We start from the raw sequence: 55,282 nt of genomic DNA on the forward strand, positions 1-55,282 counted from the left end.
TCTTTCTTTGCGGTCCTGCCCCGTTGGGCCGCGGTTTGGTTTTGACTTCCTGGACCCCGATGCCATCACTTTATGCCTATCGCGCGCAATGGTTTTCCAACATCCGCGCCGACCTTCTCGCCGGTCTCGTCGTTGCGCTGGCGTTGATCCCCGAAGCCATCGCCTTCTCCATCATCGCCGGCGTCGATCCCAAAATCGGCCTCTACGCCTCGTTCTCGATCGCGGTTCTGATCGCGTTCGTTGGCGGTCGGCCGGGCATGATATCGGCCGCGACCGCCGCGACCGCTGTGTTGATGGTCACGCTGGTGCGCGACCACGGCCTGCAATATCTGCTCGCCGCGACAGTGCTTGCCGGACTGCTGCAGATCGGCGCCGGACTGTTGAAGCTCGGCCAGGTCATGCGCTTCGTCTCGCGCTCGGTGATGACCGGCTTCGTCAACGCGCTCGCCATTTTGATCTTCATGGCCCAGCTGCCCGAACTGATCGGGGTTCCCTGGCTGACCTATGTGATGGTCGCCGCCGGTCTCGCCATCATCTACCTGTTTCCCTATCTCACCAGGGCCGTGCCCTCGCCGTTGGTCTGCATCGTCGTTCTGACGACGATCGCGATCGTCTTCGGCCTCGACGTACGCACGGTCGGCGACATGGGCGAGCTGCCGTCGACCCTGCCGGTCTTCCTGATTCCCGACATCCCGCTCACTCTCGAGACGCTGTTGATCATCCTGCCCTATTCGGCCGCGGTCGCGGTGGTCGGGCTTCTGGAATCGCTGATGACGGCGCAGATCGTCGACGATCTGACCGACACCACCTCGAATCGCGACCAGGAATGCATCGGCCAGGGCATCGCCAACACCGCCACCGGCTTCATCGGCGGCATGGCCGGCTGCGCCATGATCGGCCAGTCGATCATCAACGTGAAGTCGGGTGGACGCGGCAGGCTGTCCACCTTCGCCGCCGGCGTGCTGTTGCTGTTCATGATCCTGGTGCTTGGCGACCTCGTCAGCCGGATCCCGATGCCGGCGCTGGTCGCGATCATGATCATGGTGTCGATCGGCACGTTCTCGTGGTCGTCGGTGAAGAATCTCAGGGACCATCCGCGCTCGTCCTCGATCGTCATGCTGGCGACGGTGATCTGCGTGGTGTTCACCCACAATCTCGCGATCGGCGTGCTGGTCGGCGTGCTGTTGTCGGGCATCTTCTTTGCCTGGAAGATCGCCCAGCTCTTCCGCGTATCCTCGACCTTGAGCACGGACGGCCGCCACCGCACCTATGTGGTGGAAGGCCAGCTCTTCTTCGCCTCGGCCGAGGATTTCATGGCCGCCTTCGACTTCAAGGAAACGCTGGAAAAGGTAACGATCGACGTATCGCGCGCCCATATCTGGGACATTTCCAGCGTCGGCGCCCTCGACATGGCCGTGCTGAAATTCCGCCGCGACGGCGCCGATGTCGAGTTCGTCGGCATGAACGAGGCCAGCGAGACGCTGGTCGACCGCCTCGCCGTCCACGACAAGCCGGGCGGGCTTGACAAACTCATGGCGCATTAGCCCCGCCTGCGGCTAGGTTTTGGTCAGGAGAGAACAATGACGACGAGAATCATCGCGCTCATCGACGGCTCGACCTACTCGAAAAGCGTATGTGAAAACGCCGCCTGGATCGCCGGGCGCACCGGCGCGACGGTGGAACTGGTCCATGTGCTCGACCGGCGCGAAACCGCCTCGTCCGACCTTTCGGGCACGATCGCGCTCGGAGCCCGGTCGAGCCTTCTGGCCGAACTCAGCAGCCTCGACGAGGAGCGCGCCCGGCTGGCCCAGAAGCGCGGCCGCGCCATACTCGAGGACGCGCAGACGATGCTGGTTGAGGCGGGCGTCGAGGCGAGCATGCGCCTGCGCAACGGCGACCTTCTGGAAACGGTGGCCGAGGCCGAAAAACAGGCCGACCTGATCGTGATCGGCAAGCGCGGCGAGGGCGCCGACTTCGCCAAGCTGCATCTCGGGTCCAACCTGGAACGCATCGTCCGCTCCGCCACGCGTCCGGTCTATGTCGCCGCGCGCGCTTGGCGTCCGGTCGAAAAGGTGCTGATCGCCCATGACGGCGGGCCCAGCATCGGCCGCGCGGTGGACCATATCGCCCGCTCGGCCCTGTTCTCGGCGCTCGACATCCGCCTCCTCGCCGTCGGCGTCGACACCGCAGAACATCGCCGTAGGCTTGCCGACGCCGAGGCCGTGCTGAAAGCAGGCGGCCACCGGGCCGCCTCCCGGTTGGTCCAGGGCCAGCCGGACAAGGCGATCGCCGAGGCGGTCGAAAAAGACGGCATCGATCTTCTGGTGATGGGCGCCTACGGCCATTCGCGCATCCGCTCGATGATCATCGGCTCGACCACCACGGAAATGATCCGCGCCTGCAAGATCCCGATCCTGTTGTTCCGGTAGGCAACCAAAACGACGGTATGCCGGCCGGTATCCCGCGGCAAGAACTCGGCGCGGACGCGCGCCGGGGCGTCGTTTCGTTCGCCAGATTGCCGCCCCGCGTCTTTGCTGGTATGAGCCACGCCATGGAAGAATTGTTCGGCAATCCGGCCTATAAGCGCTTTGCGCTGCAGGACAGAAAGCGCCTGCCGGCCCGCTTTTTTGCGCGGATTTCGGGCGCCAAGGCGACTCGGCTCGCCTGAATGCCGCCCGCCCGGCACGCCGCCGGCCCATCCAGCTCCCTTATCGACGGACGCAAGACAATGACCGCTCCCCGCACCCTCTACGACAAGATCTTCGACGACCATCTGGTCGACCGTCAGGACGACGGCACCTGCCTGCTCTATATCGACCGCCATCTCGTTCACGAGGTCACCAGCCCGCAGGCATTCGAGGGCCTCAGACTGGCCGGGCGCCAGGTACGCCATCCCGAAAAGACGCTCGCCGTGGTCGATCACAACGTGCCGACCACCGACCGCTCGCGCGGCATCGCCAATCCCGAAAGCCGCATCCAGGTCGAGGCGCTGGCCAAGAACGCCGCCGATTTCGGGATCGATTATTACAACGAGGTCGACCTGCGCCAGGGCATCGTCCACATCGTCGGCCCCGAACAGGGTTTCACCCTGCCCGGCATGACGATCGTGTGCGGCGACAGCCACACCTCCACCCACGGCGCATTTGGCGCCTTGGCGCACGGCATCGGCACCTCCGAGGTCGAGCACGTGCTCGCAACCCAGACGCTGATCCAGAACAAGGCCAAGAACATGCTGGTGCGCGTCGACGGGCAATTGCCCGACGGCGTCACCGCCAAGGACATCATTTTGGCCATTATCGGCGAGATCGGCACGGCCGGCGGCACCGGCCATGTCATCGAATATGCCGGCGAGGCGATCCGCGCGCTGTCGATGGAAGGCCGCATGACGGTCTGCAACATGTCGATCGAGGGCGGCGCCCGCGCCGGCCTGATCGCGCCCGACGAGACCACGTTCGCCTATGTCAAGGACAAGCCGCGTGCGCCGAAGGGCAAGGCCTGGGACATGGCCATGGAATACTGGAAAACGCTGCGCTCCGACGAGGGCGCCCATTTTGACCAGACGGTGGTGCTCGACGCGGCCAATCTGCCGCCGATCGTAACCTGGGGCTCCTCGCCCGAAGACGTCGTCTCCGTCACCGGGATCGTGCCCGACCCCGACGCGATCGCCGACGAGAACAAGCGCAATTCCAAGAAGCGCGCGCTCGATTATATGGGCCTGACGCCGGGTACCCGCATCACCGATATCGCGCTCGACCGCGTCTTCATCGGCTCGTGTACCAATGGCCGCATCGAGGACCTGCGTGCCGTGGCCAAGGTGGTCGAGGGCCGCACGGTCAGCGAGCGCGTCGACGCCATGATCGTGCCGGGCTCCGGCCTGGTCAAGGCACAGGCCGAGGCCGAGGGTCTGGACGCGATCTTCAAGGCCGCCGGCTTCGACTGGCGCGAGCCGGGCTGTTCGATGTGCCTGGCCATGAACGAGGACCGCCTCAAACCGCAGGAGCGCTGCGCCTCGACCTCGAACCGCAATTTCGAGGGCCGGCAGGGTTTCAAGGGCCGCACCCATCTGGTCTCGCCGGCCATGGCGGCGGCGGCGGCGATCGCCGGCCATTTCGTCGACATCCGCGACTGGCGCTGAACGCCCAAACGACCGATCGCGAGGTTGCCCGCCTCATCAGGCGGCCTCGCAGAGCGTGATCGCCGTCATGCCGACCGGCCCGTAGGGTTTCGTTATTCTCGCCGCGGTCTCGTGAATCTGGCTCCTGTTTGACGCATTCGGGCAGGGCGAGCCGCAAGCTGATAGGCTGAATTGATCGCGCATATGAAGCGGCCGTGAACGGCGGCGTCAGGCTCGTTCCAGGCGCGTCCCTCCATCATCACTGCATTCCGGCGCGCAAACAGCCGGTTTTTGTGGAGGAACCGCCATGCTCGTCAAAACCGCGGCAACCGCCCTCACCGCGATCCTGCTCGCGACATCGGTCGCTCCGTCCTTCGCGGAAATGAAGATCAAGAAACTGAAGCCGCCCGCGAGCAGGTCCGCACAGCCTGCGAAAAGAACGACGACAATATCGGCTACGGCGCCCACGCCAAGAAGGGCGGTTATGGCTGCGTGACCGACAACGGCTTCATCGACTGCAAGGAAAACGGCGCGTGCACCGGAGGCACTGCCGAGCGCCGCACGGCGCGCCATCTGCCGCGCCTGACCGGCTCGGGCAAGCTCGTCCGCCGCTGATTCTTTGGCGGCTCATCAGCCGGGTCGCTCGGGCGCCTATTGTCTCACCTGCCCGTCTCCTCGGTGCCCGCTGCATCCCAAAATGCAGCGGGCGCCGTCACGTCTGGATGCCGGCTTTTACACCGCCCACATTAACCTCTTTTTCGAACCCTTGCGCTAATGTCGCCCGGCACGCGAACAGGAGCCGGATATGAGCGCTGCCGGATATATTCTGGCGATCAACCTCCTTGTTGCCGGCCTGTTCGCCGGCGCATTCGCATGGGTCAGCATTTACAGCAAGGTCCGCGTTCCTGCACGCTGGATCGCCGCGAGTTTCGTTCTCGGAATGGCGAATTTCGGCGTGGAATGGATGATTTCCGCTGTCGAAAATCCGCGTTTCGTCGTGTTTTCGGCCTTTGTCGTCTCGATTGCGGCCCAGATCGCCTTCAATATCGGCGTGCTGAAAAAATACGACATCCGCATCCCCTGGCGGTTTCTTGCACTGCTGGTGTTTGTCTCGCTGCCGCTCAATGTCGCCATCTACGACATGCCGCGCGATTCGTTCACGCGCGTCCTGCTCTACCAACTGCCCTATTTTGTCATACAGGCCACCGCCGTGCTGCTTCTGATACGCGCGCCGGGCAAGCGTTATCTCGATATCGCGCTGACCGGCGTGCTGGGCGCGGGCGCGGTTCACTTCCTGGCAAAGCCTTTCTTTGCCGCCGCCTTCGGGCCCGGCGACCGGCCCCAGACCTATGTCGACAGCATCTATGCGCTGATCTCGCAATCCATGGGCTCAGTGCTGATCGTGGCGACCGGCCTTTTGGTGGCGGTGGTCCTGGTGCGCGACCTGTTGACCGACGCCACCACCAAATCCGAAACCGATTCCCTGACCGGCCTGCTCAACCGCCGCGGTTTCGAGGAGCGCGTGCCGCAGGTCACCCGCCTCCTGGCCGAAACCCGGGTTCCGGCCTCGATCGTCATCTGCGACCTCGATCATTTCAAGGCGGTGAACGACAGTTACGGGCACCCCGGCGGCGATCTCGTCATCCGCGCCTTCGCCACGCAGCTGATCGAGGCGAAGGCCAACGACCACGTCGTCGGCAGGATCGGCGGCGAGGAATTCGCCATCCTGCTGCCGGGCGCAAACGCGGCGGCCGCGCGCCTGTTTGCCGAGGCGATCCGCAGCGCCTTCGCCGGGCTCGAGATTCAGGGCATGCCCGAAACCGCCCGCTTCACCGCCAGTTTCGGCGTCGCCGAATTGAAGGCCGGCGACACGCTCTCCGATATGCTGCGGCGCGCCGATCTGGCGCTCTACGAGGCCAAAAACAGCGGCCGCAACTGCGTGCGCGTCGCGCCGCTGATCGTATACGACAACAGCGATCGCCGCACCCATCGCGCCGCACGCTGACAAAGAAGCCGGATTTATTGCGCGGCGATCGGCCCTGCGCCGGTCGCGAGACGATAGCCGCGCATCTCGTCCATGCTGAGATAATAGAGCGCGCGCGGCGGAGTATCGAGCGCGTGCAGCCACAAGGCAGGATCCACGCCCATTTCGCTCAGATGGCGCGAGATGCGGGCCGTGGTCGCCTGCGCGTCCGACATCGCCTGGGCCGGTTCGACGGGCATGTCGCCGACGGCGTAGAACTGGTGCAGCCCGATCGCCGATTTGGCCCCGACCGAGCGGGTCACCCCACCGGCCAGCATCAGCGGGCAGGACGAGGCGCAAAAGGCGCCATCCACGACCCCCGTTGCCAGGCCGCGCGCACGGATCTGGCGGGCGATCGCGATCGCGTCGTCGAGCGAGCCGCCCGATGAATTGAACAGCACCGCGCGGACATATTCGCCACGCATTTCAATCTCGGTGGCGAAACGCGCGGCCGCGCCGATGTCGACAAAGCCCTCCGCCGCCAGAATGCCGCCGGGCTTGAGCGTGAAGCCGATCGGCCGACGCAGTCTGTCCTCATCGACGGTGACCTGATCGCGCGGATCGACCGTGGCCGCGCCGCCTTCGCCGTCCCGCGTCGCCACCGCCGGCGGCAGGACGGGGGTGGCGATGTCGGCGGGCGGCGACACGGCGGGGCGCCTGGCCTCGATCAGATCGTGCAGATCCATCGCCAGCACGCCGACGGCGCCGATCAGCAGCCCGCGAAACGCCCAGCGGATCACCTCGCCCTCGTCGAAACGGGCAAAATAACGCGCGATCGCCGCCCGCGCACCACCACGCCCGCGCCCGGCCTGGCCGCGCGCAGGCAAAACATCGCCGGCGCGACTCACGGGTCGCTCCTCTTGCGTTCCGACAGAGAGAGCGGCGTCACGTTCTCGGCCGCCGGTGCTTCATGGCCCCGGTGGTGTTCGTCGTCCGCTTGCTCCGGCCCGTCCGCCTCACGCGTTTCCGCCGCGTCCGGCTCCTCCGAGGCGCCACCCGCGGCCGCGACGCGACGCGCCAGCAGAGCGTCGTGGATTTCCAGCGAGCGCAGCAAATCGGCCGCGGTGATGCGATCCGTGTCGGCCATCTGTTCCTCGCCGCGTCGCACCGCCGCCTGCACCACCGCCATGATCGCCACCAGCACGCCGGGAAGCAGGTCGATCGAGATCGCGCCCGCCCAGCTCGGAACGAAGTCGCCGCCGTAAAGCAGCACCGCTTCGGCCGACGACAGCGGCACGTAGCGCCGGTCGGGCACCCTGGGCTGGGCGAGGATCTGTTGGGCGGCCTTGGAAAGCGCCTTCGACTGCGCCTCGACGGAGGAACGGATCGTGGCCATGACGACGTCCTGCCGCCCGGCGAGGTCGGCGGTCGACCCGTCGGCCACCGGCGCGATGAAGCCGACCGAGAGGTCCTCCGCCGCGCGCATCACCGAGGGCGCGACCGAGGTCTGCTCGAGTGCGGCGATCACGCCGGCGAGCGCGACGGCCTGTTCGGCGAACCGGTCCGAGCGCGGCGCAATCGGACCCGATCCGGAAACCAGCCCGCGCATCGCCGCCAGATGGGTCTGTCCCTCATCGAAAAGGGTCGCAACTGTCTCCCGCGAAGCGAGGATATTGGCCTCGAGCTCGCGCATCTGCGCGGCCATCTGGGTCAGAAGCTGCACCACGCTGCCCGAACCCGACGTGCCCGTCAGCGCGCCCGAATCGCGCTCGTCGTCGGCCAGCCTGGCAAACCGCTCTCCGGCGCGCTGGATATCGGGCAGCAGCGACAGCGCCCCGAGCGCATTGGTGTTGGCTTGGTCGAGGTCGCCGGTATAGTCCTCCAGCGTCTCGGCCAGGTGCTGCTCGACCGCGGCCGAGCCGGCGAGTGCGGCCGCGTTGAGCCAGGACGACATCGCCACGATCATCACAGACCCGACCGCCATGACGGCGACCAGCACCAGCCGCGAGGCACCGTCGCGCATTTCGGGCAGGAACCGCAGCAGATAGGTCCAGAAGCCGTAAATGCCGACCGACACGGCGGCCGAATAGATGATGGCGGCGAAAAACACGATCGTCGCAGAGCCGTCGAGAAGGCTGCGCACGCCGAGATAGGTGTAAACGCCCGAGGCCAGCGCCAGCGTGGCGAGCACGAACCGCGTCATCGTCGTCAGCGACGCGGCGTGATCCTTCAGTCTGCGGGCCGTCGCGGCTTCGCTCATCTCATCTCCCGTCCCGTCACGGCACCGCCATGCTCCGGCGTCGGAGCCGAAGCTGGCGGTGCAAACGTGACCAAATCAGGGCCGTCGGGCTCGTTTCGGACGAAACGCTCAGCGGCAGGGCCCGACCAGCACCGGCACGGTGTTGTCCGGCAGGCCGTACATATAGCTGCGTCCCTTGAGCAGCACGCCGTGGCGCCGGCAATCGCGCCGCACCCGCACCGCCTCGTCGGAATAGACGATTTCGGGGCCTGCGCCGGCGCGGCTGTATTCGCCCAGCTCTTCGGCCAGATGCCCCTGGCCGACGACGATGCGTTTATAGCCAGATGGGCTGCGGATAACGAGATTGCCGAAACTGTCGGCATAGACCCTGTCATAAAGGCCGCCCGCCGTCGCCGGCGCGGCGGCAAGCACGAAAAGCGGAGCGGCGAGCGCGGCCGTCGCGCATGCTCCCACCCAGGATTTCCAGTTCAGGCGCATGGTGCGTCCTTTCGTTGAGGTCGAAGCCTCCTCGCCCTCGACTTTAACGGTTTCTTAACCTCTGTCACCCGGGACGGGGAAATCCGCACCCGGCAATTGACAGACATGGTTAATATCTCCGATGGAGAGAACATGACCGACCAGCCCGCAATCGACATCGCCCTGCTTCGCCTCAAGGACGCGCCCGACCTGGCGCCCCTGCTTGCCGCCTACGCCCAGGCGCTCAAGCGCGGCGCGCCGCGCCGGCCCGACCAATATTACGCCGAAGCACTGCTGCAGGACCGCACCGCCGAGGTGCTGGGCGCGCGCATCGACGGCAGGCTGGTTGGATTCGCGATCTTCGCCGATCTGCCGGAGCCGGTTTCCGGCATGCGCTGCGGCGCCTGCGATCACATTTTTGTTCATCACGAACACCGTTCGAAGGGCATCGCCAAGGCGATGGTCGACGTGCTCGCCGACCGGGCCGAGGAGCGCGGCTGGACCAAGCTGATGCTGAACGCGCCGCGCCAGCCCGAGGACGGCAAAAAGCTCTACGAACAGATCGCCGGCCCCGCCGACTGGTCGAGCTACGTCATCCGGTTCGACGGAAAATAGTCCGCGCCCGCGCCCGACTTGATCTCCCGTGGCCAAAATTTGTAATTTTCGCGCGGCCCGTCCGCGAATCGCGAGGAACAGCCCTGAAAAACCGCCTGATCCTGTTGCCGGTCATTCTTCTCGCCGCGTGCGTGGCGGACGGACCGGGCGCCGAGCCCGGCGTCGCTTCGGCGCCGCGCGGCAAGACCACCTATCGCTGCGACGACGGCGCCCGCATGGCGGTCGAAAACCGTGGCACCAGCGTGATCCTGACCCTCGACGACAACGCGCCGGTCACCTTGCCCGCTTCGCCTGCCGATTCCCGCATCCGCTACGGTGCGCCGCCCTATGCGCTGCTTCTGGATCGCAACGAGGCCCTGCTGATGAAGTCCGGCGCCGCACCCAATACCTGCCGCCGCTGACGGCGGGATGCCTGTGCCGGCACCCGGTTCGGCTTTAATCGATTGAAGCGGGACGCCGCCGCGATGCCGTCCAAGCCACGACCCTAAATGCCCGGCGCGGCGTCTTTTTCCGACTTTGACGCGGTGCAAAAAGACCATTAGAAACGGGCAACCGGACCCGGCCGGCAACCGTTGCGCCGCATCCGGAGCCTTCATCTGGGGGAGCCATGAGCAATTCCACAGCCACCCGACCTGGCATGAGACAAAGACCGCTTTCACCGCATCTTCAGGTCTACCGCCTGATCCCCACCATGGTGATGTCGATCGTGCACCGCATCACCGGCGCAGCACTTTATGTCGGCACGCTGCTGGTCGCCTGGTGGCTGATCGCGGCGGCCACGTCGGAGAGCTATTTCGAGTTCGTCAACGGGCTCTACGGCTCCTGGTTCGGACGGCTGGTTCTGTTCGGCTACACCTGGGCGCTGCTGCACCACATGCTGGGCGGTCTGCGCCATCTGGTCTGGGACACGGGCGCGGCGATGGACAAACACACCGCCACCAAGCTGGCCTGGGCGACGATCGCCGGCTCGATAACGCTGACCGTGCTGGTGTGGATAGCCGGCTACATGGCACGCGGAGGCTGACGATGACCGACATGCGCACCCCGCTCGGCAAGGTCCGCGGCCTCGGCTCGGCCAAGGACGGCACCGACACCTTTTGGCGCCAGCGCCTGACGGCGATCGCCAACATCCCGCTGCTCTTGTTTTTCGTCGGCCTGCTGGTCGCGCTCAATGGCGCCGGCTACGACGAGGTCCGCGCCACGCTGGGCAACCCCTTCGTGACGCTTGTCCTGATCCTCGTGCTGGTTTCCGGCCTCGTGCACATGCGCATCGGCATGAAGGAAATCATCGAGGACTATATCCATGACGAGGGCGTCAAGATCGCCCTTGTCGTGCTCAATACGTTCTTCGTGTTCACGATAGGCGCGGCCTGCGTGTTCGCGCTGTTGAAGATCGCGTTCGGAGGGTAATGGCGCCGATGGCTGAGGCAAGCAAGGCAGGCGGCAAAGCCTACGAGTTCGTCGATCACAAATTCGACGTGGTGGTGGTGGGCGCCGGTGGCGCCGGCCTGCGGGCCACGCTCGGCATGGCCGAGCAGGGTCTCAGGACCGCGTGCATCACCAAAGTGTTTCCGACCCGGTCCCACACCGTGGCGGCCCAGGGCGGCATCGCCGCCTCGCTGCAGAACATGGGCCCCGACAACTGGCAGTGGCATCTCTACGACACGGTCAAGGGATCCGACTGGCTCGGCGATGTCGACGCGATGGAGTATCTCGCCCGCGAGGCGCCGGCCGCTGTCTACGAGCTCGAGCATTACGGCGTGCCGTTCTCGCGCACCGAGGAAGGCAAGATCTATCAGCGCCCGTTCGGCGGCCACATGCAGAATTTCGGCGAGGGCCCGCCCGTGCAGCGCACCTGCGCGGCCGCCGACCGCACCGGCCACGCCATCCTGCACACGCTCTACGGCCAGTCGGTCAGGAACAACGCCCAGTTCTTCATCGAGTATTTCGCCCTCGACCTGATCATGGACGACGACGGCACCTGCACCGGCGTCGTCGCCTGGAGTCTCGACGACGGCACCATCCACCGCTTCGCCGCCAAGATGGTGGTGCTGGCCACCGGCGGCTACGGCCGTGCCTATCTGTCGGCGACCTCGGCGCATACCTGCACCGGCGACGGCAACGGCATGATCGCGCGCGCCGGCCTGCCGCTGCAGGACATGGAGTTCGTGCAGTTCCACCCGACCGGCATTTACGGCGCCGGCTGCCTGATTACCGAGGGCGCGCGCGGCGAAGGCGGTTACCTGGTCAATTCCGAGGGTGAGCGTTTCATGGAGCGCTACGCGCCTTCGGCCAAGGATCTGGCCTCGCGCGACGTGGTTTCGCGCTGCATGACGATGGAAATCCGCGAGGGTCGCGGCGTCGGCAAGGAAAAGGATCACATTTTCCTGCATCTCGACCATCTCGACCCGGCCGTGCTCGCCGAGCGCCTGCCCGGCATTTCCGAGTCGGCCAAGATCTTCGCCGGCGTCGACGTCACCCGCGAGCCGATCCCGGTGCTGCCGACCGTGCACTACAATATGGGCGGCATCCCCACCAATTATTGGGGCGAGGTGCTGAACCCGACCAAGGACGATCCGGACCGTGTCACGCCCGGCCTGATGGCGGTCGGCGAGGCCGGCTGCGCGTCCGTGCACGGCGCCAACCGGCTCGGCTCCAACTCGCTGATCGACCTCGTCGTCTTCGGCCGCGCCGCCGCGATCCGCGCCGGCGAGGTGATCGACCGGGCGGCCGCGATCCCGGCGATCAACGTAAAGGCGGTCGACAAGATCATGGACCGCTTCGACCGCACCCGCCACGCCGACGGCGCCAGCCCGACCGCCGCCCTGCGCGACAAGATGCAGCGCGCCATGCAGGAGGACGCGGCGGTGTTCCGCACCCAGGAATCGCTGGAACAGGGCTGCAAGCGGATTTCGGCGATCTGGGACGAGCTTCCCGACATCAAGGTGTTCGACCGCTCGATGATCTGGAATTCCGATCTGGTCGAGACGCTGGAACTGCAAAACCTGATGGCCTGCGCCATCACCACCGTCCACGGCGCCGAGGCGCGCAAGGAAAGCCGCGGCGCGCATGCCCGCGAGGATTTTTCCGAGCGCGACGACAAGAACTGGCGCCAGCACACGCTCGCCCGGCTGAACGACAAGGGCAAGGTGACGCTCTCCTATCGCCCGGTCCACACCGAGCCGCTGCTGGAGGAAAAGGACGGCGGCATCGCGCTGAAAAAGATCGCGCCCAAGGCACGGGTGTATTGACGATGGACGTTGCCGGGAGAGGCCGGGCCCGCGGCCGCCCGGCCATGATGCGGGCCACGCGAAAGGATTGCCGAGACGATGGTTGAACTCGCTCTTCCCAAGAACTCGAAGATCAACGAAGGCAAGACCTGGCCGAAGCCGGACGGCGCGACCAACATCCGCGAATTCCGCATCTATCGCTGGTCGCCGGACGATGACGACAATCCCCGCGTCGACACCTATTACGTCGACATGGACGATTGCGGGCCGATGGTGCTCGACGCGCTGTTGTGGATCAAGAACCGGGTCGACCCGACGCTGACGCTGCGCCGCTCCTGTCGCGAGGGCATCTGCGGCTCCTGCGCCATGAATATCGACGGCACCAACACGCTCGCCTGCACCAAGGGCATGGACGAGATCGACGGCGGGGTGAAGGTCTACCCGCTGCCGCATATGCCGGTGGTCAAGGATCTGGTACCCGACCTGACCGTGCCCTACGCCCAGCTCTCCTCGATCGAGCCCTGGCTCAAGACGGTCTCGCCCGAGCCCGCCAAGGAATGGCGCCAGAGCCACGACGACCGCACCAAGCTCGACGGGCTCTACGAGTGCATCCTGTGCTTCTGCTGCCAGACCTCGTGCCCGTCCTATTGGTGGAACGGCGATCGCTATCTCGGCCCGGCGGTGCTGCTGCAGGCCTATCGCTGGCTGATCGACAGCCGCGACGAGGCGACCGGCGAGCGGCTCGACAATCTGGAAGACCCGTTCCGGCTCTATCGCTGCCACACGATCATGAACTGTACCCAGGCCTGCCCCAAGGGCCTCAACCCGGCCAAGGCGATTGCCGAGATCAAGAAGATGATGGTGGAACGGCGGGTCTAGGACAAGTCTCGCAATCTTGACGGCGTTTCATCCAAACGCCGCTAGGAGGCAGAACCTGACGGACGAAATCGGGGCCTTTGTCACGTGTGGGCCGTGACTGCGCGCGACAGCCTCAAGCATGTTGAGCGGTACTCAAAAGACGCGACACGCGTTGGAATTACACCTCGTCGATACCCTACCGGATTGGACGCCTTGGACAGTAACGATCTCCCCCTTCTCAACCCGCTCGAGACGCGCGTTCTCGGCTGTCTGGCCGAAAAGAAAACGCTGACGCCCGATGTCTATCCGATGAGCCTCAACGGCGTGCACGGCGCGGCCAACCAGAAGACGGCGCGCGATCCGGTCATGACGCCGGAAATCGTCGAGGTGCGCCGGGCCCTTGCCCAGTTGCAGGACAAGGGCCTGGTGCGCCAGGCCTTCGCCTCGCGCGTGGAGCGCTACGAGCACCTGATGGCGCAGCGCTTTTCGCTGACCCAGGGCCAGACCGCGCTGATCGCGCTGATGATGTTGCGCGGCCCGCAGACCGCGCGCGAGCTCCTGACCCGCTCCGAGCGCATGGCAAGCTACGCCGCGCTCGACGACCTGCACGCCGATCTCGACCTTCTGATCGGCCGCAAGCCGGCCCTGGTTCAGCTCGTCGAGCGCGGCCCCGGACAGCGCGAGGACCGTTACATGCATCTTCTGTCCGGGCCGGTGGCGGCGGTCGCCCATAGCTCGCGTGCCCAGCCGCTGCCGGCACCGACGCCGAGCGCGCTGGAAAACCGCGTCGCGGCTCTCGAGCAGGAGGTGGCGGCGCTGCGCGCCGAAATCGCCGCCCTGCTCGCCGACCGCACCCCGTAGAGCCGGACGACCGTCTCCCCTCACGCAGTCGTGTTGCGCCGTGAGTTGCTCCCGAACGACCGCGGCCTAGCTTGAGGAAGGTTCGTGCCACGGAGATCGTCATGGTTCGCATTCTGACCGCCCTCGCCCTTCTTGCCGCATCGGCGTCGACGCCGCTGGCCGCGCAGGAAACCCAGACCGCGATCTTCGCCGGCGGCTGCTTCTGGTGCGTGGAATCGGATTTCGATCGTGTCCCGGGCGTGACGGCGACGGTCTCGGGTTATTCGGGTGGCGAACTGGAAAACCCGACCTACCGCAACCATACCGGCCATCGCGAAGTGGTCAGGATCGAGTTCGATCCGTCGAAGACCAGCTATCGTGCACTGGTCGACATCTTCTTCCGCTCCGTCGACCCGACCGACGCCGGCGGGCAGTTCTGCGACCGGGGCCATGCCTACACCACCGCCGTCTACGCCCTTGACGACCAACAAAAGACCGCCGCCGAAAACGCGAAAGCCGACGCTCAGGCCGAACTCGGCAGGCCGATCGTCACCCCGGTGGAGCCGGCCGGCGCGTTCTGGGAGGCGGAAGCCTACCACCAGGATTATTACCGCAAGAATCCGCTGCGCTATAAATATTACCGCTATGCGTGCGGTCGCGACGACCGCGTCGAGGAATTGTGGGGCAAGGCCGCCCATCGCGGCATCCCGGCGCATTAGAGCGTTTACAGGCGAAATGGAAGCCGGTTCGCCGTTCGCAAACGCGTTAAAACAATGAGTTGGAGCCGGTCTGCCAATCCGGGAAAAGCAGAACGGTTCTTGCATAGTTCGCCCCGCTCCTCCGCGAAAGGATATCGTGATCGCGTCCTGGAACACGGGGCCGGGGCGTTTGGGGCGGCGCTTGGCCTATCGGGCGGTCTTCGTCCGCCGTGCCTTTTTCGCTCGCGCGCTTTCGATATGTTCGAGCGCAATCGTTTCGGCAACCGCGTCGGTGGTGCGGCCCTCCGCCTCCGCGCGCCGGAAGATCGCGGCGAGCGTGCGCGGGATCACCCCCACCCGTTTGATCGCCGCCTCCGCATCGTAGCCCGGCGGCGTCAGTTCCTCGGCAACGTTGATCAGCCCGCCCGCATTGATGACGTAGTCCGGCGCATAGAGGATGCCGCGCGCGCGCAGTCTTTCGGCATCCTGCGGGGTGGCAAGCTGGTTGTTGGCCGAGCCGGCGACGATGCCGGCCTTCAGGAGCGGAATTGTCGTTTCGGACAGCACCGCGCCCAGAGCGCAGGGCGCGAAGACGTCGACATCGGCCGTCACGATCGCATCGCCTTCCAGGGCGACAGCGTCGAGATGCGCGACCGCCTTCTCGGCCCGGGCGGGGTCGATATCGCTCACGAAGAGCCGCGCCCCCTCGTTTCGCAGCCGTTTGGCCAGCGACCAGCCGACCGCGCCCAGCCCCTGCACCGCAACACGCACGCCGTCGAGCTTTTCCGAGCCGGTCTTATGTTTCAGGGCCGCTTTGATGCCCAAAAACACGCCTTGTGCGGTGACCGGCGAGGGATTGCCGCTTCCGCCGCGTGTCGTTCCGCTCACGTTCGGCGCGCGCGCCCGCAGATAATCGGCATCGGCCAGCGACAGGCCGACATCCTCGGCGGTGATGTACTGGCCTTCGAGCGCGGCCAGCATTTCGGCATAGGCGTCGAGAAGCTCGGGCGTCTTGTCCGCCTTGGCATCGGCCACGATCACCGCCTTGCCGCCGCCGAGCGCCAGGCCCGCCACCGCCGCCTTCAGCGTCATGCCGTGCGACAGTCTGAGCGCGTCGGTGAGCGCCGCCTCGAAACTCTCGTGCGGCCATACGCGCGTGCCGCCGAGGGCGGGCCCGAGCGTGGTGTCGTGCACGGCGACGATGGCGGTCAGCCCGCGCGCCTCGTCGCGCCCGAGCCAGACCTGTTCGTGATCGGCGAAATCCGCGAGTCGGCTGGCTTTTTCGGTAATGTCGCTGAGTTTCAGGCTCGATTTTCCGCCCGGCACCTTGACCGTGCGCGGCTCAGCCGCATGCAGCATGACGTCTCCTCCCGCTTCGAGGCCGCGAAACCATCGCTGACGGGTATCGGGCGGCCTTTGATGCATTATAGGCCGGTCGGGGCGACTTTTGGTTACGAACTGCCGGCCTTCGGCGATCCGACCTTGCGCGGCGACCGCCGAAACCGGTCACAATCGTTCGGCAGCCCGGCTGGCGAACACGCTGGCCCGCCGGCTTGGCTCAGATCGCCTCGCCGCGCAGAAGCCGCGGCGCCTCGCCGGCCAGGCCCGCCGCCTGACGGATGAAGAACTCCTTCAGCCGGGGCATCCGGTCGACCATGCCGAGCCCGAGATCGCGCACCGCGCGCAAGGGTCCGAAATCGTTGGAGAACATGCGGTTGAGCACATCGGTGGTAATGCCCATCTGCACCGTGTCGAAGCGGCGCCAGCGCGCGTAGCGCTCCAGCACGTCGAGCGCGCCGATATCCTCGCCGAGCCGATCGGCCTCCACCACCACTTCGGCCAGAGCGGCGGCATCCTTGAAGCCGAGATTGAGCCCCTGGCCGGCGATCGGATGAATCCCGTGTGCCGCATCGCCCGCCAGTGCGAAGCGAGGCGCGACGAATTCGCGCGCCAATGTCAGTCCGAGAGGCCAGGCCCGGCGCGGCCCCTCGACACTGATCTCGCCGAGCTTCAGCCCGAAGCGGAGCTCCAGTTCCGTCTCGAAGACGATATCGTCCTCGGCGACGAGACGCTCGGCCTCCTCGGTGCGTTCCGTCCACACGATCGACGAACGGTTTCCCGTCAGCGGCAGCGTCGCGAACGGACCGGCCGGCAGAAAATGCTCCTCCGCGCGGCCGTTGTGCGGGCGTTCGTGCTTGACCGTGCACACGATACCCGATTGGCCGTAATCCCAATGCACCGTCTTGATGCCGGCCATGTCGCGCAGGCGCGACTTCACCCCGTCGGCGGCAACCAGCAGGGACGCCTCGATCGCAGCCCCATCGGCCAGCGCGACGGTGACGCCTGCCGGTCCGACGTCGAAGCGCTCGACCGCCACCCCTTCCAGGAGATCGATGCCGAGTTCGGCCGCACGCCGCCGCAAGGCGCCGTTCAGCACCTTATTGGGCGTCATGTGCGCGAACGGCTCGCCGGCCGAGACCTCGCCGTCGAACGTCAAGAACACCGGGCGCACCGGGTCGGACGTGCGCGAATCGGTGACGACCATATCGGTGATCGCCTGCGCCTGCGGCGCGATCTCGTCCCAGCAGCCGAGCTGCGACAGCATCCGGCAGGCTGCCGCCGCGATCGCCGAGGCCCGGCCGTCGCGTTGCCACACGCCCGCGGGCGCGGCGTCGACCACGACGATCTTCAGTGCGGGCCGCGCCTGCGCGATCGATACCGCCGTCGCCAGCCCGACATATCCCGCACCCGCGATCACGACGTCGACACGTCCGCGTTTTGCCATTTTCGCCATCACCAACTCCTCTGTGCGCAGGCCGGATCGTGGCGCGCAGCCCCTCGATCCGGTTGACTTCGCCCTTGCCTTTCTGCTCGAAAACCCGCCAAGTCTGAACAATCGGACATGTCGACGAAAGCGGGGCCGTGACGATGTCGCCAGCCATGCAGGAACTTCTGGCCATTCTCGACCTCGAGCGGCTGGAACACAATCTGTTTCGTGGTCGCAGCCCGCAAACGGCCTGGCAACGCGTGTTCGGCGGCCAGACCATCGGTCAGGCCCTCGTCGCCGCCCAGCGCACCGTCGACGCCGACCGGCAGGTGCATTCGCTCCACGGCTATTTCATGCGTCCCGGCGACACCAAGGTGCCGATCGTCTACGAGGTCGACCGCATCCGCGACGGCGGCTCCTTCACCACGCGCCGGGTTGTCGCCGTCCAGCATGGCAAGGCGATCTTTTCGCTCGAGGCTTCCTTCCAGCTCGCCGAACCGGGGCTCGATCATCAATTCCCCATGCCGCTCGACGTGCCGCCGCCCGAAAAACTCAAAACCCAGCGCGAACTGCTCGAGCATATGGACAACGTGCCCGACACGATTCGCCGCTTCTGGGCCCGTGAACGGCCGCTGGAGATCAAACCGGTCAATCTCGAGCACTACACGAGCCGCGACAAGCTGCCGCCGCGCCAGAACATCTGGCTGCGGACCACCGGCCCGGTGCCCGACCAATGGCCGTTGCGCGCCGCGGTCCTTGCCTATCTCTCCGACATGACCCTTCTCGACACCTCGACCTTCGCGCATGGGCGTGCCGTTTTCGATCCCGACCTCCAGGTCGCCAGCCTCGACCATGCGATGTGGTTCCACCGCGAGCACCCGCTCGACGACTGGTTGCTCTACACCCAGGACAGCCCCTCCACCTCTGGCGCCCGCGGCTTCACCCGCGGTGCCATCTATGGCCGCGACGGGGTGCTGATCGCTTCGGTCGCCCAGGAAGGGCTGATTCGGCTCCGCAGCGAGCCCAGGGCCAAAGCCTAAATTTTGGGCACAACCTTCGTTCTGCACGATATTTTTGCAGAAACACCATTCGCAAATGCCGGGCTGCGCGACGCCCGATCCGATTTCCCGAAACATTTCAGGCTATTGTTCGTAGGCCATCGAAACTGGCACGGAGCTTGAATCACCCTTTTCACGCTCCGGTCGCCCGCGGGCCGCCGGCGGTGTGATGGAACGCGGGACCCCGCACAAACAAGGGTGAAGCCTGATGAAAATCGTGATGGCTATCATAAAGCCGTTCAAGCTCGACGAGGTCAGGGAGGCGCTGACCGCCGTCGGCATCCAGGGCCTGACCGTCACCGAGGTGAAGGGATACGGGCGCCAGAAGGGACATACCGAAATCTATCGCGGCGCCGAATACGCCGTCAGCTTCCTGCCGAAGGTCAAGATCGAGATCGTCGTCGCAGACGATCTCGCCGACCGGGCCGTCGAGGCGATCGGCGCGGCCGCCCGCACCGGACAGATCGGCGACGGCAAGATCTTCGTCCACGGGATCGATCAGGCGGTGCGCATTCGCACCGGAGAAACCGACGTCGATGCGATTTGACCGTCATTCCGATTTCAAGGAGACCAAGATGACCATTCCAACGCTTATCCGGCGCGGCCTTCGGCCCGCCCTGGCCGGCGGCCTGAGCGCCGGTGCCCTTGCCCCTTTCGCCGCCTATGCCCAGGACACGGCCGAGGCGGCCGCACCCATCATGGACAAGGGCGACACCGCGTTCATGATGATCGCCACCGTGCTGGTGCTGTTCATGATCCTGCCGGGCTTGGCGCTGTTTTACGGCGGGCTGGTTCGCGCCAAGAACATGCTGTCGGTGCTGATGCAATGCACGATGATCACCGCCGTCGTCATCGTGATCTGGACCGTGTGGGGCTATTCCTTCGCCTTCGGCGGCAGCACCAGCCCGTTCTGGGGTGGGTTCGGCAAGCTGTTCCTGTCCGGCGTGACGATGGACAGCACCGCGGCGACCTTCACCGACGGGGTCGTCATTCCCGAACTGGTCTTCATCTGCTTTCAGATGACCTTCGCCTGCATCACGCCGGCGCTGATCGTCGGCGCCTTCGCCGAACGGGTGAAGTTTTCGGCCGTGGTGCTGTTCGTCGTCCTGTGGGTCACCTTCGTCTATTTCCCAATCGCTCACATGGTCTGGGACGGCAGCGGGCTGCTGTTCGGCTGGGGCGCGCTCGACTTCGCCGGCGGCACCGTGGTGCATATCAATGCCGGCATCGCCGGTCTCGTCGGGTGCATGATGATCGGCAAGCGCATCGGCTACGGCAAGGACAACATGGCCCCGCATTCCATGACCCTGACCATGGTCGGCGCCTCGATGCTGTGGGTGGGCTGGTTCGGCTTCAATGCCGGCTCCAACCTCGAGGCGACCGGCGGCGCGGCACTTGCCATGATCAACACCTTCACCGCGACCGCCGGCGCGATCATCGCCTGGGTAGTGATCGAGGCGCTTGCGCGCGGCAAGGCCTCCATGCTGGGCGCGGCTTCCGGCGTCATCGCCGGCCTGGTCGCGGTGACGCCGGCCGCCGGGCTGGTCGGCCCGGTCGGCGCCATCGTGCTCGGCGCCATCGCCAGCGCGGTGTGTTATTATTTCGTCGCCGTCGTGAAGATCAAACTCGGTTACGACGATTCGCTGGACGTGTTCGGCATTCACGGCATTGGCGGCATCGTCGGCGCGATCGGCACCGGCATCTTCGCCTCCTCCGCGCTGGGCGGCGTCGGCTATGCCGAGGGCGTGTCGATGGCCGGGCAGGTCTGGACGCAGATCCTGGCCGTCCTCGTCACCATCGTGTGGTGCGGCATCGGCTCGGCGATCTTCTACAAGCTCACCGATGTGTTGATCGGACTCAGGCCGGCCGAGGACGCCGAACGTCAAGGCCTCGACCTGACCTCGCACGGCGAGGCCGCCTACCACTCGTAACGCCAATTCCGGCCGGCAGCCTCCTGCCGGCCGGAACGTTCAGAGCGCCTGCTGACAAAAAAGACCCGGTTCCGCGGTCCCGCTTATACGAAGCGAGACTTGAATCGGGCTCCATTCTCTCCTCATATCCTAGTCGCCGCGTGGGGGCGCCGGGGGAGGGGAGAGCATTGTCTCTGGAAGATCAATATCGCATCGTCCAAGCGATCAGCCGTCAGTTCGAAATCGAACAGGGCCTGATCGCCAGCCGGCTCAACTGGAACCTGACTTTTCAGGGCTTTATGATCGCCAGCTATGCGCTGGTCGCGACGGCCACGACGTCCGATCCAGCGCGCTTTTGGATACACGGCGTGATCACCCTGGTCGGGATCCTCGTTGCCGCCTCGACCTGGGCGGGCATCGAGGCATCGTCGCGCCGAACCAGCGCGCTGCGCAAACACTGGTTCAGGGTCGTGGGCGACGACTCGCCATTCCCCCGTCCGTTTTCGGAACGCGCCGGATCGCTGATGGGCAGGCTGCCACCGCGCTTCATATGCGGATCGCTCATTTTGATGTGGACGGCGCTGGGCGCCGTGGGTTCGGGTCTGTCCTTCTAGCAGGCTACCGGAGCCACCATCCCGTTTTTAAAAACGCGATATCCCCTGGCTCGCAAATACGCATGGTTAATGGGGCTTTAACCCTCGCTTTCTAGGGTGGGTCGCGGCCTGCCGTCCGGATCGATCGGCTGGACGGCGGCACGCGTACGAGGAAGGCGAGATGAGATCAGGCAATTCGGCGGCACTGGCCCTGGGTGGAATCGGACAGGGAATCCAGAGTTTCGTGCAGCGGCTGCTGGCCCGCGCGCTCGGGCTGGCGCTGCTGGCGTTCGGCGCCTTCGCCATCGCCGCGCTCGCGACCTGGAACGTCGCCGACCCCAGCTTCAGCCATGCCACCGGCAACACGCTCACCAACGCGATGGGATATCCCGGCGCGGTCGTTGCCGATCTCGCCATGCAGTTCCTGGGGCTCGCCTCCGTCGCCGCGCTGGTGCCGGTTTTCGCCTGGAGCCTGTTCCTGCTCGCCGGCCGGACACCGGATCGCCTGCCGCGCCGCGGCGCCGCCTGGGCCGGCGCCGCCTTTCTGAGCGCGGCCGTGGCCGGCTGCATCGCCGCGCCGCCGACCTGGCCGCTGCCGTCCGGCCTCGGCGGAGTGTTCGGCGACATGGTGCTCAAACTGCCCGCCTTGTTGTCGGGCGGCTATCCGCAAGGCTTGCTGGCGGCAGTGCTGATGCTGTTGTTCGGCCTGCCCGGCCTGTGGCTGATGCTGTTCGCCACCGGTCTGATCGGCCGCAGCGCTCTGCCCGTCGACGAGTTCGCGGCCGCCGGCGACGACGAGGACGACGATCGCGATTTTGACGAGGCCGACGACGATGACGGCGTTCCAGCGCTCGGCGCGCTGGTCCATTGGTGGCTGTCGGCCCGCGCCTTCGTGCGCCGGCTTTCGGGGCCGCGCGATGCCGGCATCGACTATGACGAAGTGCCGGACGAGGCCGACGAGGTCTCGCAGATCCGGCCCGGACGGGCCGACCGGCTGCGCGTCGAGCCCGAATTCGAAAGCCTCGACGGTCTGGTGCCCGAACCGGTCGAAGGCTCGGCTTTCGACGATGCCGGTTTCGAGGATACGGGCGATTTCGAGCCGGCGCCCCGGCAGAACGCGCCCCAGCCCGTGCGGGCGGCCGCGCGGGTTGAAAACCCGGCGCCCAAACCCAAGCCCGGCGCCCGGGTCCAGCGCGAGGCGCAAACCTCCTTCATCGACGCCAGCGACTTCGAGATGCCGACGCTGCACTTCCTGGCCGAACCGAAAAACGTCGCGCGCGACCCCAGCCTGTCGACGGACGCGCTGGAACAGAACGCGCGCCTGCTCGAGGGCGTCCTGGAGGATTTCGGCGTCAAGGGCGAAATCATCCATGTCCGCCCCGGCCCGGTCGTCACCCTTTACGAGCTCGAGCCCGCACCCGGCATCAAGTCGTCTCGGGTCATCGGCCTTGCCGACGACATCGCCCGCTCGATGAGCGCGATCGCCTGCCGCGTCGCCGTGGTGCCGGGCCGCAACGCCATCGGCATCGAGCTTCCCAATGCGCGCCGCGAAACGGTTTTCCTGCGCGAGATCCTGGCCTCGCGCGACTACGAGCAGACCAAGGCGAAGCTCGGCCTGGCGCTCGGCAAGACCATCAATGGCGAGGTGGTGATCGCTGATCTCGCCAAGATGCCGCACGTGCTCGTCGCCGGCACGACCGGCTCGGGCAAGTCGGTCGCCATCAACACCATGATCCTGTCGATCCTCTATCGCATGCGGCCCGAACAATGTCGGCTGATCATGATCGACCCGAAAATGCTCGAACTGTCGGTCTATGACGGCATCCCGCATCTTCTGACCCCCGTCGTCACCGACCCGAAAAAGGCCGTGGTCGCGCTGAAATGGACCGTGCGCGAGATGGAGGACCGCTATCGCAAGATGTCCAAGGTCGGCGTGCGCAACATTGACGGCTTCAACCAGCGCGTCACCCAGGCCACCAAGAAGGGCGAGGCGATCTCGCGCACCGTCCAGACCGGCTTCGACCGCGAAACCGGCGAGGCGATCTACGAGACCGAGACGCTCGACCTGGCGCCGCTGCCTTACATCGTCGTCATCATCGACGAAATGGCCGATCTGATGATGGTCGCCGGCAAGGACATCGAGGGCGCGGTGCAGCGCCTGGCGCAGATGGCGCGCGCGGCCGGCATCCATGTCATCATGGCCACCCAGCGTCCGTCCGTCGACGTCATCACCGGCACCATCAAGGCCAATTTCCCGACCCGGATCTCCTTCCAGGTCACCTCCAAGATCGATAGCCGCACCATTCTGGGCGAACAGGGCGCCGAACAGCTTCTCGGCATGGGCGACATGCTCTACATGGCCGGCGGCGGGCGCATCCAGCGCGTCCACGGCCCGTTCGTCTCCGACGACGAGGTGGAGAAGGTCGTTGCCCATCTCAAGCTCCAGGGCGTGCCGGAATATCTCGACGCCATCACCGAGGACGACGAGGACGACGACGCCTCCGGCCCGTCGGGTTCCGGCGGCGGCAATGTCGATAATTCCGACGACCCCTACGACCAGGCCGTCGCCGTGGTCTTGCGGGACGGCAAAGCCTCCACCAGCTATATCCAGAGACGCCTGGGCATCGGCTACAATCGCGCCGCCTCGATCATCGAGCGCATGGAGCAGGAAGGCGTCGTCGGCCCGGCCAACCACGCCGGCAAGCGCGAGATCTTGGTGCCGACCGAGGACGAGACTTTTTGACCGGTCGGCCGCATGAGAGCCAAACTAATGCCGCACTCGGTGCCTAGACCTCTCGCAACGCTTAGGAGAGCTGCCATCATGAATTCTTCCCCGCACATGGCAGGACGATTGTCGCGCCGCGCCGCGCTCGCCGGTTTCGCCGCGCTCGGCGCGACCTGTCTCATGCCGCTTGCGCCTGCCACGGCGGCGGCCACGGCCAGCCCCGAAGCGCAGAAAATCGCCAATCATTTCACCCAGATCCGCACCATGATGGGCGAGTTCGTGCAATTCGGTCCGCGCGGCGAACAGACCGGCGGCAAATTCTACATCGAACGGCCCGGCAAGATCCGCTTCAATTACGAGGCCCCGGCCGGCGTACAGGTGATCGCCGACGGCAAGTCGGTCGTCATCAACAACAAGAAGCTGAAGACGTGGGATCTCTACCCGCTGTCGAAGACGCCGCTGAAGCTGCTGCTCGACGACAGCATCGATCTGTCGGCCGAAAAGGTCAGCCAGGTCAGCCAGGAAAAGGACCTGACCACGATCAGGCTGCAGGACCGCTCGGTTTTCGGCGACGCCACCATCACCATGATGTTCGACCCCGAATCCTACGAATTGCGACAGTGGACCATCACCGATTCGCAGGGCAAGGACACGACGGTGATGATCTTCAACGTCAAGCAGGGCGTGACCTTCGATCCGAGCGTGTTCGCGATCGACTATCAGTATATCTCCCGGCACGGCGCGCGCGGTCGCGGACCAACGCGGTAGCCCGTTCGCCCTGCGCCCGCAATCAGCGCCCGTTGCCTGCCGCGGCCGCGTCGTTCCGTTGGCGCCCCCTTCCCCGCCAATCGCCTGTGGATGAAGCCCATCAGCCGGCTCCGGCGCCGGCCTGCGCTTGCCACCACCGCCCGCGGCTGGCAGTTTCGCGCCCTCACGCCAGCCGGAACCGACCATGCCCTTCACCCTCGCCACCTGGAACATCAATTCCGTTCGCCTGCGCCTGCCGCTGGTGGAGCAGTTCTTGAAGGACTACGCGCCCGACGTCCTGTGTCTGCAGGAAACGAAATGTCCCGACGACCTGTTTCCGGCCGCCGCCTTCGAGGCGCTCGGCTACGGCCACATCGCGATCAGCGGCCAGAAGGGCTATCACGGCGTCGCCACGCTATCGCGGCGTCCGCTCGAGATCGTCGAAAAACGCGATTTCTGCGGCATGGGCGACCGGCGCCATGTTTCGACACGGCTTTCGGCCGGCGGCCGCGCGGTGCTGCTGCACAATTTCTACGTCCCGGCCGGCGGCGACGAGCCCGACCCCGAGATCAACCCGAAATTCCGCCACAAGCTCGATTTCATCGAGGAAATGCGCTCGGTGCGCGCCGGTTTCGACGGCGAATCGGCTGCGATCCTGGTCGGCGACCTGAACATCGCGCCGCTCGAGACCGATGTCTGGTCCCACAAGCAGCTTCTCAAAGTCGTCAGCCACACTCCGATCGAGACCGAAGGGCTGGAATCGATGCGTGCCGAGGGCGGCTGGGTCGACCTGATGCGGGCCCATATCCCGCCGCATGAGCGGCTTTACACGTGGTGGAGCTATCGCAACCGCGACTGGGCCGCCTCCGATCGCGGCCGCAGGCTCGACCATGTGTGGACCTCGCCGAACCTCGTCGACGACATGCGTGAGGTGGAGGTTCTGCGCGACGCCCGCGGCTGGGAACGCCCGTCCGACCACGTCCCGGTCATCACACGTTTCGGGTTCGACTGAAGCGTTTCCAGGCGAAGTGGAAGCCGGTTCGCCGTTCGCAAACGCGTTAAAACAAGAAGGTGGAGCCGGTCTGCGAATCCGTGAAAAGCAGAGCGGCTCTGGTAAAGTCCGACAAACCCGCCTCGATCGTGGGCGCGGTCCGCTCCCGCGACGGGCATCGCCCCATCGACATCGCTAGGAAAATTTCGGCGCCAGGCGCTCGATCCGTTCCAGCATGCCGGTGAGATCGGCCGACAGCCGCCGGTGCAGCTTGGCGGCCGCGTCGGGATATTCGACCAGGATGCGCTGGAAAAGGCTCCGATTGAGCCGCATCAGTTCGACTTCGGTCTCGGCCAGCGCCCCGGTCAGCCGGTATCCGCTGGAAATCAACACCAGTTCGCCCATCACCGAGCCCGGCCCCAGCCGGCCGACAATCGCACGCTCGCCCTCGCGCTCGCGAAAAAGCGCGACCGTGCCCTCGACCACGACGAAGGCGCAGTCGGCCGCCGCCCCTTCGCGATAGATCTCTTTGCCGGCGGGCCGACGCAGGCGCTCCGTCCCGAACGCGAGAAGACGAAGCTGGTCCTGCGTGAATTCGCGAAATATGCCCACGCCGGCGAGAATGCCGATATCGTCGTCAAGCGCCATGAAGGTGTCCCGGCCTTCCAGCCCGGCCCAACCGGTGCCTTTCGACTCAGGGGACGAGCTTGTAACCCCCGCTTTCTGTCACAAGAATTTCCGCATTGGAAGGATCACGCTCGATCTTCTGGCGCAAGCGGTAGACGTGGGTCTCGAGCGTATGGGTGGTGACGCCGGAATTGTAGCCCCACACTTCCTCCAGAAGCACGTCGCGCGTGATCACCTTCTGGCCGGCCCGGTAGAGATATTTGATGATCGAGGCTTCCTTCTCGGTCAGCCGCACCTTGCCGCCGCGCTGGTCGATCAACAGCTTCTGACTCGGCTTGAACGTATAGGGTCCGACGACGAAGGTGGCGTCCTCGCTCTGCTCGTGCTGGCGCAACTGCGCGCGCAGCCGTGCCAGCAGAACGGCGAAGCGGAACGGCTTGGTCACGTAATCGTTGGCGCCCGCCTCCAGGCCCAAAATCGTGTCGGAATCGGTATCGTGGCCGGTCAGCATGATGATCGGCGCCTTGAAGCCGCCCTTGCGCAGTAATTTCACCGCCTCGCGCCCATCCATGTCCGGCAGTCCGACATCCATGATCAAAAGATCGATCAGCCCGCCGCGCGCGGTCTGAATGCCCTTGCCGGCCGTGGGTTCCTGGATGACCCTGAATTCCTCGTAGAGCGACAGCTGCTCGACCAGCGTGGTGCGCAGATCGTCATCGTCGTCGACAATCAATATGGTGCGTGAAGTCATGTTTCGTTCCATAAGCAATCGTGAAAGGGTCGATGATTCCACATCTATGGGGCACGCGCGAATCGTGAAAGACGCTCACCGTGATTTGTAAAGCCGCGTCATCATACTCCAAAAATCGTGAGCGCAATGCGGCAGGCGGCAATTCCGGCCCGCCGCGGCTGGTGGTGCGGGCGCGGCCCGGACGCCCGACGCAAGGCCTGCTGCAGTGCGGGCACCATGTATTTTGCTGCGCACTCGGCCGCGCCGGCATCACAACGCGCAAGCGCGAAGGCGACGGCGCCACGCCGCACGGCCGGCTCACGCTGCTATGGGGCTATCGACGCGCCGACCGGGACCGCGTCGACCCCACGCGCCTGCCGCTGCGGCCGACCCCGCCCCGGCTCGGCTGGTGCGACGCACCCGGCGACCGCAACTACAACCGTCCGGTGCGCCTCCCCTACCCGGCCAGCCACGAGACCATGCGTCGCGCCGACCATCTCTACGATGTCGTGATCGTGCTCGACTGGAACATGCGCCCCGCCGTGCGGGGACGCGGCAGCGCGATCTTCCTGCATCTGGCGCGGCCTGGCTATACGCCGACCGAGGGCTGCGTGGCCGTCTCGCGCCGTACGATGCTGCGGCTCCTGCCGATCCTGCGGCGCGGTTCGGTGATCGAGGTCGTCGGCTGACTCAGACACCCCACCAGCCGATAATCCCGCCCATGATCAGCGCCACGCCAAGCCAGTGGCCGGCATCGATCAGCGTCAGGTCCCAGCCAAACCCCTGATAGCGCTGGTTGACGGCGGTGATTGTCGCCATGAAGCCGAGCCAGAGGAAGAAACCCGAGACGACGCCGTTCCACAGCGTCACCTGGCCGGCGCCGAGATGGCCGATCACGCCGGCCATCACCCAGGCCATCAACAGTTCGCACCCGAAACTGGTCGCGAACAGCATCGGCTCCATACGGGCATCTTCCGGCTTGATTTTCGCCGCCTTCATCCAGGGCTTGCCGAGCCCGCCATAATAGACGGCGCCGAACAGGAAAGCCGCGACCGCGGCGACCGGCACCGCCAGATAGTTCACGCCTCCGAAATCCATGCCAACCCCTCCTGCACACGAAAAAGCCCCGGCCGCATAGAACGCCGCTGCTGAGAGTTCGTCAATCGAACCGCCACACCGTGGTGTGCTTGACCTCCGCGTCCTCCAGCGCCCGCGTCACCGGCACCTGGTAGGTAGCGATTTCCGTGAGCAGTGCGCGCGGCAGATAGGATCGGCCGGGATCGCCGACTAGCACGAGCGCACCGCGCGCCGAAAGACGGCCGAGCCAGCCCGAAAGTCGCTCGGCGAGCGCGCGATCGTAAAAGACGTCGCCGGCGAGCACGACCTGCCAGCCTTCGTCATGGCCGATCAGATCGCGGCCGTCGAAGGCGATCTCGACATCGTTCGCCGTGGCGTTGAGCGCCACCGCTGCTGGGCAGAACGGATCGGTATCGGCCGCGATCACCGCGGCCGCTCCCGCCTTGCGCGCGGCGATCGCGACCAGGCCGGATCCGGTCGCGAAATCCAGCACCCTCTTGCCGGCAACGATCTCGGGATGGTCGAGGAGATGGCGCGCCAGCCCCTGCCCACCAGCCCAGGCGAAAGCCCAGAAGGGCGGCGGCAGGCCGATCACCTCCAGTTCCGCTTCGGTCTTGAGCCACAGCGCATGCGCCTCGTCGGCGAGATGCAGCGCGATCTCAGGCACGTGCGGCGGCGCGATCAGGCCGGTATTGGCCGCAACGAAGGCACTGGCCTCGCCCGGCGAAACTGTCTTTGCCGACGCGCCGACCACCGGTCGCACGTCAGATCGTCGCGGGGTCGATCCCGCCCATGCGACAGATTTCGGCCCATTCCTCGTCGCGGACGGGCTGTACGGAAAGGCGCGAATTCTTCACCAGCACCATCTCCGCCAGCGCCGGATTGGCCTTGATGTCGTTGAGGCTGACCGGTTTCGGCATGTCGCGCACCGCGCGGATATCGACGCATTCCCAGCGCGGATCGTCGGTGGTGCTGTCGGGATGGGCGGGCGCGCTCACCTCCACGATGCCGACGATCTCCAACCCCTCCTGGGAGTGGTAGAAAAACCCCTTATCGCCGACCGCCATCGCCCGCATGTTGTTGCGCGCCTGATAGTTGCGCACGCCGTCCCATTGCTCGCCGGCTTCGCCCTTGGCCTTCTGCTTGTCCCACGACCAGGTCGAGGGTTCCGATTTGAACAGCCAATACGCCATCTAGGCCTCCTGCGGCGGGTTGAAGACCCAATTCCAGGCCTTGATCTCGACGGCGTCGAACAGTCCGACGCGCGCGTAGGGATCGGCCTCGGCGATCAGCGCGGCCGCCGCCCGGTCAGCCGCCTCCACGACCACCAGGCTGCCGGTCGGCTTGCCGGCGCCGTCGAGAAACGGGCCGGCAAATTTCAGCGCGCCCTTGGCGTTCAGCCCCTCCAGATAGGCGACATGATCGGGTCTGGTATCCAGCCGCACCTGGAGATGGTCGGGCTTGTCGGTGCAAATCAGGGCAAACAGCATCGGTCCTCCACTTGCCTGTCGGGTCAGACTTCGCTTTTCAGCGGCCGCGACAGCAGCGCCGTCATGGCTTCGCGCACGGTGATCGCGCGGTCAAGCAAAAGCGCGACATTTCTGGTGATCGGCGCGTCGATACCGCCTTCGCGCGCGAGACGGTCGGCGATCGCGGCCGTGGCCACGCCTTCCGCCAGCGGCAGGCCGTCGAGCGGGTCGCCGCGCCCCAGCGCCAGCCCATAGGTGAAGTTGCGCGACTTGCCGGATCCACAGGTGAGGAAGAGATCGCCGAAACCCGAAAGCCCCATCAGCGTTTCGCTGCGGGCGCCGAAAAACCCGGCGATGCGCCGTAATTCCACGAACCCACGCGTGACCGTGGCCGCCTGCGCGCTCGCGCCCATCCCGGCACCCGCCACCGCGCCAGCCGCGATCGCCATCACGTTTTTCAGCGCTCCGCCCGCTTCGACCCCTGCAAGATCGTCGCTGGAATAGCACCGCAGCGCCGGTGTCGACAAAAGCGTCGACAGGACGCCGGCAAGTTCCGCGTCATCGGCTGCGATCGTCACCGCCGTCGGCAGGCCGGCCGCGACATCGACGGCGAAGCTCGGACCCGACAGCGCCGCGATCGGATTCCGCGGCAGGTTGCGCGCCGCGACGGCCGACAAAAGCGTGCCGGAAGCCGCGTCGATCCCCTTTGCGCACAACACGACCGGAACGCCCGGGACCAGCACTTGGGCAAGCATGCGACTCACCGGCGCCATCGTTTGCGCCGGCGTTACCAGGAGCACCGAAGCCGCGCCGGCGACCGCATCGGCCAGATCGGCGGTGGCGCGAATACGCCGGTCGAGCGTGATATCGGACAGGAAACGCGGGTTGCGGCGCGCGCCGTTGATGGTTTCCACGGTTGCCGGATCGCGCGCCCAAAGCCGGACCTCATGACCGGCGAGCGCCTCGGCCTGGGCAAGCGCCGTGCCCCATGCGCCGCCGCCGAGCACGGCGATCGCGGCCGCCTTCGCCTCGGGCGCGCTCACGCCTTGGCCCCGCGCTTGCCGGCCCCGATCAGCGGGGCGGCGGACATGTCGAGCGGCCAGCGCGAGCGGGGCGCCTGGATCATCGCATCGTCCTGCGGCGGCAATCCTGCCCGCAGGCGCTCGATGCCCGCCCAGGCGATCATCGCCGCGTTGTCGGTGCACAACTCCGCCGGCGGCGCCAGAAATCCGAACCCGTGATCGCGACACAGCCTTTCCAGCGCGGCGCGGATCGCCCGGTTGGCGGCCACGCCGCCGGCCACCACCAGCACCGGCGCCGCCGCCTCGGCGAATACAGCGCGAAAACGCAAAAGGCTGCGCGCAACGCGGTCCTCCAGCGTCTCCACGATCGCGCTTTGGAAGGACGCGGCGATGTCGGCCACATCCTGCCGGCTCAGCGGTGCGATCGCGCCCGCCGCCTGGCGCACGGCCGTCTTCAGCCCGGAGAAGGAAAAATCGAGCCGCGCCTCGCCTTTGAGCGGGCGCGGCAGATCGAAGCGGGCGGGATCGCCGCTTGCAGCGACATGTTCCACACTCGGTCCGCCCGGATAGGGCAGGCCCAACAGCTTCGCCGTCTTGTCGAACGCCTCGCCGAGCGCGTCGTCGATGGTCGAGGCCCATCGCTCGTAGGATCCCGACCCCTTGACCAGCACGATCTGGGTGTGGCCGCCCGAAACCAGCAACATCAGATAGGGAAAGGCGACCGGCGCCATCAGCCGCGCCGACAGCGCATGCCCCTCCAGATGGTTGATGGCGATCAGCGGCTTGCTTGTCGCAGCCGCCAGCGCCTTGGCCGTCATCAGCCCGACCAGAAGCCCGCCGATCAGGCCAGGTCCGGCGGTCACCGCGATCGCGTCGACGTCCGACAGGCGCGTATCAGCTTCGGCAAGCGCCGCCGCAACGACACCGTCTAGTCCCTCGACATGGGCGCGCGCCGCGATCTCGGGCACCACGCCGCCGAACGCGGCATGTTCGGCGATCTGGCTGAGTACGACGTTGGAGCAAATCCGGGGCGGCCGCCCCGGCTGCGATTCCACCACCGCCGCCGCCGTTTCGTCGCAACTTGTCTCGATGCCGAGAACGCGAATGTCGGCGTGATCGGGCCGCATGATTGCCGTATGGTCCTTTCCTCGGGTAGGAAGGCCGCCAATCACAACCCTCCGTCACGGGCGGGGGTTAGCACGGACTTTGAGACATGCAAACTGGCCAGATCAGGATCGGAACTCGGGGAAGCGCGCTCGCCTTGGCGCAGGCGCGCGAGACACGCGCCCGGCTGATGGCCGCGCACGGCCTTCCCGAGGACGCCTTCGCCATCGAGGTGATCACCACCAGCGGCGACCGCATCCAGGATCGGCCGTTGTCGGAAGCCGGCGGCAAGGGGCTGTTCACCAAGGAAATCGAGCAGGCGCTGCTGGACGGCGCCATCGATCTGGCCGTGCATTCGTCCAAGGACATGCCCACCCTGCTGCCCGATGGCCTGATTCTCGGCGCGTTCCTGGAACGCGAGGATGTGCGCGATGCCCTGATCGGCGGCACCGCGCCGACCCTCGAAGCGTTGAGCGACGGCGCGACGGTCGGCTCGTCCTCGCTGCGGCGCCAGGCGCTGATCCGCAGGTTGCGGCCCGACATTTCCGTCGTGATGTTTCGCGGCAACGTCCAGACCCGGCTGAAGAAACTCGCCGACGGCCAGGTCGACGCCACCCTGCTCGCCTATGCCGGCCTGCGCCGGCTCGGCATGGCCGATATCGTCACCGAGCTGTTGCCGGTCGACAGGTTTCCGCCCGCACCGGGTCAGGGCGCAATCTGCATAGAACACCGTCAGGACGACCGGCGCATCGAGGCCCTGCTGCAGCCGATCCATCATCAGGAAACCGGCCAGGCGCTCGCCTGCGAACGCGCTTTCCTGGCCGCGCTCGACGGCTCCTGCCGCACACCGATCGCCGGGCACGCCGTGATCGAAGCCGGCGCGGTGCGGTTTCACGGGCTCATTCTGACGCCGGACGGCACCGAAGCCCACGAGGTTTCCGGCGCCGGTCCGCTCGCGCGGGCTGCCGATATCGGTCGCGACGCCGGCGAACGGGTGCGCGCCCGCGCCGGCACGCGCTTTTTCGAAAGCTGGAGCTGACCCAATGGCCCGCGTGCTGGTGACGCGGCCCGAGCCGGACGCAAGCACGACGGCCGCCACCCTTCGTCGGCGCGGCCATGTGCCGCTCGTCCTGCCGCTGAGCGCGGTTGGCGGGATCGAGGCCGACTGGCCCCAGGCCGACACTGTCGACGTGGTCGCCGTGACCAGCGCCAACGCGTTGCGCCACGCATCCCCGGCCCGGCTCGAAGCGCTGCTCGACCTGCCGTGCCATTGCGTCGGCGAACGCACGGCCGCGGCCGCGCGCCGGGCCGGGTTTTCGCATGTCGACACCGCCAACGGCTACGGGCAAAACATGGCCCGGCGCATGGCCGCGCGCTACGTATCCGGCACGCGGGTGCTTTATCTGTGCGGCCGGGTCCGCCATGGCGCCTTCGAACAGGGGCTCGCCGCCGCCGGCCTGGAATGCACGCCCGTGGAGACCTATGAGACGGTTTTTCCGGCACCCGACACGGCCGCTGTGCAAAGAGTCTGCGCCGACGGCCCACCCGACGTCGCGCTCGCCTATTCCGCGCGCGGCGCCGATGCACTCGCCGCCCTGGCGGAACGGCCCGGGATAGCGCCTTTGTTGAGCGCCATGCGGGTGGCGTGCCTGTCGCCGGCGGTAGCCGAGCGGCTGGCCGGCAAAGGCGCCTGGCCGATCCTCGTCAGCCCCACGCCCGAGGAAGCGAGCCTGCTGGACCTGCTGGACAGCCTGCCCTAGGTCCGATCGACGCAAAAGGACTACACAAGGTCATGCTGCACGTGCGAATGTAGCGGATGATCACGGTCAACCCGACCGGAAACGCAAAGCTTGCGGAGCAAGGAATGGTGAAACCGCCCAAAATCCGGCATTCGAAGGGGCGTCGCGATCCCGTGACAATTGACCTGGAGCCGGACGACGTGAAGCGCGACGGCCAGGGCGCGGCCAAGGACACCAAGGCCGGTGCGGCGGCGTCAGCCGGAAAAACCGCCGCCGACAAAACCGGCAACGACGCCGCGTCGAAGGGCGCCGCGACGCCCGTGGGGAGCGAAAGCGCCAAAACCGCCGATGACAAGACCGCCCCTCTCAAGCCCGACGACGCCGGCAAGAGCGCCGCACAGGAAAAGACGGCCGCCAAAATCGGCGAGGGCGTAACGCGCGACCCTAAATCCATCACGCCCGACAAGGGCGCAGCCGGTGCCACGACCGCCGGCAAGACCGGCGAGGCACGCGCGTTCGGCCGCGACGGCACCGCCACGGCGAAACCGGCATCGAACGGCGATGCGAAGCCCCCGCCATCGAAATCCGGCGAGAAATCGAAAGGGCGCGGCAGCCTGTCCCTGATCGCCGCCGGGCTGATCGGCGGTGTGGTCGTCCTCGCCGGCGCCGGCGGCCTGCAATATGCCGGCTTGCTGCCGGCACCGGGCGCGGCCCAGCCCGAAGATGGCGGCCTCGACACGATCCGCGCCGAGCTCGCAGCCTTGCGGGAAAAGGTCGAAGCCGGCACCGGGCAAGACCAGGGCGCGTCCGCCGAAGCGGTCGCGGCGGCCGAAGCGCGGATCGATGAGCTTTCCGGACGGTTGCAGACACTTGGCGAACAGGTCGCCACCATGCAGTCCTCGATCGCCGCAGGCGGCGCCGGCGAGGAGGCCGCCTTGCAGACGCTCGACACGCGGCTGAAGGCGCTGGAGGAAACCGTGGCCGGCTTGGCGCAAGGGGCCGGCACGGACCAACCGCCGCAACTCGATGCGCTGAACGATCGGATCGCGGCCCTCGATGCCGCATTGGCGAAAGCGAACGAGGCCGTGGCCAGCGCGGCGGCGGGCGGAGTCGCGAACGCCGAAAAGCTCGCCGCCATCGAAACCGAGATCGCGGCGCTAGCGGAACGGGTCGACGCGCAGGCGGCCAACCCGAAGTTCGCGCTGGCGATCGCCGCTGCCGGGCTCAAATCGGCCATCGACCGCGGCGTGCCGTTCATGACCGAATTGGAAACCTACGCCGCCATCGCCCCCGACACACCCGAAATCGCCGCGCTGCGCGCGCTGGCCGCCACCGGCGTGCCGACGCGCGCCCAGATCGAGCGGGAACTGGGCGACGCCGCCAATCGCATGGTCGCGGCCGCCGCGCCGGCCGATGCCGATGCGGGGTTTTTCGAGCGGCTTCTGGCGAGCCTGCAATCGCTGGTCAAGGTACGGCCGATCGGCGAGGTTGAAGGCGAGGGCGCCGGCCCGACGGTCGCGCGCCTGGAAAGCGCGATCCGTGCCGGCGACTATGAAAAGGCGCTCGCCGAATTCGCCACCCTGCCCGATCCGGTCAAGGCCGCGGGCGCGGACTTCATCGCCAAGGTCGAAGCGCGGCAGACCGCCGACACCTTGGTCGAAAAGGCGCTGTCGGGCGCGCTCAGGGCCTGAGCGGAGGCATAGTCGATGATCCGTATTCTCCTCTTCCTGCTCGTCGTCTTCGCGCTCGGCCTCGGCTTCTCGTGGCTGGCCGAGCGTCCCGGCGAGCTTGTGGTGACATTCGCCGGTTATCAATATGAAGTCTCGCTGATGGTCGCCGCGATCATCGTCACCGCGCTGGTGGCCGCGGTGATGATCCTGTGGTGGCTCCTGAAGGCAATCTGGACCAGCCCGCAGACGGTGGCGCGCTATTTTCGCGTCCGGCGCCGCGACCGCGGCTATCAGGCCCTGTCGACCGGCATGATCGCCGCCGGCGCGGGCGATGCCGGGCTGGCGCGCACGAAGAAGCGCGAGGCGATGAAACTGATCAGCGCCCACCAGGAGCCGCTGATACACCTGCTCGACGCCCAGGCCTCGCTGCTGGAAGGCAATCACGAGGATGCGCGCCGCAAGTTCGAGGCCATGCTGGACGATCCCGAGATGCGCATACTCGGTTTGCGCGGGCTTTATCTGGAGGCGCAGCGGCTCGGCGACCGGGAGGCCGCGCAGCATTATGCCGGCCGCGCGGCCGAGATCGCTCCGCAGCTCGGCTGGGCTTCCAATGCCGCGCTCGAGGCGCGCACGGCGGCCGGCGACTGGGACGGCGCGCTGGGGATCCTGGAAGCGCGCCGGTCGACGAAGCAGATCGAGGCCGACGAGGCCAAGCGCAAACGCGCCGTGCTTTTGACCGCCAAGGCAATGGACGTGCTCGACCGCGACCCGCTCGCGGCCAAGAACGCCGCCCTCGAGGCCAACCGGCTCGCGCCCGACCTGGTGCCGGCGGCCGTCATCGCCGCCAAGGCGCTGTTTCGCCAGGACGATCTGCGCAAGGGCTCCAAGGTGCTGGAAACCGCTTGGCGCAAAACCGCCCATCCCGACATCGCCGCGACCTATGTCTACGCCCGACACGGCGATTCGGTCATGGACCGGCTCGTGCGGGCCAAGAAACTGCGTTCACAACGCCAGAACAATGCCGAATCCTCTCTGACCGTCGCCCGAGCCGCCCTGGAGGCGGGCGAACTCGACCTCGCCCGAGAGACGGCCGAGGAAGCCATGCGCATCGAACCGCGCGAGGCCGTGTTCCTGCTGCTCGCCGATATCGAGGAAGCCCAGACCGGCGACGAGGGCCGTATTCGCCAATGGCTGGCGCGCGCGGTGCGTGCGCCGCGCGATCCCGCCTGGGTGGCCGACGGGGTGGTCTCGGAACGCTGGGCGCCGGTTTCGCCGGTCACCGGAAAGCTCGACATGTTCGAATGGCGGCCGCCGGTGGAAAAGACCTCCGACCTGCTGGAACAGGAAAGACAGGCCGAAGACGAGCTACGCAAGCCTTTGTTGACCGCCCCGGTCGCGCCGGCGCCGGTCGCGGAACCAGAAAACGCCGCCGCCGGGAATGGCGAGGCGATCGAGGAGGCTGAGCTGGTGGCCGCGACACCGGCAAGCGAAGCGCCGCCACGGGCCGACAAGACCGACAACGAGGCCGACGAAACCGCGAAAGCCGACCCGTCCGAAGTAGCACCCGCGCCGCCCCCGCCGCACGCCGCCGCCAATGACGACGCCTGGTCGCAGGAACCCGACGGCGACGGCAGGCCGCAGCCCGACGACCCCGGCGTCGATCCCGAGGACGCCGACGAGGATGCGCGCTCGAAGCGGTTCAAGCTGTTTTGACCGTGCCCGATCGAAACGTCTCGACCGCCGTCGCGGCAAGGTCGCCACGTCTTTTGGCCCCGCATCGCGGACGCCTGCGCCAAGCGGGAGCCGCGGTCGGCCGGGCCGGCGCGGCTTGTGCCGCACCCACCCTGTTCGCGAACCGGAGATTTATATGTTCGACCGGCTGATTTCATTTCTGCAGCAATTGCCCGGTGCGACCGCGGACGAGACCGATGCGGATCGCGACGATCCGCGTATGGCCGCGACCGCGCTCCTCATTCACCTGATGGATGCCGACGGGGTGCGTCTCGATGCCGAACGCGCCAAGCTCTCCGAGGCGCTGAACCGGGCCTACGGCCTCACCGGTCGCGACCGCGACGCCTTCATCGCCCGTGCGGAAAAGGTCGAGCGCGAATCGGTCGACCTCTACGCCTTCACCAGCGTCTTGAAACGCAATCTGGACGAACAGGCCCGCATCGAATTCATCGGCATCATGTGGGAGATGGTGTTCGCCGACGGCGAACTCAGCGAACTGGAGGACAATATCGTCTGGCGCGTCGCCGAGCTGATCGGCGTCGAGCGCCGTGACCGGATCGCGATGCGCCAGCGCGCCGATCCGCAAAAATCCGTGGATCAGGCCGACAATGACTGACGGCACGGCGCGACACCGGCGCACGGACGCGGACAGGCCAAGAATCCTGATCGTGATGCATCAGGAAATGTCGAGCCCGGGCCGTGTCGGCCACCTGCTTCTGGAAGCCGGTTTCGAGCTCGACGAGCGCCGTCCTCCGCTTGGCGATCCGCTGCCCGAAACGCTCGCCGATCATGCCGGCGCGGTGATATTCGGCGGACCGATGAGCGCCAACGATACCGACGAGTTCGTGCGCCGCGAGACCGAGTGGCTGAAAGTGCCGCTGAAGGAGAACAAGCCGTTTCTCGGCATCTGTCTCGGGGCGCAGATGCTGGTCAACCATCTCGGCGGTCGGGTCGAGGGCCACCAGGCGGGACTGGTCGAGATCGGCTGGTATCCGCTGCAGCCCACCGAGGCCGGCCGCGAACTGATGGCGTGGCCGGAGATGGTCTATCAGTTTCACCGCGAGGGGTTTTCGCTGCCGCGCGACGCGACCCTGCTGGCGACGGCCGAAACCTACCCCAACCAGGCCTTTCGCTATGGCGAAAACGCCTGGGGCGTCCAGTTCCACGCCGAACTGACCCGCATCATGATGCAGCGCTGGGTGGTGCGCGGCGCGCATCGGTTTTCCCTGCCCGGTGCCCAGCAGGGCCGCGACCATCTCGGCGGCCGGCTGATCTGGGACATGCATCTCAAGCGTTGGCTGATCGAGTTCCTTGATCTGATCTTCCACAGTCCACGACTCCATCCCAACGATCGGCTCGACTGAAGCGCGGCACCGTCCCGATGGACCTGACGCCCACCACGGCACCCCGCGCGCCGGCGGAAACCTGATCGATCATTGCGGATTCGGGAAAAATTCGCCGCTGGTGGAGCTGAGGGGAATCGAACCCCTGACCTCGTCATTGCGAACGACGCGCTCTCCCATCTGAGCTACAGCCCCGTCCAGCGGATGGCGGCATTTACTGGCCATGGACCGGCGCTGTCAAGCAGCACGAGGGGCGGGCTTGCCCGATCGCGCCGGCATCGCGGAAAAGGCCTTGCCCCGCGCCACACCATCGGCGGACTTGCCGCCGGGCCGGTCAATGGCTACATCTCGCGAAACCGATTGGAGACCGGCATGCTCGCGCTTATCCAGACCATCGTGCTCGCCATCGACATCTACTGGTGGCTGATCATCGCGTCGGCGATCTTTTCCTGGCTGTTCGCCTTCAACGTGATCAACGGGCGCAACCAGTTCGTCGCGACCATCGGCGATTTCCTCTACCGGGTCACCGAACCCGCGCTGCGACCGATCCGACGCGTCATGCCCGATCTCGGCGGCATCGACATTTCGCCGATCATCCTGCTTCTGGCGCTGTTTTTCCTGCGCCAGTTCATCCTCACCACCATAGCACCGGCGCTGATCTAACCCGGTGGCCCCGGACTTTTTCCGCGCGAGCGGCGAAACGATCGAGCTTGTCGTCCGGCTGACGCCGCGCAGCGGCATGGATGCGCTCGACGGTATCGGTCGCGACGACGCCGGCCGCGCTTTCCTGAAGGCGCGCGTCCGTGCCGTGCCGGAAAAGGGTGCCGCCAACGCGGCGCTGGAAAGACTGCTCGCCAAACGGCTCGGTGTCGCGCCCAGCCGCATCGACATCGTCGCAGGCGCGACCGCGCGGCTGAAGACCGTGCGTATCGCCGGAGCTGGCGCCGACCTGCTTGACGCGCTGCGCGCCCTCGGCTGAGCGTCGGGGCACGGCTTGGCGAAAGCCGCTTTTGCTTCCGCGGCAATATGTTTAGATTGCTTCACCACAGGCGGAGGAACCAAGAATGCGCCTATCCGCAAGCCCCCTATTATTGCCGGCGGTCGCCAGCGCGGCCTTGGCGATCGCCTCGCAGGCCGGCGCGCAGGACATAACCAGCGCCTATACCGACCTTGCCGCCGACAAGACCTGCACGACCTACGCCGCCGCTGACCCGAACGAAGGCGGCGACTGGGCCAATCTGGTCTGCGACGGTTATCGCGGCTACCCGGTTTTCCTGTTTTACGGCGACGCGCGCGAATCGCTGTTTTACGGTTTTCCGCCGGCCGGCGACCTGGCGCCGGTCTGGGAAAGTTTTGGCCCCTTCAATTCCACCGGGCCGAAGATCGAATGGCGGCTGGAGCGCAAGGGCGAACGCACCGTGCCGTTCGCCACCATTCATCGCTGGTTTGTCAGCGATCCCTATGACGAGACCCAGAACATCGAGGTGCTGGTGGTCGAGAAGGTCGGCCAGCCGCATGAGCGCGACGGCTGCGCCGTGGGTTACGTCGTGGCGAGCGGCAATCCGAATGCCAACGAAAAGGCGCGCACCATCGCCGACATGCAGGCGCGGGAGTTCGCCTGCGGCGCCGACCAGCCGGTTATCGACCAGGGCAGCGTCCCGGTACCGCCCTTCCGCCGGGCGGAGAACTGAGCGGTCGCAGGAGGCGGGCCTATAGCGTTTCTAGGCGGAGTGGAAGCCGGTTCGCCGCTCAAAAACGCGTTAAAACAATAAGTTAGAGCCGGTCTGCGAATCCGTGAAAAGCAGAACGGCTCTAGACTTTTTGCGAACGGTCAGCCGCGCGCCCGCTCGATCGCTTCCATGATCATCTTCTTGGCGAATGCCGCATCGTGCCAGCCGCCGATCTTGACCCATTTGCCGGGTTCCAGATCCTTGTAGTGCTCGAAGAAATGCTCGACCTGCTTCAGCGTGATGTCCGGCAGGTCGGTATAGTCGGTCACGTCTTCGTAACGGCGCGTCAGGTGCGGCGAAGGCACCGCGATCACCTTTTCGTCGAGGCCGGCATTGTCTTCCATGATCAGGACGCCGATCGGGCGCACATTGATCAGGCAGCCGGGAATGAGCTGGCGCGTGTTGCAAACCAAGACGTCGATCGGGTCGCCGTCGCCCGACAGCGTATGCGGCACGAAGCCGTAATTGCCCGGATAGGTCATCGGCGTGTAGAGGAATCGGTCGACGACGAGCGTGCCGGCCTCCTTGTCGAGCTCGTATTTGATCGGCTGGCCGCCGACGGGGACCTCGATCACGACATTCACGTCGTCGGGTGGGTTGTTTCCAATCGAGATGGCATCGATACGCATAAGGCGGCTCCTTCAAGTCGCCGATGCGCATAAACACTTGTGCACTGCAACACAAGCCGCCCGGTCGACGAAACGGCCATCGACCGGCGTCCGCGACGAAACGCAGCGCCGTCGCCTACTCCCACACGAAAGCGATCTTGCGAATGGCCTTCTGGTCGAACACCTCGACGCCTTCGGCAACGTCGCGACCGCCGGCCCCACGATAAAAGGACATGGCGTTGTGATTTTCTTCGAGCGCCCAAACCACCAGCCCGTCCAGACCGTGATCGGCCAGTTTTTCACGCGCCGCCACAAACAACCGCGAACCGAGGCCGATGCCCTGATATTCAGGCCTCAAATAAAGTTCGTAGATTTCACCCTGCTGCGGCAGTTCCTGCGCCCGGTTGCGCCCCATCGTCGCATAACCGGCGATCGCGCCGCCGCATTCCACCACCAGCACGCAGGCCGAGCGGCGAATCGCGCTTTGCCACCAGCGGCAATCGCGCCGATTGATCATCTTGGCCAGGGCGCGATGGGGAATGATGCCCGCATAGGCGCCCTGCCAGGCGTCCATATGCACGGCGGCAATCGCCAGGGCATCGTTTTCCTGGGCACGGCGGATGTCGATGGTAAGCGCGGTCTTCATGATTTGTTAACCTTAACGCCACCGCCGGGTCTCCGGCAAGGTGTCGCTGAACTTGTCCGCAGCACGATCGGGCTGGACGATCAGAGTTCGACCAGATGGTCGTCGAGCTCGTTGGGGTTGTCGGCACCCTTCGGGAAATGGTGCGCCAGGAGATCGGCGGCCTGCTCGACGGCGTCCACGAACCCGTCTGCGATGCGCGCCTCGGCCGCGCATGCGGTCAGCTGCGCGACGGCGTCGTCCCAGTTTTTCTGCGCGACCTTGTTGGCGATGCCGGCATCGGCGACGATCTCGCCATAACGTTCGGCGAGCGACAGAAACACCAGCACGCCCGTGCGTCCTTCCGTGCGATGGACGTTGTGGGCCAGGAACTGCTTGACGGCATTGTCGTGCGCGCGCCGGTAGCGCAGCCCGCGCGGCACCAGGTGCAGGCGCAGTGCCGGGAACAGCCAGATCACCGCCAGCGCGGCCGTAAACGCCGTCGCCTGCGACAACGCCAAGGCCGCCAGGCCGATATCGATCCAAAGCCGTTCCAGCGCCACGGCGGCGAGCACGCCGGTGATCAGGATACCGGTCGCCAACATGAAGGCCGCGGGGAAGAAATAGTCGTCGCTGCGGCGCGCGAGCACGCAGAAGATTTCGCCCGAGGTGCGCGCCTCCGCCGCGGCGATCGCCTGGTGGACGCGCTGGCGTTCGATTGGCGAGAGAACCGGCTTTTCCATCATCGTCTCCTACCAGCTCCCCGAGGCGCCGCCGCCGCCGGACGAGCCGCCACCGCCGGAAAATCCGCCGCTGCTTCCCGACGACCAGCCCGAACCGGACGAGCCGCTGCCGGAGCGTCCGGAGGAACCGTAGGTGATGTCCATGCCCAGCCAGCGATAGCGCCCCGGGCCGATTTTCTTGCCGAACAGCCGTGCAAACAGCGCGAATCCGAAGGCGCCGAAGAACAGAACGAACCACACCAGGACGAAAAGATGCTCGAAACCCAGCCCCGAGCCCGAAGGCTGGTTACGCTCCGCTCGCGCCTCCAACTCCGCCCCATTGCCCTCCAGTACCAGGACAATGTCGTCGACGGCCCGGCTGATGCCGCCGGAAAAATCGCCGGCCCGGAACGCCGGTACCATGGTGTTTTCGATGATCAGCTTGGCGTGCAGGTCGGTCAGCGTGCCTTCCAGCCCGTAGCCGACCTCGATGCGCATGCGCCGGTCGGCCTTGGCGACCAGCAACAGGATGCCGTTGTCCTCGCCCGCCTGCCCCAGTCCCCAGGCGCGGAACAGTCGGTTGGCGAACGGTTCGATCGCCTCGCCATCGAGACTGTCGATGGTCGCGACCACGATCTGGTCCGACAATTTTTGCTCGAAATCGGCAAGCCGGGCCACGAGCGCGGCTTCGGTTTCGGCATCGAGCAGGCCGGCATTGTCGACGACGCGGCCGGTAAGCGCCGGCAGTTCGGCCGCCCCGGCCGCCGGCGACAGGCAAAGCGCGGCCAGGTTCCAGAAAGCCAGGGCGACTGCAAGGCGCACCATCGGCGCGACTGGACCCGATACATGCCGCAGGACGTTCACAGCCTCCTCCCCGGCACGGTCAGTCGGCTTGCCCGGCTCCGAAATCGACCTTCGGCACGTCGATCTTGTCTTCGGCCACTAAGAAATTCTCGTAGGGTTCGTTGCCGGTGAACCACAGCCAGGCCCAGATCATCGAGGGCAGGGTCTTCAGCGCGGTGTTGTAGACGCGTACGGCCTCGATATAGTCGCGCCGCGCCACCGCGATCCGGTTTTCCGTGCCCTCGAGCTGCGCCTGGAGGGCGAGGAAATTCTGGCTGGCTTTCAGGTCGGGATAGTTTTCCACCACGGCCAGCAGCCGCGACAGCGCGCCGGTCAGGGCGGACTGGCCTTCCTGGAAGGCCTTGAATGCCTCGGGGTCGGTGAGCGCGTCCGCCGACACGCTGACCTGGGTCGCCTTGGCGCGCGCCTCCACCACCGCTTCCAGCACCTCGCGCTCGTGCGCGGCATAGGCCTTCACCGTCTCGACCAGATTGGGGATCAGGTCGGCGCGGCGCTGATACTGGTTCAAAACCTCGCTCCAGGCCGCCTTGGCCCGCTCCTCGGCCGTCGGTATGGTGTTGAAGCCGCAAGCTGACAGAAACGGCGCCAGCAACAAAATGAGCGCGAGAACGCGCGCGCGGCGCATTCCGCTGGCCGGTTCGAGATCAAAAGCCGCCATGAACCCTCTCCACTGCCGATCGCGCCTAAACTAGCCACCCGCCGCCGACTTGCAAGCGGGACGATACCGCACGTCCCCCCTGTGATGCGCCAGCCAAATCCGCTAGCATTCCGGTCCGGAGACAAACATCATGGCAGAGCCCAACAATCACGGCGATCGCGAAGCGCAGCGGATCCTGAATCGCGTCCAGCAAGAATCGGACCCGTCCGGCTCGCTTGCCGCGCGCGCGACCAAGAAAATGCGCGATCACGTCGCCGCCGGGGACGCCGACCAGAGCGACTGGGTCGAACTGTGGGGCACGCGAATTGGCCGCGTTCTGGGGCTGGGTTTGCTGGTCATCTTACTGGTATCGCTGGCGCGGCTTTTTATCGGCGCATGACCGTGTCGCCTGCCGATCCGTCCGCCAAACCGGCCGTCATCGTCATTTCCAGCCATGTCGCCCGCGGCTCGGTCGGCAATCGCGCCGCTGTGTTTGCGCTGGAAAGCCTAGGTTACCCGGTCTGGGCGGTACCGACGGTGATTTTGCCGTGGCATCCGGGCCACGGGCCGGCCACCCGTATCGTACCGGACGACGAGGCCTTTACGGCGTTGCTGCGCGACCTTGCCGGCTCGCCCTGGCTCGGTGAGGTGGGCGCGGTGCTGTCTGGCTATCTCGCAAGCCCGGCCCAGACACGGGCCGTGGCCGCCCTGGTCGAGACCGCCAGGCAACGCAATCCGGGCCTGCTTTATGTCTGCGATCCGGTGATGGGCGATTTCGGCGGCCTTTATGTCGCCGAGGCGCTGGCCGGCGCCATTCGCGACCGGCTGATCCCGCTTGCCGACATCGCCACACCCAACCGTTACGAACTGGAATGGATGGCGCGAAGGCCCTTCAACGATATCGCAGCGGTGGTGGACGCGGCGCGCGCACTCGGCCCCGCGACTGTGCTCGTGACTTCGGCGCAGGCGCGCGAAGCGGGCGCGACGGCCAATCTTCTGGTGCGCGAGGGCGCGACCCTGCTTGCCGAACACGGTCTGATCGACAACCCGCCCAACGGGCTCGGCGACCTGACGGCGGCGGTGTTTCTGGCCCGCGTGCTTGCCGGCGCGAGCGCGGCTGACGCGCTCGAAAGCACCACGGCGTCGGTCTACGCGATCCTGGCCGGCACGGCCGCGCGCGGCGGCGACGAGCTCGAGATCGAAACCGACGCCCACCATCTCGTCGATCCGGCAGTGTCGGTGCGCATACAGGCCGTCGGCGCGGGCGAACGCGGCGGCACGCGGTGAGCCTAGTCCTGCCGGCCGGGCGCACGGTCGCCGGCGTGGACGGCTGCAAGGCGGGCTGGATTGCAATCGTCCAGTCCGGGCGGCAGCGACCGGCCGTCGCCGTGTTTTCCCGTTTCGCGGCGCTGGCCCAGAGCCTGCCCGGCGACGCGGTGATCGCCGTGGACATGCCGATCGGCCTGCCGGAGCGCGTTGGTCGGGCTGGGCGCGGGCCGGAAAAGCTGGTGCGTGCCGAGCTCGGCGAGCGGCAATCGGCAGTGTTTTCGATCCCCGCCCGCGCCGCCGTCTATGCCGAAACCGAGCCCTTCACCACGCTTGAGGCCTGGTATGCCGCCCATCGCCGCGCCAGCGCGGTGGCACGCGCGACCTCCGATCCGCCGCGCGCCGTCTCCATCCAGGCTTTTGCCCTGTTCGCCAAGATCCGCGAGCTGGACATGCTGCTGCGCAGCGATCCCGGCCTTGCCGAACGGGTGATCGAATCCCACCCCGAGGCCGCGTTCTGGCGGCTCGCCGGAGGCTCGCCGATGCGCTTGCCGAAAAAGATCAAGGGTCGCGTGAACCCGGCAGGCATGGCCGAGCGCCGAGCCCTTCTCGCCCGCCACGGCCTGCCGGTCGCGATCCTGGAGGCCGCGCCACCGGCGGGAGCAGGCGCGGACGATCTGCTCGACGCCGCCGCGGTGCTGATCGTTGCGGCGCGTTTCGCGCGCGGCGAGGCGGTGCCGTTTCCCGATCCGCCGGCCCGCGACCGCTACGGGCTGCCGATCGCCATCTGGACCTGAACGTCGCTTTACAATTGACCCGGACCAAAGACTGTGGCTATCGAACATCCATGAACGATTTGCCCGATCGCCTTCTCGCCGGATACCGGCAATTCATGGGCGGCCGCTACGCCGCCGAAACCGCACGCTATCGCGATCTTGCCGCCAAGGGCCAGTCGCCGGAGACGATGGTGATTGCGTGTTGCGATTCGCGCGCCGCGCCCGAGACCATTTTCGATTCCGGCCCGGGCGAGCTTTTCGTCGTGCGCAACGTCGCCAATCTGGTCCCGCCCTACGAGCCCGACGACCGCCATCACTCGACCTCGGCGGCGCTGGAATTCGCGGTCCAGAGCCTCAAGGTCAAGCACATCGTCGTGCTCGGCCACGGCCGCTGCGGCGGTATCCGCGCCGCCCTCGACCCGTCCGCCGAACCCTTGTCCCCGGGCGATTTCATCGGCCGCTGGATGGGGCTGGTCGCGCCGGCAGCCGAAGCCGTGAGCGGCAACAGCCTGATGACCGCGGGCGAACGCCAGACCGCGCTCGAGCGCATCTCGATCCGCTATTCGATCGCCAATCTGCGCTCGTTTCCCTGCGTCAAGATTCTCGAGGACAAGGGACGGCTTTCCCTGCACGGCGCCTGGTTCGACATCGGCTCGGGGGAACTGTGGGTGATGAACCGCAAAACCGGCGATTTCTTCAGGCCCGATAGCGAGTGAGCTGCCGGGCCGGACCGCGCCCGCGGTCTCAGCTTACCGGACCGCCATGGCGCGGCGGCGTCGCCGTCATCGGCGGCGGCTCCGGCAGCAGGCGCCAGATCGCCCAACTCGCAATCGCGATCAGGCCGAGCGCCGGCACCACGATCGCCAGCGCCGTCACCGGTTCGCCGATCAACGCGGCCACCAGCCCGCCGACCAGCCCGGTCCCCATCTGCAGGAAACCGGTCATCGACGAGGCCGAACCGGCAATGCGCGGAAAGGGCGCCATGGCGGCGACCGACATGGCGGGCATGACGAAGGCGATGCCGAACGCGTAAAGACTGACCGGCGCCATCACGATCAGAAAGGTCGGCTCCCACACGCGCAGAAAGACCGCCATCGCCAGGCTTCCGGCGGCGACGAAGGCCAGACCGATCGGCACGAGCCGCGCCGGTGCCAATATGCGCAACGTCCACCGCGCGACGAGCGATCCCGCAAAGAACAGGCCCGACTGCATCAGCATGCCGACGCCGAACTGCGCCGGCGTCAGCCCGACGCGGTCCATCAGGATGAAGGGAAGCACGGTGGCCTGGGCGTAAATGGCGCCCATCGTGCCTGCGATCACCAGACTCGACAGCATGAAATATCCGTTGCCAAGCAAGGTCGCGTAGGCGCGGATCAGCGCGGCCGGCCGGATGCGCGACAGGTCCCGCGTCACGGTCTCGCGCAGGCACAGGATCGTCACGAAAACGACCACGACGCTCATCAACGCCATCAGCACGAAGACCGAATGCCAACCGGCAAGCTCGATCGCGATTCCGCCGAGCGTCGGCGAGATCGCCGGTCCGAGCGCGAGGATAATGCCGATCAGATTGGTGATCCGCACCGCGCGTTCGTCGTTGAACAGGTCCCGCACGACCGCGCGCGCGATGGCGATCCCGACGGCGGCCCCGATCCCCTGCAGCAACCGCGCCACGATCAGCACCTCGATCGTCGGCGCGAACATGGCCAGGACGCTGGCGGCGAAAAAGATGCCCATGAAGCCGATGGTCACAGGCTTGCGGCCAAACCCGTCCGACAGCGGCCCACAGACGAGCTGCGCCAGGGCGAAGCCGGCGAAATAGAGCGAAAGCGTGAGTTTTACCGCCGCTTCGGTGGTGTCGTAGATCCGCACCAATTCTGGCATTGCCGGGGTGAACAATGCCAGCGAGATCGGCCCCACCGCCGCCAGCAGCGCGCCGATCACGCCCACACGCCGTTCCGACATGCGCGCGGCTGCGGCCGGACCGGGCGCGACGACGTTCATGCCGGCCTGTCGCCAGCCTGGCTGCGCATGGCGGCCAGATCGGCGCGGATCTGCTTCAATTCCTCGAGGAGTTGGCCCCAGCGGGCCTGCGGCATGCCGCGCGACAAGTCGGCGCGCAATTGTTCGCTGATGCGCCGGACATGATCGAGAACCGCGTCGGCGGCCGGTGTCAGGTCCACCAGCTTGGCGCGACGATCCGCCGGGTCGGGTTTTCGGCTGACGAGCCCACGCGCCTCCAGCCGGTCGAGATAGGTCGACAGGGTCATGGCTTCGAGCCCCATCCGTTCGGCAAGCACGTTCTGGCGCACGCAGCCGATGCGCGCGATATTGGCGAGCGTGCGCCCTTCGGCCGGCGTGACCGACAGGCCGGCCTGCGCGATGCGGCGCTCCATTTCCGCGCGCATCAACCGCGAAAGGTCGCCGATGATGAACCCGAACGTATCGGGGTCCAGATGACGTGGCAACTTACTAAGCATCCCTTATAGTAAGGTATACTTATGATTTCGCTTGTTGCGAGTCAAGCCGTTGCAAGCCGGCCTTGGCGGGCCTAAATCCAGACGGCCCAACAATCGGAAATACCATGCCCGACACAAACGCCGCCTTCGCGCTCGAGACCCATCCGTTGGTCGATTGGACCGCACCGTGCGGCCTGCCGGATTTCGCCCGCATCCGCGACGAGGACTTCGCCGAGGCCTTCGATGCCGCGCTCCTGGCCCATCGCCGCGAGATCGACGCGATCGCCGCCAATCCGGAGTCCGCGACGATCGACAACACGCTGGCCGCGCTCGAACTCGCCGGCCAGCCCTTGTCGCGCATCGCCGCCATCTTCTGGTGCAAGGCCGGCGCCCATACCAACGACGTGCTCCAGGCGCTCGAACGTGAAATCGCGCCCGCCATGGCGCGTCATTTCTCGGCCATTGCGATGAACGCGGCGCTGTTTGCCCGTATCGACGATCTGTATCGACGCCGCGACGCACTCGGCCTCGATCCCGAAACGGCCCACGTGCTGGAAAAGACCTGGAAGGGGTTTGTTCGTTCCGGCGCACGACTCGGCGAGGCCGACAAGGCGCGCCTTGCCGAAATCAACGAGGAACTGGCCGGGCTCGGGGCGCAATTCGGCCAGAACGTGCTCGCCGATGAAAGCGACTGGGCGCTGTTTCTCGACGAGGCCGATCTCGACGGCCTGCCCGAGCCGCTGCGCGCGGCGATGGCCGAAGCAGCCGACGGGCGCGGCCGGAAGGGGTGTTTCGCCGTGACGCTGTCGCGGTCGATCATCGAACCGTTTCTCGCCCATGCCGAACGTCGCGACCTGCGCGAAGCGGCGTTCAAGGCCTTCGTCGGCCGTGGCGACAATCGCGGCAAGACCGACAACGCGCCGATCGTGGCGCGCACGCTCGCCCTGCGCGCCGAAAAGGCCCGGCTTCTCGGTTATGCCTCCTACGCGGCGCTGAAGCTCGACGACACGATGGCGAAAACGCCCGAAGCGGTGTTCGGCCTGCTCGATCCGGTCTGGCGGGAAGCCAAGCGCAAGGCGGCGGAGGACCAGGCCGAACTACAGCGGCTCGCCGCCGCCGAGGGTCTGAACGCGCCGATCGCCGCCTGGGATTGGCGCTACTTTCAGGAAAAGCTGCGCCAGGAGAAGTTCGCCTTCGACGACGGCGCGCTCAAACCCTTTTTCCGGCTGGAAAACGTCATCGCCGCCTGTTTCGATGTCGCCGGGCGCCTGTTCGGCCTGATCTTCGAGGAGAAGAAGGAACTTGCCACCTGGCATCAGGACGTGCGCGTGTTCGAGGTGAAAAACGCCGACGGCGCGCACCGCGCCATGTTCTTAGCCGACTATTTCAACCGCCCGTCGAAGCGGTCGGGCGCGTGGATGAGCCGGCTGCAGGCGGCCTGGTCGCTCGGCGAGGGCGCGACGCCGATCGTCTTCAACGTGATGAATTTCGCCAAGCCGCCGGCCGGGAAACCAGCGCTGCTGTCGCTCGACGAGGCCCGCACGCTGTTTCATGAATTTGGCCATGCGCTGCATGGCATGCTGAGCGAGGTGACCTGGCCGTCCGTCTCCGGCACTTCGGTCGCGCGCGATTTCGTCGAGCTGCCCTCGCAGCTATACGAACACTGGCTGACCGTGCCGCAAATTCTGGAAAAACACGCCCGCCACTACGAGACCGGCGCGCCGATGCCGGCCGAGCTGGCCGCGCGCATGGAGGCGGCGCGTAATTTCGACGCCGGCTTCGCCACTGTCGAGTTTGCCGCCTCCGCGCTTGTCGACATGGCCTTTCATGCCCGTTCGGAAGCGCCTGAGGATCCGCTTCGTTTCGAAGCCGAAACGCTTTCCGGCCTCGGCATGCCGGACGCGATCGCCATGCGCCACCGCACACCGCATTTCCTGCACGTGTTTTCCGGGGACGGCTATTCGGCCGGTTATTATTCCTACATGTGGTCGGAAGTGCTCGACGCCGACGCGTTCAGCGCCTTCGAGGAGAGCGGCGACCCGTTCGACCCGGCGCTGGCGGAGAAACTGCGCCGCCACATCTACGCCGCCGGCGGCACGGCCGACCCGGAAGCGCTTTATCAAGCCTTCCGCGGCCAGATGCCTTCGCCTGACGCGATGATGAAAAAGCGCGGCCTCGCCTGATTGTCTACCGCCCGCTACGCGTAGGGGTCCTTGGGCGCGCGATCGTCCGACAGCGAGGGCCGGGCGCGCGCCACCAGCGCCTCGATCGCGTCGGCAAGATGCACGGCGGCGATGTTGTAGTCGCCGCGCGCGACCCGGATTTCATGCGCGGCCATCAGCACGTCGGCATGGCAGAAACCCTGCGGCGGCTCGAAGCGATAGCAGGCCAGTTCGATCAACAGGCCGAGTGGGTCCTTGAAATAGATCGAGTCCATGAAGCCGCGATCCTTGACCCCGCTATGGTCGATCTTGCGTTCGTCGAGCCGATCCACCGCTTGCAGAAAGGTGGCGCGCGACACCGAAAAGGCGATGTGGTGCACGCAGCCGGGCTCGGTCGGCGTGCGCGCGGGGTCGGGTTTGCGGCTCTCGTCGGTGAAGATGGTGATCAGCCGGCCGTCGCCCGGATCGAAATAGAGATGGCTCTCGCTCGCCCTGTCGAGATTCGGCTGCTCGAAAACGAACGGCATGCCGAGCACGCCCTCCCAAAAGTCGATCGAGGTTTGCCGGTCCGCACCCACCAGCGTGATGTGGTGCACGCCCTGCGACTGGAGTCTCTGCATCCGCGCCTCCCTTTCCGGTCATCGCCCTGCGGCGTTCTTGCGGGCACAGACGCTGCCCCACGCCGCTTCTCGCCGCGTCCCTAACACAGCCGGCGAACCGTGCCGGACTGTCGCACAGGATATAAAAACCGGTCTATATTGAGCACGCGCCCCGTCAGGCCACAACCACCGCAGGAGCACCCCATGCAATGGTCCTTCCCGATCGGCCGGCTGGCCGGCAGCGAGATTCGAATCCACCTCACCTTCTTCCTGCTGCTTTTGTGGATCGGGATTGCGCATTTCCAGCACGGAGGCTCGGCCGCCGCCGTGGAGGGCATCGCCTTCGTGATCGCGATCTTCGCCTGCGTGGTTCTGCACGAGCTCGGCCACGCGGTCGCGGCGCGGCGCTACGGCATCGCGACGCCGCGCATCACCCTGTTGCCGATCGGCGGCGTTGCCGAACTGGAGCGGATGCCGGAAAAGCCGTCTGAAGAGATCGTCGTGGCGCTCGCCGGACCGCTGGTCAACGTTGTGATCGCGGCAGTCCTGTTCCTCATACTCGGCGCCCAGGTCGATACCAGCACGCTGACGGCGATGGAAGACCCCGCCGGCGGCTTCGTGGCGAGACTGGCGGCGGTCAATGTCGTGCTTGTGCTGTTCAACCTGATTCCCGCCTTCCCGATGGATGGCGGCCGGGTGTTGCGGGCCTTGCTGGCCACGCGCTATCCGCGTGTGCGCGCCACCCAGATCGCGGGCACGGTCGGCCAGTTCGCGGCCTTCGCCTTCGGTTTTCTCGGGCTTGTCGGGGGCAATCCGCTTTTGATCTTCGTCGCGATCTTCGTCTATCTCGCCGCGACTGCGGAAACCCAGGTCGTTGGATTGCAGGACGCCGCGCGCTCGGTCGCGATCCGCGACGCCATGATCACCTCATACGAGGCACTCGGTCCGACCTCGACCCTATCGCATGCCGCAGATCTGCTGTTGCGCACCACCCAGCACGAATTCCCGGTCGTGGACGGCGGCGGCAGGCTGCGCGGCGTGCTCACCCGCGCCGGGCTGGTCGAGGGCATGCGCGAAAACGGCGCCGACGCCCCGGCGGTCGAGGCGATGGTGCACGACATCCCCTCCGTCCGCGAGCAGGACGGGCTCGACGATGCCCTCGCGGCCCTGCAGAAAAGCGGGGCGCCGGCGGTGGCGATCGTCGACGGCGACGATCGTTTCCTCGGCTATGTCACGATGGAGAATATCGGCGAACTGATGATGCTGCGCGCCGCGACGGCGTAGACGGAGGTCGACGACATCGCTCAGTCGGGAAAACACGCTTTCGGAATGTCGGGCCACACCGCCTCGTCGCAACCCAATGCCGCGCGGCGACGCTTAAACTCGTCGGAAATCGGCCCGGTGACGACCGGATCGACCCAGGCGACCGACGCCTCCATCTCCTCCGGCAGAACGCCTTGCCGGTCCGGCGCGCTCACGCCGTCCCGCTCGTGCGGGGCCGGCGGACTGGCTACAAGCATGCCCGGAACGCCGAGCGCGACGGCCAGCGCCGTCATCATGGCCACGGTCCACCGCCTTCCGGCGCGAGTTTGCACGGCTGGTTGGTCATTCATGCAGGCATGACGCGCGAAATTCGTAAATGTTCCGTAAATTTCTCCGCCTGCCCGCCACGACCGGCATTTGGCCGCCGGGCGGAAGCCGATGCGGGAAGCCCCTTTCGCAGATGCGAAAAAGCCTGTAAGAGCGCCGCACTGAAACGGGCGCGGCAAAAGGAAGCGCCCCCGAAGCTTCCGAGAGACACATGAACCTCCGCAATATCGCGATCATCGCGCACGTCGACCATGGCAAGACCACGCTGGTCGACGCGTTGTTGAAACAGTCCGGCGCCGTGCGCGAACATCAACGCGTCAGCGAACGCGTGATGGACTCCAACGATCTGGAGAAGGAGCGCGGCATCACCATTCTCGCCAAGGCGACGTCGGTGGAGTGGAAGGACACGCGCATCAACATCGTCGACACACCCGGCCACGCCGATTTTGGCGGCGAGGTGGAGCGCATCCTGTCGATGGTCGACGGCGCCATCGTGCTCGTCGATGCGGCCGAGGGGCCGATGCCGCAGACCAAATTCGTGGTCGGCAAGGCGCTGAAGGTCGGGCTGCGCCCAATCGTGGCCGTCAACAAGATCGACCGGCCGGATGCGCGCGCCGACGAGGTCATCAACGAGGTATTCGATCTGTTCGCCGCGCTGGACGCCACCGACGAGCAGCTCGATTTTCCAATTCTCTACGGCTCCGGCCGCGACGGCTGGATGGCCGAACAGCCCGAAGGTCCCAAACAGGACGGGCTGGCACCGTTGTTCGATCTGGTGCTGAACCACGTGCCCGCGCCGACAGTCGCCGAGGGCCCGTTCCGCATGATCGGCACGATCCTGGAAGCCAACCCGTTTCTCGGCCGCATCATCACCGGGCGCATCGAGGCCGGGTCGCTGAAGCCGAATCAGGCCGTCAAGGTTCTGCATCACGACGGCTCGCTGCTGGAAACCGGCCGCGTGTCGAAAATTCTCGCCTTTCGCGGCCTCGAGCGCCAGCCGATCGAGGCCGCGCAGGCCGGCGACATCGTCGCCATTGCCGGATTGTCGAAGGGCACCGTCGCCGACACGTTCTGCGATCCGGCCTTGGCCGAGCCGATGCCGGCCCAGCCGATCGATCCGCCGACCGTGACCATGTCCTTCATCGTCAACGATTCCCCGCTCGCCGGCACCGAGGGCGACAAGGTCACGAGCCGCGTCATCCGCGACCGGCTCTTGCGCGAGGCCGAGGGCAATGTCGCGCTGAAGATCGAGGAATCGAACGACAAGGACTCCTTCTACGTCTCCGGTCGCGGCGAATTGCAGCTCGCCGTTCTGATCGAGACCATGCGCCGCGAGGGTTTCGAGCTTGCCGTCTCGCGCCCGCGCGTGGTCATGCAAAAGGACGAGACCGGCCAATTGCTCGAGCCGGTCGAGGAGGTCGTGATCGACGTCGACGAGGAGCATTCCGGCGTCGTCGTGCAGAAGATGTCGGAGCGCAAGGCCGAGATGATAGAACTCAAGCCGTCGGGCGGCGCCCGCCAGCGGCTGGTTTTCCACGCGCCCACACGCGGCCTGATCGGCTATCAGTCGGAACTGCTGACCGACACGCGGGGGACCGCGGTGATGAACCGGCTGTTTTACGAATACCAGCCCTACAAGGGCGAATTGCCCGGCCGCACCAACGGCGTCCTGATCGCCAACGAACCGGGTGAGGCCGTCGCTTATGCGCTGTGGAACCTCGAGGATCGCGGCCCGATGGTCATCGATCCGGGCGTCAAGGTCTATCAGGGCATGATCATCGGCATCCATTCCCGCGACAACGACCTCGAGGTCAACGTCCTCAAGGGCAAGAAACTCACCAATGTGCGCGCCGCCGGCAAGGACGACGCCGTCAAGCTGACGCCGCCGGTGCGCATGACGCTTGAGCGCGCGCTGGCCTGGATCGAGGACGACGAGCTGGTCGAGGTGACGCCGAAATCGATCCGGTTGAGAAAGCTCTATCTCGATCCGCACGAGCGCAAACGCTTCGAAAAGCAGAAGGCGGCCGGAGCGGCCTGACCATCGTCAGACGAACAGCGCCCGCGCCTTTTCGACCTCCGCGCCGATAAAGGCCGACACCGTCTGCACCCGTTTCAGCGGCCGGACGGTCTCGTGGTAGACCAGCCAGTAGGCGCGGCGGATCGGCGGGACTGCCGGCACAGGAACCAGCTCGGCGTGGCTGCGGGCGATGAAGGTGTGCAAAATGCCGATGCCGGCTCCGGCGCGCACCGCCTCCGCCTGGCCGAGCGCCGAGGAGATCTGGAACCGCGCCTGCCAGCCCGGCGAGAACTCGGCCGCATAGTCGAGGCTCGGACTGATGGCGAGATCCGCGACATAACCGACCAGCCGGTGCGCGGCCAGTTGCTGCGGGGTCTGCGGCAAGCCGTATTGCGCGGCATAGGCGCGCGAGGCGTAAAGACCGAGCGTGTAGTCGACCAGCTTGGCCGCGACCAGCCGTCCCTCGCTGGGGCGTTCGACGGTGATGGCGATATCGGCCTCGCGCCTGGACAGCGAAAACGAGCGCGGCACCGGCACCAGCTGGACCGACAGATCCGGGTGTCGCGCCGTCAGCGTGCCGAGTCGCGGCGCCAGAAAGGCGACACCGAAACCGTCCGGCGCGCCGATCCGGACCGTGCCGGCGATCTCGTCGCCTTCGCCGGCGATCTCGGCCCGCGCCGCGATCATGTCCGCCTCGATGCGCTCGGCGACGGCAAGAAACCGCTCGCCGGCTTCCGTCATGTCGCTGCCGGAGGTGGTGCGACGAAAAAGGCGCGCCTTCAGGCTGGCCTCGAGCGCGGCGATGCGCCTGGAGACCGTGGCATGGTTGAGCCCGAGCCGGCGTGCGGCGCCCAGGATCTGCCCCGCGCGCGCAACCGCCAGGAATATCCGAACAT

At 66.4% G+C, this 55,282-nt stretch carries 60 protein-coding genes and 1 tRNA gene (1 of these 61 only partly in view); 37 read left to right on the top strand and 24 right to left on the bottom strand.

The features are described 5' to 3' along the window. Window positions 1-59 precede the first annotated feature (59 nt). The 5 genes from EP380_RS08000 to EP380_RS08025 all read left to right on the top strand — a co-directional run bounded on the left by EP380_RS08000 (window position 60) and on the right by EP380_RS08025 (window position 6,119). A complete protein-coding gene (locus tag EP380_RS08000; RefSeq protein ID WP_127597874.1) occupies window positions 60-1,544 on the top strand; it encodes a SulP family inorganic anion transporter in 1,485 nt (494 codons plus the stop codon). Between the two features lie 36 nt (window positions 1,545-1,580). Continuing rightward, on the top strand, window positions 1,581-2,429 hold the full coding sequence (locus EP380_RS08005) for a universal stress protein (RefSeq protein ID WP_127597876.1): 849 nt from the start codon (window positions 1,581-1,583) through the stop codon (window positions 2,427-2,429). A 299-nt stretch (window positions 2,430-2,728) separates the two neighbouring features. Further along, window positions 2,729-4,135 (top strand): 3-isopropylmalate dehydratase large subunit, encoded by a 1,407-nt coding sequence (gene leuC, locus EP380_RS08015; RefSeq protein ID WP_127597878.1) that lies wholly within the window; start codon window positions 2,729-2,731, stop codon window positions 4,133-4,135. Window positions 4,136-4,405: 270 nt separating this feature from the next. Then, window positions 4,406-4,729, top strand: a complete 324-nt coding sequence (locus EP380_RS08020; protein WP_127597880.1) for a hypothetical protein — start codon at window positions 4,406-4,408, stop codon at window positions 4,727-4,729. Window positions 4,730-4,919: 190 nt separating this feature from the next. Further along, window positions 4,920-6,119 carry a GGDEF domain-containing protein gene (locus EP380_RS08025; RefSeq protein WP_127597882.1) on the top strand — a complete coding sequence of 400 codons (1,200 nt, stop codon included), beginning with the start codon at window positions 4,920-4,922 and terminating at the stop codon, window positions 6,117-6,119. A gap of 14 nt (window positions 6,120-6,133) precedes the next feature. On the opposite strand, the gene EP380_RS08030 is transcribed toward EP380_RS08025, so the two are convergent. The 3 genes from EP380_RS08030 to EP380_RS08040 form a co-directional block, all read right to left on the bottom strand. After that, window positions 6,134-6,985: a COG3904 family protein gene (locus tag EP380_RS08030; protein WP_238719780.1), complete on the bottom strand. Its 852-nt coding sequence runs from the start codon at window positions 6,983-6,985 to the stop codon at window positions 6,134-6,136. Then, window positions 6,982-8,337: a hypothetical protein gene (locus EP380_RS08035; RefSeq protein ID WP_127597884.1), complete on the bottom strand. Its 1,356-nt coding sequence runs from the start codon at window positions 8,335-8,337 to the stop codon at window positions 6,982-6,984. Before EP380_RS08035 ends, EP380_RS08030 begins: the two co-directional genes overlap by 4 nt. A 108-nt stretch (window positions 8,338-8,445) precedes the next feature. After that, window positions 8,446-8,814, bottom strand: coding sequence for a hypothetical protein (locus tag EP380_RS08040; RefSeq protein ID WP_106570162.1), 369 nt, complete (start codon window positions 8,812-8,814; stop codon window positions 8,446-8,448). 132 nt (window positions 8,815-8,946) lie between these two features. Between EP380_RS08040 and EP380_RS08045 the strand changes: the two genes are divergently transcribed. From EP380_RS08045 to msrA, 8 genes are all read left to right on the top strand, one after another. Continuing rightward, window positions 8,947-9,408, top strand: coding sequence for a GNAT family N-acetyltransferase (locus tag EP380_RS08045; protein ID WP_106570163.1), 462 nt, complete (start codon window positions 8,947-8,949; stop codon window positions 9,406-9,408). Window positions 9,409-9,512: 104 nt separating this feature from the next. Further along, on the top strand, window positions 9,513-9,809 hold the full coding sequence (locus EP380_RS08050) for an MliC family protein (protein WP_127597886.1): 297 nt from the start codon (window positions 9,513-9,515) through the stop codon (window positions 9,807-9,809). Window positions 9,810-10,015: 206 nt separating this feature from the next. Continuing rightward, window positions 10,016-10,432: a succinate dehydrogenase, cytochrome b556 subunit gene (sdhC, locus tag EP380_RS08055; RefSeq protein ID WP_106570165.1), complete on the top strand. Its 417-nt coding sequence runs from the start codon at window positions 10,016-10,018 to the stop codon at window positions 10,430-10,432. Window positions 10,433-10,434: 2 nt separating this feature from the next. Then, a complete protein-coding gene (sdhD, locus tag EP380_RS08060) occupies window positions 10,435-10,818 on the top strand; it encodes a succinate dehydrogenase, hydrophobic membrane anchor protein (protein WP_106570166.1) in 384 nt (127 codons plus the stop codon). 8 nt (window positions 10,819-10,826) lie between these two features. Beyond that, complete coding sequence (gene sdhA, locus EP380_RS08065; RefSeq protein WP_127597888.1) at window positions 10,827-12,659, top strand: succinate dehydrogenase flavoprotein subunit; 1,833 nt, start codon at window positions 10,827-10,829, stop codon at window positions 12,657-12,659. Window positions 12,660-12,737: 78 nt separating this feature from the next. Continuing rightward, window positions 12,738-13,517 carry a succinate dehydrogenase iron-sulfur subunit gene (locus EP380_RS08070; RefSeq protein WP_106570167.1) on the top strand — a complete coding sequence of 260 codons (780 nt, stop codon included), beginning with the start codon at window positions 12,738-12,740 and terminating at the stop codon, window positions 13,515-13,517. Window positions 13,518-13,709: 192 nt separating this feature from the next. Continuing rightward, window positions 13,710-14,357, top strand: a complete 648-nt coding sequence (locus tag EP380_RS08075; protein WP_238719781.1) for a YceH family protein — start codon at window positions 13,710-13,712, stop codon at window positions 14,355-14,357. Between the two features lie 101 nt (window positions 14,358-14,458). Further along, a complete protein-coding gene (gene msrA / locus EP380_RS08080) occupies window positions 14,459-15,055 on the top strand; it encodes a peptide-methionine (S)-S-oxide reductase MsrA (RefSeq protein WP_127597892.1) in 597 nt (198 codons plus the stop codon). Between the two features lie 186 nt (window positions 15,056-15,241). Here msrA and EP380_RS08085 read toward each other — a convergent pair whose 3' ends face one another. Further along, entirely contained in the window at window positions 15,242-16,393 is a 1,152-nt protein-coding gene (locus tag EP380_RS08085; protein ID WP_127597895.1) for a Glu/Leu/Phe/Val family dehydrogenase, read from the bottom strand. Window positions 16,394-16,592: 199 nt separating this feature from the next. Further along, window positions 16,593-17,828: a ubiquinone biosynthesis hydroxylase gene (locus EP380_RS08090; RefSeq protein ID WP_127597897.1), complete on the bottom strand. Its 1,236-nt coding sequence runs from the start codon at window positions 17,826-17,828 to the stop codon at window positions 16,593-16,595. 134 nt (window positions 17,829-17,962) lie between these two features. Between EP380_RS08090 and EP380_RS08095 the strand changes: the two genes are divergently transcribed. The 7 genes from EP380_RS08095 to EP380_RS08125 all read left to right on the top strand — a co-directional run bounded on the left by EP380_RS08095 (window position 17,963) and on the right by EP380_RS08125 (window position 25,846). Beyond that, window positions 17,963-18,841 carry an acyl-CoA thioesterase gene (locus tag EP380_RS08095; protein WP_127598227.1) on the top strand — a complete coding sequence of 293 codons (879 nt, stop codon included), beginning with the start codon at window positions 17,963-17,965 and terminating at the stop codon, window positions 18,839-18,841. A gap of 226 nt (window positions 18,842-19,067) precedes the next feature. Next, window positions 19,068-19,406, top strand: coding sequence for a P-II family nitrogen regulator (locus EP380_RS08100; protein ID WP_106570174.1), 339 nt, complete (start codon window positions 19,068-19,070; stop codon window positions 19,404-19,406). Window positions 19,407-19,434: 28 nt separating this feature from the next. Continuing rightward, window positions 19,435-20,790 (top strand): ammonium transporter, encoded by a 1,356-nt coding sequence (locus EP380_RS08105; RefSeq protein ID WP_106570507.1) that lies wholly within the window; start codon window positions 19,435-19,437, stop codon window positions 20,788-20,790. A gap of 167 nt (window positions 20,791-20,957) precedes the next feature. Beyond that, window positions 20,958-21,383: a hypothetical protein gene (locus EP380_RS08110; protein WP_106570175.1), complete on the top strand. Its 426-nt coding sequence runs from the start codon at window positions 20,958-20,960 to the stop codon at window positions 21,381-21,383. Window positions 21,384-21,543: 160 nt separating this feature from the next. Then, a complete protein-coding gene (locus EP380_RS08115; protein WP_127597899.1) occupies window positions 21,544-24,105 on the top strand; it encodes an FtsK/SpoIIIE family DNA translocase in 2,562 nt (853 codons plus the stop codon). Window positions 24,106-24,183: 78 nt separating this feature from the next. Continuing rightward, window positions 24,184-24,855 carry an outer membrane lipoprotein carrier protein LolA gene (locus tag EP380_RS08120; RefSeq protein ID WP_127597901.1) on the top strand — a complete coding sequence of 224 codons (672 nt, stop codon included), beginning with the start codon at window positions 24,184-24,186 and terminating at the stop codon, window positions 24,853-24,855. 184 nt (window positions 24,856-25,039) lie between these two features. Beyond that, the gene (locus EP380_RS08125; protein ID WP_127597903.1) at window positions 25,040-25,846 is read left to right on the top strand and encodes an exodeoxyribonuclease III; all 807 of its coding nucleotides are present in this window, start codon (window positions 25,040-25,042) and stop codon (window positions 25,844-25,846) included. Window positions 25,847-26,020: 174 nt separating this feature from the next. Here EP380_RS08125 and EP380_RS08130 read toward each other — a convergent pair whose 3' ends face one another. After that, on the bottom strand, window positions 26,021-26,473 hold the full coding sequence (locus EP380_RS08130; protein ID WP_127597905.1) for a Crp/Fnr family transcriptional regulator: 453 nt from the start codon (window positions 26,471-26,473) through the stop codon (window positions 26,021-26,023). A gap of 46 nt (window positions 26,474-26,519) precedes the next feature. After that, complete coding sequence (locus EP380_RS08135) at window positions 26,520-27,203, bottom strand: response regulator transcription factor (RefSeq protein WP_106570180.1); 684 nt, start codon at window positions 27,201-27,203, stop codon at window positions 26,520-26,522. Window positions 27,204-27,283: 80 nt separating this feature from the next. Here EP380_RS08135 and EP380_RS08140 point away from each other — a divergent pair, with 80 nt between their 5' ends. Then, on the top strand, window positions 27,284-27,871 hold the full coding sequence (locus EP380_RS08140) for a L,D-transpeptidase family protein (RefSeq protein ID WP_127597907.1): 588 nt from the start codon (window positions 27,284-27,286) through the stop codon (window positions 27,869-27,871). Between the two features lies 1 nt (window position 27,872). Here EP380_RS08140 and EP380_RS08145 read toward each other — a convergent pair whose 3' ends face one another. From EP380_RS08145 to tsaD, 6 genes are all read right to left on the bottom strand, one after another. After that, window positions 27,873-28,280, bottom strand: coding sequence for a DUF1761 domain-containing protein (locus tag EP380_RS08145; RefSeq protein ID WP_127597909.1), 408 nt, complete (start codon window positions 28,278-28,280; stop codon window positions 27,873-27,875). A 61-nt stretch (window positions 28,281-28,341) separates the two neighbouring features. After that, window positions 28,342-29,013, bottom strand: a complete 672-nt coding sequence (locus tag EP380_RS08150) for a class I SAM-dependent methyltransferase (RefSeq protein WP_127598230.1) — start codon at window positions 29,011-29,013, stop codon at window positions 28,342-28,344. Between the two features lie 10 nt (window positions 29,014-29,023). Continuing rightward, complete coding sequence (locus EP380_RS08155) at window positions 29,024-29,452, bottom strand: EVE domain-containing protein (RefSeq protein WP_127597911.1); 429 nt, start codon at window positions 29,450-29,452, stop codon at window positions 29,024-29,026. Further along, window positions 29,453-29,749, bottom strand: coding sequence for a YciI-like protein (locus EP380_RS08160; protein WP_127597913.1), 297 nt, complete (start codon window positions 29,747-29,749; stop codon window positions 29,453-29,455). A 23-nt stretch (window positions 29,750-29,772) separates the two neighbouring features. After that, window positions 29,773-30,771, bottom strand: a complete 999-nt coding sequence (locus EP380_RS08165) for an NAD(P)H-dependent glycerol-3-phosphate dehydrogenase (RefSeq protein ID WP_127597915.1) — start codon at window positions 30,769-30,771, stop codon at window positions 29,773-29,775. Further along, entirely contained in the window at window positions 30,768-31,856 is a 1,089-nt protein-coding gene (gene tsaD / locus EP380_RS08170; RefSeq protein ID WP_238719805.1) for a tRNA (adenosine(37)-N6)-threonylcarbamoyltransferase complex transferase subunit TsaD, read from the bottom strand. The genes EP380_RS08165 and tsaD overlap by 4 nt, the downstream gene beginning before the upstream one ends. A gap of 107 nt (window positions 31,857-31,963) precedes the next feature. Between tsaD and hemC the strand changes: the two genes are divergently transcribed. The 6 genes from hemC (at window position 31,964) to EP380_RS08200 (ending at window position 38,358) form a co-directional block, all read left to right on the top strand. After that, on the top strand, window positions 31,964-32,893 hold the full coding sequence (gene hemC, locus EP380_RS08175) for a hydroxymethylbilane synthase (RefSeq protein ID WP_127597919.1): 930 nt from the start codon (window positions 31,964-31,966) through the stop codon (window positions 32,891-32,893). 4 nt (window positions 32,894-32,897) lie between these two features. After that, window positions 32,898-33,614 carry a uroporphyrinogen-III synthase gene (locus tag EP380_RS08180; protein ID WP_127597921.1) on the top strand — a complete coding sequence of 239 codons (717 nt, stop codon included), beginning with the start codon at window positions 32,898-32,900 and terminating at the stop codon, window positions 33,612-33,614. 152 nt (window positions 33,615-33,766) lie between these two features. Beyond that, window positions 33,767-35,284 (top strand): COG4223 family protein, encoded by a 1,518-nt coding sequence (locus tag EP380_RS08185; RefSeq protein ID WP_127597923.1) that lies wholly within the window; start codon window positions 33,767-33,769, stop codon window positions 35,282-35,284. Between the two features lie 15 nt (window positions 35,285-35,299). After that, entirely contained in the window at window positions 35,300-36,976 is a 1,677-nt protein-coding gene (locus EP380_RS08190) for a heme biosynthesis protein HemY (protein ID WP_127597925.1), read from the top strand. A gap of 154 nt (window positions 36,977-37,130) precedes the next feature. Beyond that, on the top strand, window positions 37,131-37,610 hold the full coding sequence (locus EP380_RS08195) for a tellurite resistance TerB family protein (RefSeq protein WP_106570192.1): 480 nt from the start codon (window positions 37,131-37,133) through the stop codon (window positions 37,608-37,610). After that, window positions 37,603-38,358, top strand: a complete 756-nt coding sequence (locus EP380_RS08200; protein WP_106570193.1) for a glutamine amidotransferase — start codon at window positions 37,603-37,605, stop codon at window positions 38,356-38,358. The genes EP380_RS08195 and EP380_RS08200 overlap by 8 nt, the downstream gene beginning before the upstream one ends. A 98-nt stretch (window positions 38,359-38,456) precedes the next feature. Here EP380_RS08200 and EP380_RS08205 read toward each other — a convergent pair. Further along, window positions 38,457-38,532 (bottom strand) — tRNA-Ala (locus tag EP380_RS08205). Between the two features lie 177 nt (window positions 38,533-38,709). On the opposite strand from EP380_RS08205, the gene EP380_RS08210 reads away from it, so the two are divergent. The 3 genes from EP380_RS08210 to EP380_RS08220 all read left to right on the top strand — a co-directional run bounded on the left by EP380_RS08210 (window position 38,710) and on the right by EP380_RS08220 (window position 40,028). Continuing rightward, window positions 38,710-39,000, top strand: a complete 291-nt coding sequence (locus tag EP380_RS08210) for a YggT family protein (protein ID WP_106570508.1) — start codon at window positions 38,710-38,712, stop codon at window positions 38,998-39,000. A 4-nt stretch (window positions 39,001-39,004) separates the two neighbouring features. Further along, the gene (locus EP380_RS08215; protein WP_127597927.1) at window positions 39,005-39,316 is read left to right on the top strand and encodes a DUF167 family protein; all 312 of its coding nucleotides are present in this window, start codon (window positions 39,005-39,007) and stop codon (window positions 39,314-39,316) included. 85 nt (window positions 39,317-39,401) lie between these two features. Next, window positions 39,402-40,028, top strand: a complete 627-nt coding sequence (locus EP380_RS08220; RefSeq protein ID WP_127597929.1) for a hypothetical protein — start codon at window positions 39,402-39,404, stop codon at window positions 40,026-40,028. A gap of 140 nt (window positions 40,029-40,168) precedes the next feature. On the opposite strand, the gene ppa is transcribed toward EP380_RS08220, so the two are convergent. From ppa to EP380_RS08245, 5 genes are all read right to left on the bottom strand, one after another. Next, window positions 40,169-40,696: an inorganic diphosphatase gene (ppa, locus tag EP380_RS08225; RefSeq protein WP_106570196.1), complete on the bottom strand. Its 528-nt coding sequence runs from the start codon at window positions 40,694-40,696 to the stop codon at window positions 40,169-40,171. A 115-nt stretch (window positions 40,697-40,811) separates the two neighbouring features. Further along, the gene (locus EP380_RS08230; protein ID WP_106570197.1) at window positions 40,812-41,321 is read right to left on the bottom strand and encodes a GNAT family N-acetyltransferase; all 510 of its coding nucleotides are present in this window, start codon (window positions 41,319-41,321) and stop codon (window positions 40,812-40,814) included. A gap of 80 nt (window positions 41,322-41,401) precedes the next feature. After that, complete coding sequence (locus tag EP380_RS08235; RefSeq protein WP_127597931.1) at window positions 41,402-42,043, bottom strand: TPM domain-containing protein; 642 nt, start codon at window positions 42,041-42,043, stop codon at window positions 41,402-41,404. A gap of 6 nt (window positions 42,044-42,049) precedes the next feature. After that, window positions 42,050-42,844, bottom strand: coding sequence for a TPM domain-containing protein (locus EP380_RS08240; protein WP_127598232.1), 795 nt, complete (start codon window positions 42,842-42,844; stop codon window positions 42,050-42,052). 58 nt (window positions 42,845-42,902) lie between these two features. Next, on the bottom strand, window positions 42,903-43,508 hold the full coding sequence (locus EP380_RS08245) for a LemA family protein (protein ID WP_238719806.1): 606 nt from the start codon (window positions 43,506-43,508) through the stop codon (window positions 42,903-42,905). Window positions 43,509-43,671: 163 nt separating this feature from the next. Between EP380_RS08245 and EP380_RS08250 the strand changes: the two genes are divergently transcribed. From EP380_RS08250 to EP380_RS08265, 4 genes are read left to right on the top strand one after another with little or no spacing between them, the layout of a single operon-like run. Further along, the gene (locus tag EP380_RS08250; RefSeq protein ID WP_127597936.1) at window positions 43,672-43,920 is read left to right on the top strand and encodes a hypothetical protein; all 249 of its coding nucleotides are present in this window, start codon (window positions 43,672-43,674) and stop codon (window positions 43,918-43,920) included. 2 nt (window positions 43,921-43,922) lie between these two features. Further along, window positions 43,923-44,807, top strand: a complete 885-nt coding sequence (gene pdxY, locus EP380_RS08255) for a pyridoxal kinase PdxY (protein ID WP_420845850.1) — start codon at window positions 43,923-43,925, stop codon at window positions 44,805-44,807. After that, the gene (locus EP380_RS08260) at window positions 44,804-45,583 is read left to right on the top strand and encodes a DUF429 domain-containing protein (protein ID WP_164749799.1); all 780 of its coding nucleotides are present in this window, start codon (window positions 44,804-44,806) and stop codon (window positions 45,581-45,583) included. The genes pdxY and EP380_RS08260 overlap by 4 nt, the downstream gene beginning before the upstream one ends. A 50-nt stretch (window positions 45,584-45,633) precedes the next feature. Next, complete coding sequence (locus EP380_RS08265; protein ID WP_106570202.1) at window positions 45,634-46,278, top strand: carbonic anhydrase; 645 nt, start codon at window positions 45,634-45,636, stop codon at window positions 46,276-46,278. 28 nt (window positions 46,279-46,306) lie between these two features. On the opposite strand, the gene EP380_RS08270 is transcribed toward EP380_RS08265, so the two are convergent. Both EP380_RS08270 and EP380_RS08275 read right to left on the bottom strand, forming a co-directional pair. After that, the gene (locus EP380_RS08270) at window positions 46,307-47,563 is read right to left on the bottom strand and encodes a multidrug effflux MFS transporter (RefSeq protein ID WP_127597940.1); all 1,257 of its coding nucleotides are present in this window, start codon (window positions 47,561-47,563) and stop codon (window positions 46,307-46,309) included. Further along, window positions 47,560-48,027 carry a MarR family winged helix-turn-helix transcriptional regulator gene (locus EP380_RS08275; RefSeq protein ID WP_106570511.1) on the bottom strand — a complete coding sequence of 156 codons (468 nt, stop codon included), beginning with the start codon at window positions 48,025-48,027 and terminating at the stop codon, window positions 47,560-47,562. Before EP380_RS08275 ends, EP380_RS08270 begins: the two co-directional genes overlap by 4 nt. Window positions 48,028-48,143: 116 nt before the next feature. Between EP380_RS08275 and EP380_RS08280 the strand changes: the two genes are divergently transcribed. Continuing rightward, window positions 48,144-50,201 carry a M3 family metallopeptidase gene (locus EP380_RS08280; RefSeq protein WP_127597942.1) on the top strand — a complete coding sequence of 686 codons (2,058 nt, stop codon included), beginning with the start codon at window positions 48,144-48,146 and terminating at the stop codon, window positions 50,199-50,201. A 14-nt stretch (window positions 50,202-50,215) separates the two neighbouring features. On the opposite strand, the gene EP380_RS08285 is transcribed toward EP380_RS08280, so the two are convergent. After that, window positions 50,216-50,800: a VOC family protein gene (locus EP380_RS08285; protein WP_127597944.1), complete on the bottom strand. Its 585-nt coding sequence runs from the start codon at window positions 50,798-50,800 to the stop codon at window positions 50,216-50,218. 183 nt (window positions 50,801-50,983) lie between these two features. Between EP380_RS08285 and EP380_RS08290 the strand changes: the two genes are divergently transcribed. Next, complete coding sequence (locus tag EP380_RS08290; protein ID WP_127597946.1) at window positions 50,984-52,063, top strand: site-2 protease family protein; 1,080 nt, start codon at window positions 50,984-50,986, stop codon at window positions 52,061-52,063. A 20-nt stretch (window positions 52,064-52,083) separates the two neighbouring features. On the opposite strand, the gene EP380_RS08295 is transcribed toward EP380_RS08290, so the two are convergent. After that, entirely contained in the window at window positions 52,084-52,338 is a 255-nt protein-coding gene (locus tag EP380_RS08295) for a hypothetical protein (protein ID WP_106570207.1), read from the bottom strand. 242 nt (window positions 52,339-52,580) lie between these two features. Between EP380_RS08295 and typA the strand changes: the two genes are divergently transcribed. After that, a complete protein-coding gene (gene typA, locus EP380_RS08300) occupies window positions 52,581-54,407 on the top strand; it encodes a translational GTPase TypA (protein WP_106570208.1) in 1,827 nt (608 codons plus the stop codon). A 6-nt stretch (window positions 54,408-54,413) separates the two neighbouring features. On the opposite strand, the gene EP380_RS08305 is transcribed toward typA, so the two are convergent. Continuing rightward, on the bottom strand, window positions 54,414-55,282 hold the 3' portion of the coding sequence (locus EP380_RS08305) for a LysR family transcriptional regulator (protein WP_106570512.1). 13 nt of this gene lie beyond the right edge of the window; 869 of the gene's 882 nt are visible here — the last part of the coding sequence; the start codon falls outside the window, past its right edge — the gene reads right to left on this strand; the stop codon is at window positions 54,414-54,416.

It is taken from the genome of Nitratireductor alexandrii, from assembly GCF_004000215.1.
Classification (GTDB): Bacteria; Pseudomonadota; Alphaproteobacteria; order Rhizobiales; family Rhizobiaceae; genus Mangrovimarina; species Mangrovimarina alexandrii.

Bases quoted from the DNA above. Each gene is read 5' to 3' on its own strand.
- EP380_RS08115 (WP_127597899.1), top strand. From the start codon at position 21,544: ATGAGATCAGGCAATTCGGCGGCACTGGCCCTGGGTGGAATCGGACAG.
- EP380_RS08270 (WP_127597940.1), bottom strand. From the start codon at position 47,563: ATGAACGTCGTCGCGCCCGGTCCGGCCGCAGCCGCGCGCATGTCGGAA.
- EP380_RS08125 (WP_127597903.1), top strand. From the start codon at position 25,040: ATGCCCTTCACCCTCGCCACCTGGAACATCAATTCCGTTCGCCTGCGC.
- EP380_RS08160 (WP_127597913.1), bottom strand. From the start codon at position 29,749: ATGCTGTTTGCCCTGATTTGCACCGACAAGCCCGACCATCTCCAGGTG.
- EP380_RS08100 (WP_106570174.1), top strand. From the start codon at position 19,068: ATGAAAATCGTGATGGCTATCATAAAGCCGTTCAAGCTCGACGAGGTC.
- EP380_RS08040 (WP_106570162.1), bottom strand. From the start codon at position 8,814: ATGCGCCTGAACTGGAAATCCTGGGTGGGAGCATGCGCGACGGCCGCG.
- EP380_RS08295 (WP_106570207.1), bottom strand. From the start codon at position 52,338: ATGATGACGGCGCTGGCCGTCGCGCTCGGCGTTCCGGGCATGCTTGTA.
- EP380_RS08095 (WP_127598227.1), top strand. From the start codon at position 17,963: ATGTCGCCAGCCATGCAGGAACTTCTGGCCATTCTCGACCTCGAGCGG.
- EP380_RS08120 (WP_127597901.1), top strand. From the start codon at position 24,184: ATGAATTCTTCCCCGCACATGGCAGGACGATTGTCGCGCCGCGCCGCG.
- ppa (WP_106570196.1), bottom strand. From the start codon at position 40,696: ATGCGTATCGATGCCATCTCGATTGGAAACAACCCACCCGACGACGTG.
- EP380_RS08230 (WP_106570197.1), bottom strand. From the start codon at position 41,321: ATGAAGACCGCGCTTACCATCGACATCCGCCGTGCCCAGGAAAACGAT.
- EP380_RS08105 (WP_106570507.1), top strand. From the start codon at position 19,435: ATGACCATTCCAACGCTTATCCGGCGCGGCCTTCGGCCCGCCCTGGCC.
- EP380_RS08000 (WP_127597874.1), top strand. From the start codon at position 60: ATGCCATCACTTTATGCCTATCGCGCGCAATGGTTTTCCAACATCCGC.
- EP380_RS08240 (WP_127598232.1), bottom strand. From the start codon at position 42,844: ATGGTGCGCCTTGCAGTCGCCCTGGCTTTCTGGAACCTGGCCGCGCTT.
- hemC (WP_127597919.1), top strand. From the start codon at position 31,964: ATGCAAACTGGCCAGATCAGGATCGGAACTCGGGGAAGCGCGCTCGCC.
- EP380_RS08190 (WP_127597925.1), top strand. From the start codon at position 35,300: ATGATCCGTATTCTCCTCTTCCTGCTCGTCGTCTTCGCGCTCGGCCTC.
- EP380_RS08180 (WP_127597921.1), top strand. From the start codon at position 32,898: ATGGCCCGCGTGCTGGTGACGCGGCCCGAGCCGGACGCAAGCACGACG.
- EP380_RS08090 (WP_127597897.1), bottom strand. From the start codon at position 17,828: ATGGCGAAAATGGCAAAACGCGGACGTGTCGACGTCGTGATCGCGGGT.
- typA (WP_106570208.1), top strand. From the start codon at position 52,581: ATGAACCTCCGCAATATCGCGATCATCGCGCACGTCGACCATGGCAAG.
- EP380_RS08290 (WP_127597946.1), top strand. From the start codon at position 50,984: ATGCAATGGTCCTTCCCGATCGGCCGGCTGGCCGGCAGCGAGATTCGA.
- EP380_RS08220 (WP_127597929.1), top strand. From the start codon at position 39,402: ATGCGCCTATCCGCAAGCCCCCTATTATTGCCGGCGGTCGCCAGCGCG.
- EP380_RS08285 (WP_127597944.1), bottom strand. From the start codon at position 50,800: ATGCAGAGACTCCAGTCGCAGGGCGTGCACCACATCACGCTGGTGGGT.
- EP380_RS08130 (WP_127597905.1), bottom strand. From the start codon at position 26,473: ATGGCGCTTGACGACGATATCGGCATTCTCGCCGGCGTGGGCATATTT.
- EP380_RS08025 (WP_127597882.1), top strand. From the start codon at position 4,920: ATGAGCGCTGCCGGATATATTCTGGCGATCAACCTCCTTGTTGCCGGC.
- EP380_RS08070 (WP_106570167.1), top strand. From the start codon at position 12,738: ATGGTTGAACTCGCTCTTCCCAAGAACTCGAAGATCAACGAAGGCAAG.
- EP380_RS08245 (WP_238719806.1), bottom strand. From the start codon at position 43,508: ATGCGCCGCGCGCGCGTTCTCGCGCTCATTTTGTTGCTGGCGCCGTTT.
- sdhC (WP_106570165.1), top strand. From the start codon at position 10,016: ATGAGCAATTCCACAGCCACCCGACCTGGCATGAGACAAAGACCGCTT.
- EP380_RS08200 (WP_106570193.1), top strand. From the start codon at position 37,603: ATGACTGACGGCACGGCGCGACACCGGCGCACGGACGCGGACAGGCCA.
- EP380_RS08045 (WP_106570163.1), top strand. From the start codon at position 8,947: ATGACCGACCAGCCCGCAATCGACATCGCCCTGCTTCGCCTCAAGGAC.
- EP380_RS08265 (WP_106570202.1), top strand. From the start codon at position 45,634: ATGAACGATTTGCCCGATCGCCTTCTCGCCGGATACCGGCAATTCATG.
- EP380_RS08280 (WP_127597942.1), top strand. From the start codon at position 48,144: ATGCCCGACACAAACGCCGCCTTCGCGCTCGAGACCCATCCGTTGGTC.
- EP380_RS08210 (WP_106570508.1), top strand. From the start codon at position 38,710: ATGCTCGCGCTTATCCAGACCATCGTGCTCGCCATCGACATCTACTGG.
- EP380_RS08235 (WP_127597931.1), bottom strand. From the start codon at position 42,043: ATGATGGAAAAGCCGGTTCTCTCGCCAATCGAACGCCAGCGCGTCCAC.
- EP380_RS08250 (WP_127597936.1), top strand. From the start codon at position 43,672: ATGGCAGAGCCCAACAATCACGGCGATCGCGAAGCGCAGCGGATCCTG.
- msrA (WP_127597892.1), top strand. From the start codon at position 14,459: ATGGTTCGCATTCTGACCGCCCTCGCCCTTCTTGCCGCATCGGCGTCG.
- sdhA (WP_127597888.1), top strand. From the start codon at position 10,827: ATGGCTGAGGCAAGCAAGGCAGGCGGCAAAGCCTACGAGTTCGTCGAT.
- EP380_RS08035 (WP_127597884.1), bottom strand. From the start codon at position 8,337: ATGAGCGAAGCCGCGACGGCCCGCAGACTGAAGGATCACGCCGCGTCG.
- EP380_RS08135 (WP_106570180.1), bottom strand. From the start codon at position 27,203: ATGACTTCACGCACCATATTGATTGTCGACGACGATGACGATCTGCGC.
- EP380_RS08005 (WP_127597876.1), top strand. From the start codon at position 1,581: ATGACGACGAGAATCATCGCGCTCATCGACGGCTCGACCTACTCGAAA.
- leuC (WP_127597878.1), top strand. From the start codon at position 2,729: ATGACCGCTCCCCGCACCCTCTACGACAAGATCTTCGACGACCATCTG.
- EP380_RS08145 (WP_127597909.1), bottom strand. From the start codon at position 28,280: ATGGATTTCGGAGGCGTGAACTATCTGGCGGTGCCGGTCGCCGCGGTC.
- EP380_RS08195 (WP_106570192.1), top strand. From the start codon at position 37,131: ATGTTCGACCGGCTGATTTCATTTCTGCAGCAATTGCCCGGTGCGACC.
- EP380_RS08085 (WP_127597895.1), bottom strand. From the start codon at position 16,393: ATGCTGCATGCGGCTGAGCCGCGCACGGTCAAGGTGCCGGGCGGAAAA.
- EP380_RS08155 (WP_127597911.1), bottom strand. From the start codon at position 29,452: ATGGCGTATTGGCTGTTCAAATCGGAACCCTCGACCTGGTCGTGGGAC.
- sdhD (WP_106570166.1), top strand. From the start codon at position 10,435: ATGACCGACATGCGCACCCCGCTCGGCAAGGTCCGCGGCCTCGGCTCG.